The sequence below is a fragment of the Aquimarina sp. 2-A2 genome (assembly GCF_045505135.1).
In the GTDB taxonomy this organism is placed as follows: domain Bacteria; phylum Bacteroidota; class Bacteroidia; order Flavobacteriales; family Flavobacteriaceae; genus Aquimarina; species Aquimarina intermedia.
In genome coordinates, this window is record NZ_JBJKFI010000007.1 from 230,686 (window position 1) to 279,467 (window position 48,782).

At 36.6% G+C, this 48,782-nt stretch carries 23 protein-coding genes and 2 tRNA genes (1 of these 25 running past the window's edge); 16 read left to right on the forward strand and 9 right to left on the reverse strand.

Annotated features, from left to right (window positions below; genetic code table 11):
- The 4 genes from ACJRPK_RS15920 to ACJRPK_RS15935 all read right to left on the reverse strand — a co-directional run.
- A protein-coding gene (locus ACJRPK_RS15920; protein ID WP_407141406.1) for a polysaccharide lyase crosses the window boundary here: on the reverse strand, positions 1-1,495 show its start. Its footprint begins 3,398 nt before the window's first position; 1,495 of the gene's 4,893 nt are visible here — the first part of the coding sequence; the start codon lies at positions 1,493-1,495; its stop codon lies off the left edge, out of view.
- Positions 1,496-1,539: 44 nt separating this feature from the next.
- Positions 1,540-3,648 carry an Ig-like domain-containing protein gene (locus ACJRPK_RS15925; RefSeq protein WP_407141407.1) on the reverse strand — a complete coding sequence of 703 codons (2,109 nt, stop codon included), beginning with the start codon at positions 3,646-3,648 and terminating at the stop codon, positions 1,540-1,542.
- Between the two features lie 73 nt (positions 3,649-3,721).
- A complete protein-coding gene (locus ACJRPK_RS15930; RefSeq protein WP_407141408.1) occupies positions 3,722-5,554 on the reverse strand; it encodes a polysaccharide lyase in 1,833 nt (610 codons plus the stop codon).
- A 71-nt stretch (positions 5,555-5,625) separates the two neighbouring features.
- Positions 5,626-8,931 (reverse strand): cellulase family glycosylhydrolase, encoded by a 3,306-nt coding sequence (locus tag ACJRPK_RS15935; protein ID WP_407141409.1) that lies wholly within the window; start codon positions 8,929-8,931, stop codon positions 5,626-5,628.
- Between the two features lie 592 nt (positions 8,932-9,523).
- On the opposite strand from ACJRPK_RS15935, the gene ACJRPK_RS15940 reads away from it, so the two are divergent.
- Positions 9,524-13,570, forward strand: coding sequence for a two-component regulator propeller domain-containing protein (locus tag ACJRPK_RS15940; RefSeq protein WP_407141410.1), 4,047 nt, complete (start codon positions 9,524-9,526; stop codon positions 13,568-13,570).
- A gap of 219 nt (positions 13,571-13,789) precedes the next feature.
- Here ACJRPK_RS15940 and ACJRPK_RS15945 read toward each other — a convergent pair.
- From ACJRPK_RS15945 to mutS, 3 genes are all read right to left on the reverse strand, one after another.
- Positions 13,790-13,875 (reverse strand) — tRNA-Leu (locus ACJRPK_RS15945).
- A gap of 17 nt (positions 13,876-13,892) precedes the next feature.
- Positions 13,893-13,964 (reverse strand) — tRNA-Gly (locus tag ACJRPK_RS15950).
- A gap of 96 nt (positions 13,965-14,060) precedes the next feature.
- Positions 14,061-16,652 (reverse strand): DNA mismatch repair protein MutS, encoded by a 2,592-nt coding sequence (gene mutS / locus ACJRPK_RS15955; RefSeq protein ID WP_407141429.1) that lies wholly within the window; start codon positions 16,650-16,652, stop codon positions 14,061-14,063.
- A gap of 229 nt (positions 16,653-16,881) precedes the next feature.
- Here mutS and ACJRPK_RS15960 point away from each other — a divergent pair, with 229 nt between their 5' ends.
- On the forward strand, positions 16,882-17,424 hold the full coding sequence (locus ACJRPK_RS15960) for an RNA methyltransferase (RefSeq protein ID WP_407141411.1): 543 nt from the start codon (positions 16,882-16,884) through the stop codon (positions 17,422-17,424).
- A 22-nt stretch (positions 17,425-17,446) separates the two neighbouring features.
- Positions 17,447-18,757, forward strand: coding sequence for a dipeptidase (locus ACJRPK_RS15965; protein WP_407141412.1), 1,311 nt, complete (start codon positions 17,447-17,449; stop codon positions 18,755-18,757).
- On the opposite strand, the gene folK is transcribed toward ACJRPK_RS15965, so the two are convergent.
- Positions 18,754-19,881: a 2-amino-4-hydroxy-6-hydroxymethyldihydropteridine diphosphokinase gene (gene folK, locus ACJRPK_RS15970; protein ID WP_407141413.1), complete on the reverse strand. Its 1,128-nt coding sequence runs from the start codon at positions 19,879-19,881 to the stop codon at positions 18,754-18,756. The genes ACJRPK_RS15965 and folK overlap by 4 nt on opposite strands.
- A 203-nt stretch (positions 19,882-20,084) precedes the next feature.
- Here folK and ACJRPK_RS15975 point away from each other — a divergent pair, with 203 nt between their 5' ends.
- The 5 genes from ACJRPK_RS15975 (at position 20,085) to ACJRPK_RS15995 (ending at position 27,423) form a co-directional block, all read left to right on the forward strand.
- A complete protein-coding gene (locus ACJRPK_RS15975; RefSeq protein ID WP_407141430.1) occupies positions 20,085-20,798 on the forward strand; it encodes a queuosine precursor transporter in 714 nt (237 codons plus the stop codon).
- A gap of 146 nt (positions 20,799-20,944) precedes the next feature.
- Positions 20,945-23,596, forward strand: a complete 2,652-nt coding sequence (locus tag ACJRPK_RS15980) for an AsmA-like C-terminal region-containing protein (protein ID WP_407141414.1) — start codon at positions 20,945-20,947, stop codon at positions 23,594-23,596.
- A 426-nt stretch (positions 23,597-24,022) separates the two neighbouring features.
- On the forward strand, positions 24,023-25,291 hold the full coding sequence (locus tag ACJRPK_RS15985) for a hypothetical protein (RefSeq protein WP_407141415.1): 1,269 nt from the start codon (positions 24,023-24,025) through the stop codon (positions 25,289-25,291).
- A gap of 75 nt (positions 25,292-25,366) precedes the next feature.
- Positions 25,367-25,807 carry a hypothetical protein gene (locus ACJRPK_RS15990; protein ID WP_407141416.1) on the forward strand — a complete coding sequence of 147 codons (441 nt, stop codon included), beginning with the start codon at positions 25,367-25,369 and terminating at the stop codon, positions 25,805-25,807.
- A gap of 152 nt (positions 25,808-25,959) precedes the next feature.
- A complete protein-coding gene (locus tag ACJRPK_RS15995) occupies positions 25,960-27,423 on the forward strand; it encodes a pyridoxal phosphate-dependent decarboxylase family protein (protein WP_407141417.1) in 1,464 nt (487 codons plus the stop codon).
- Between the two features lie 2 nt (positions 27,424-27,425).
- On the opposite strand, the gene ACJRPK_RS16000 is transcribed toward ACJRPK_RS15995, so the two are convergent.
- Positions 27,426-28,220: a DUF2797 domain-containing protein gene (locus tag ACJRPK_RS16000; protein ID WP_407141431.1), complete on the reverse strand. Its 795-nt coding sequence runs from the start codon at positions 28,218-28,220 to the stop codon at positions 27,426-27,428.
- A gap of 118 nt (positions 28,221-28,338) precedes the next feature.
- On the opposite strand from ACJRPK_RS16000, the gene ACJRPK_RS16005 reads away from it, so the two are divergent.
- The 8 genes from ACJRPK_RS16005 to ACJRPK_RS16040 form a co-directional block, all read left to right on the forward strand.
- Entirely contained in the window at positions 28,339-29,859 is a 1,521-nt protein-coding gene (locus ACJRPK_RS16005; RefSeq protein WP_407141418.1) for a GH3 auxin-responsive promoter family protein, read from the forward strand.
- 246 nt (positions 29,860-30,105) lie between these two features.
- Positions 30,106-30,411, forward strand: coding sequence for a hypothetical protein (locus ACJRPK_RS16010; RefSeq protein ID WP_407141419.1), 306 nt, complete (start codon positions 30,106-30,108; stop codon positions 30,409-30,411).
- A 215-nt stretch (positions 30,412-30,626) separates the two neighbouring features.
- A complete protein-coding gene (locus tag ACJRPK_RS16015) occupies positions 30,627-33,068 on the forward strand; it encodes a hypothetical protein (RefSeq protein ID WP_407141420.1) in 2,442 nt (813 codons plus the stop codon).
- Between the two features lie 25 nt (positions 33,069-33,093).
- Positions 33,094-39,456, forward strand: a complete 6,363-nt coding sequence (locus ACJRPK_RS16020) for a hypothetical protein (protein ID WP_407141421.1) — start codon at positions 33,094-33,096, stop codon at positions 39,454-39,456.
- Positions 39,457-39,462: 6 nt separating this feature from the next.
- Complete coding sequence (locus ACJRPK_RS16025; protein WP_407141422.1) at positions 39,463-40,422, forward strand: hypothetical protein; 960 nt, start codon at positions 39,463-39,465, stop codon at positions 40,420-40,422.
- A gap of 124 nt (positions 40,423-40,546) precedes the next feature.
- Positions 40,547-45,274, forward strand: a complete 4,728-nt coding sequence (locus ACJRPK_RS16030; protein WP_407141423.1) for a hypothetical protein — start codon at positions 40,547-40,549, stop codon at positions 45,272-45,274.
- Positions 45,275-45,284: 10 nt separating this feature from the next.
- Entirely contained in the window at positions 45,285-47,366 is a 2,082-nt protein-coding gene (locus tag ACJRPK_RS16035) for a hypothetical protein (protein WP_407141424.1), read from the forward strand.
- A 4-nt stretch (positions 47,367-47,370) separates the two neighbouring features.
- Positions 47,371-48,782, forward strand: a 1,412-nt coding sequence (locus ACJRPK_RS16040; RefSeq protein ID WP_407141425.1) for a SprB repeat-containing protein, incomplete at its 3' end; no start/stop codon positions are given.

Sequence of the window (48,782 nt, forward strand, 5' to 3'; positions counted from 1 at the left end):
GATTTGTGAATTTAATTTTATAATCAAGAACACCTAGCTCACCGGGATTTTCTGAAAAGTTTTCTCCTCGTATTAATAGATCTTCGTGTACCACTCTGGTATCTGGAAGAATTTCTACATATTTTTTACTACTGGAAGAACCTGCATGTGAACCATCAGGATCGGGATTTGGAGTATTGGTACTTCCATTCTGGACATACCATTTTCTTTTAGACGTTTTTGACTGACTTGTAAAGCTTTCGGCTTCTACGGCTACAACTCCATTGCTTTCTACGGCTGCACAATTTTCTCCACTTCCACCACCATTATCTCCACCCCCGGTACCATTTCCTACTGTAAAACTTTTGGTAGCGTCACCTTGAGCACCATCATTATCGGTAACTACAACTTTAACAGTATAATTTCTTGGTTGCAGATTAGCTATTAGATGTGGTGTATAATCAGCTCCATCGGTATCTACCAAGGTACCATTTACAAAAACCTCATGCTTGGTGATACTACCATCAGAATCGTTGGCATTGATATTTACCGAGACATCGCTCCCTGCATTATAATTGGCTTGATTTGGGCTAGTAATGGATACCGTCGGAGACTGATTGGCACCTCCACCATTGTTTCCAGAACAATTGGTCCAGACTTTTATGTCATCAAAATATGCATAATCTGTGGTAGGAGACCACCAAACTGGGTCATCGGCTTTACCACCACGATAAGTATGCATTACTACTCCATTAATTTTTACATTTCCTTTCCCGGATAATCTATATTGAATAGTATTCTGATTCAATAATAACTCCCCATCAACCCACATTTTTAAGACTCCATTGTTTTGACCTGGAGTATTCAGTTTGATGTATTGCTTAATAGTGTACCATTGATCTTTTTTGAGATTATCCTTGAATCTAATATTTCCTCCACAATTGTTTTCTCTATTTGGGAAATACGGATATACAATTAAATATGGATTGTTTGTTTGTGCTCTGTTTCTTCTCCACATTAATCTAGCTGTAAAAGCGTTTTCATTAGTGTTTTGATTTTGAGTACATCCTACAGGCATAGCACCACTACTATTGGAACCTCCGCCAAGACCAGGAAGTTTTCCTCCGGTTGCCCAGACAAAGTTCTTATCAAATTTTACTCTGTATTGTAGCGTTGCTTCTTCGACTCCATCAAAAGAGCTATCAAAAAGAAAACCACCTTTTCTACCGCTAGCTGCATTTTTGATATACTGAGCACGTAATTGTCCATTGATCACTCGTGTTTCCTGAGGCCAGTTTCCTCCAATACCTCTAATTTCGCCAGAAGACCGTGCAGAAACCCCAGGAAAATCATTTTTGAGCATGTTTAATGAGTACTCTTTGTTTTGACCGTTATATTGGTTAAAATTTTGATCAATAATCAAGCTACTATTAGTGCAGTCTTGCGCATTCATCTTTCCTAATATTAGTAAAGCAAATACGAGGAAAAAGCATTTGATGGTTTTAAGTGTTTTCATTGCGTGTGTAAATTTAAGTTGGCGAATTATTCTTATGTCATTTTTTAGTTTTTAACCATTTTATATCTTCTTGTTCCTTCTTTTGATGACCTCAACTCAATAAAATAAAGCCCATTTTTTAAGGATGTAACATCAATAGAAATTGAATCTTCTTTACCTGCTTTTATCTTTTTAACCACTTGACTGTTGATGCCGTAAATCATTATTTCATATACAGATGGATCAATATTTTGTATTAATACTGACTTATCAGCAGGATTCGGATAAAAGGAAAATGAGTCTTTATTTACCGTATCTCGTCTGGCTGTATTAGCGCAAGAAGGGGCTTGATTATTATTACTGAAATATAATGTGTACCCTGCTGTTTTTGATACCATGACAAAACTATCTCCGTCTCTGGCTACCCAATAGGAACCATCTAAACCGCTGAAACCGGTATTCGATAAAGTCACCTCTGGACTAGCATTTTGTAACTGATAAGACATGGTGTCACTAAAATTTACATACCAACTAGGTACACCATTATTGGTATTAATTGCAAATTTGTAAAGACCGTTGTAGATTGGATCCCAGTCAATTGAAAATTCTCTGAAGTTACTTAGACTAGGCCCACCACTTCCTAAAACATGGACATTAGTATAAGATATATTATCCATAGCTGCAATACCGCCAGACATTGGTGTCCCGAAGGAACAGCTATTACTACCTCCATCATTATTTTGTACGGTTAATGTGAAAGTATCTTGTGCAGTAATTCCCTGATTATCCGTCGCTACCACCCTGAAGGTATATGTTCCTGCTGTAAGGCCATTTACTTCTTGTGGGTTAGGTGATCCATCATGTCCCCATTCATACGGAGCTACATTTTCTTGTCGTACTAATTGGTTGTCGATATACAACTTCAAATTGCTTATTGATCCATTTGTATCAGAAGCCGTAGCTTCTACGAAAATATCATACCCTTCCTGAACCGTAAGATTGGATGATGGCTGTATAAATGAAACTACTGGTGGCATATTTTCTGAGGTAACATTAAGCGTAAATGTATCTTGTGCTTTGGCTCCATCATTATCGGTAACTACAACTTTAACAGTATAGTTTCCTTCCTGAAGATTAGTTATTAGATATGGTGTATAAGTATCTCCATCGGTATCTACCAATGTACCATTTACAAAAACCTCATGTTTGGTAATACTACCGTCAGTATCGTTGGCATTGATATTTACCAAGATATCGCTCCCTGCATTATAGTTGGCTTGATTTGGGCTAGTAATTGAAACAGTTGGTGGTTGATTACTGCCAGAAGAGGTACCTGAAGGAGTTGCCTCTCCCAAAGTTTTAGCAACTCTCATTTCATCATAATAGGCACTTACATCAAAGTTGCACGCGTTAGCGTTATAAGCCCCCCATTTTGGATACACAACAGTTCCATCAAAGGTTTTGTGATATGCTCTTTTGCCATCAGCAGATAATTTTACCTTATAATCCTGAAATCCGGAATTGGTTAAGGTTTGTTTCTCTCCATTATACCAGAATTCTACATATCCTACATCTTTATTTCTGGACATCTTTATTTTTAAAACAAAACTCACCCAAGTATCTTCGGGAACGGATTTATTCCACAAAACAGTCATGCGTTGGCTAATAGATCCGCTACAAGAATTCCAGGATGGATAACAAGGACCCCAAGCACTCAGACTCAGTTTTCCATTTCCATACCCCATATTAAGCGGATAGTTTTGAGTATTGTTTTGGTTACTGGCATCGGTCTTCCATTGCCATACCGCAATGCCACTGTTAATATTAGGGGTGGACTCTATTTTCCATCTCCATCCATAATATACAACATCTCCATCTTTAGGTACATAGCTATTCACTGTCCCTGTAGTTCTGGCAAATTCTCCTCTTTTTTGCCCTTTGGGCTTACGAATTCTCCATACTTTTCCGTATTCTGGATCAGTTACGGTAGTAGCCGTTGATGAATTGTTTGATTGATTACTACAATTATCACCGGCATTTCCGGAATCAAATCTTCTGAAGCTGCTCTTTACACTTTTATTCGGGTCTCCATACCATAATTCTTGTGCTTCAACAGCTATATTTGTTAAAAAAAATACAAATACAATTGCTAGTGTTAGTTTACTTTTTTCCATTAGTTTAGTAATTAGTTTTAGATTTCTGATATTTCTTGCGTTTTAATTTTCAATTTAATCCATTCCTTTACTATTATTTTATGAATTGTGTTTTCAACGCTTTTTTGTTGTAACAATATACTTTTACAAAATACAAACCGGCTTCAAGATCGTACGTACTTAACTTAAGTTGAAACTTGTCTTTACCTACTTTTTTAGTTATGATTTCCTTTCCCTGAAGATTAAATACACTTATTTTATAAACAGAAGAAGAAAGATTTGAGATGTGTAAAACATCTTTTACAGGGTTAGGATAAGTTACTAATGCAAAGTCATCAACTACTAACTTGTTACTAGAGCTATCAAAACAATTAGGTGCTATCGAAGAATTACTAAAGTATAATGTAAATCCTCCATCTTTAGACACCATCACAAAGTTATCACCGTCTTTGGCTACCCAATAGGAGCCATCTAACCCGGATATTCCTGAATTATTAATTGCTACAGAAGGGTTTGAATGTCCGAGTGTATGCCTAAGTTTATTTTTTAGATCCACATAATAAGAAGGAACCCCATTACTGGTGTTCATAGCAAATTGATACAATCCGTTGTATGCAGGGTTCCAGTTAATACTGAACTTTCTGAAATTATTTAGAGCTGGACCGCCAGTTCCCAGAACATGTACTTCAGAAAACGAAACACTGTCAAATGCTGGTAAAGAATTATTAAGAGGAACTCCAAAAGAGCACTCATTTCCTCCTCCTGTATCTACATTTTTTACGGTGAGCGTAAAAGTAGTTTCAGAAGTTAATCCTTCATTATCTGTGGCTACTGCTTTAAAAATATGAGTTCCAACTGATAAATTGTTTACCTCATTTGGGTTTGGAGAACCATCACGTCCCCACTCATAAGGAGCAACACTTTCTTGTCTTATAAGATTATTATCTACATAAAGTTTTACATTACTAATACTACCATCAGCATCAGAAGCATTTACTTTAATGTCAAGACTATAGCCTTCTTCAACCATAATATCACTAGAGGGTGTTGCGAATGATACAACTGGAGGTTGATTTGTATCACCACCATTGTCTCCGGAATTTCCTATTCTAGTAGTAGAAACAATGAAGTCATCAAAATAAGCAAATTCGTCATTATTTGCCCACCAGGAACTATTACTACTTCCTCCAAAAAAAGTTGAAAAATAAAAGTGATTCATCAATAAACCTACATCATCACTATCAACAATAAAGTCATCCACATCGTAAAAACCGGCTGCTTTGACACCATCAATCCAACCTTCCATAATCCCATCATTATTACCAAGAGTATTCAGTTTATAATGCATCTCTATATGATGCCATTTGTTTTTCTGAAATTTAACCTGTCCTACAGATTGATTATCCCACCAAATTCTTGTTTGTTGATTGATCTGCGTATTATAATGTGCATAAAATTCTATTTTACCTTCCTCTCTCCACATTAATCGTAACGACATGTCCTGACCGTTCATTCTGCCACCAGGACCTGGGATTTTACCTCCTTTAACAAAATCAAAATCTCCCAGAAATTTTACCCAAAAACTAACATATAATTCTCTATATCCTTCTCCAGTTGGCGAATTAGACACATCAAAGAATATTTTTCCATTTATACCACTGTCAGAAGGTGTAGATTTATTTTTTGGAAACTTAACCTCTAAACAATTTCCAGAACCTCTATCGCTGGGAATGCTTCTGAGAAAACCCTCATCACAGCCATTACAGGAATTAAATTTTAGGAGCGTTTTTGATTGTTCTTTGTTTATAGGACCCAATCTTATATGATCAAAATCATTTTGATATACATAATTTTCCTGAGCGTAAACAGTAGTTGTTAATAATACCAAAACTATTGATATCAGGCTTCTTTTTATGAAAAGAATCATATTTGGGGTGTTTAGTTATAGTAACCGGGCAAATATATTTTACCCGGTTTTTAAAAGATGTTTGACTGATTTTATTTCTTTAAAAGTCGTGACATTTCTTTGTATTTATTTCCTCTTACGATAATAATATATAAACCAGCCTCTAGCTCAGAAATATCAATAGTAACAGTAGTTTCAAGAATAGATTGACGTAAAACAGTTTTTCCTTGAATATCTTTGATTTCCAGCTTTGTATTTGCTTGTGGAATATTTGAAATTGTTAGTATGTCTCCTTCAGCAGGGTTTGGATATATTTTTGCGGCAGTCGTTTTCATATCTACTCTTGAAAAAGACTGGATGCTATTACTACAATTAGGTACTGTGGCCGAATTACTGAAATAGATTGTAAAATCCCCTGTTTTAGAAACCATCACAAAATTGGCTCCATCCTTGGTTACCCAATAGGATCCATCCAAGCCATTAAATCCAGAATTGCTTATGGTCACTTCGGGATTACCGGTATTAAATTTAGTATTACTAAGAGGCCTTAGGTCAACATAATAACTCGGAACACCGTTATTGGTATTTAGGGCAAATTGATATAATCCGTTGTATTGTGGATTCCAGTTAATACTGAATTTTCTAAAATTGTTTAGGGCCGGACCACCGTTACCTAAAACATGTATGTATGAGTATGAAGCTTGATCAAAAGCTGGTAGGCTACTAGAGGTCGGAGTTCCAAAACTACACGTACTGCTACCACCAGTATCTTTGCTTCTTACAGTTAGCGTAAAGGTGGTTTCGGAAGTCGTTCCCTCGTTGTCCGTTGCTACTGCTTTAAAAATGTGAGTTCCAACTGATAAATTATTTACTTCATTTGGATTTGGGGAGGTAGCATGCCCCCACTCGAAAGGATCAATGCTCTCTTGTCTTACAAAGTTGTTATCAATGTATAGCTTCACATTATTTATTTGACCATCACTATCCGATGCATTAACTTTTACATATAAGCTATATCCTATATCTACAGATAGATTACCACTTGGGTTTTGAAAAGAAACTGCTGGAGGTATGTTACCTCCGCCAGTACTACCAGAGACTGTAACATTTATGATACTAGAAGTTGTGATCGCTCCATCATTGTCGGTAGCTCTTGCAGTTAGTGCGTAAGTTCCTTCTGAAGCATTATTAATCGTATAAGAATATGGCGCACTAGTATCTTGACCAAGTCTTGTGCTTCCCTTAAAAAACTCAACTTTAGTTACCGATCCGTCAGGATCATTTGCATTTGCTTTAATTTGGATACTTGTTCCTATATCAAAATTAGCTCCGTTAGAAGGCGATATAATACTTACCGTCGGATCTTGATTACCACCTCCTGAACATGGGACTATGTTCCAGCTTGGGCAAGATTGCGTTACATAATTTATCGTTCCATCACTTACCGGGAAATCTGGAGTATTAGGATTTCGAGTATTGTTCCAAACGTGAATTTCTGAAGGGTCACCTTGTTTTTTTCTCGCCGTTTGAATCTCATTACCCCTTCCTTCAAGATTAAAGGTATTATTAAAAATTGCGTTTCGATACCCTGTGTTGTACCCTGTACCTCTGTCCAAGAAATCAACACCAGCATTTATAATAGTAGAGCCATCAAGATTAAAGGTATTGTTATATACAAATGCATAAGCTCCTTTTAGGTCAATAAAAGCATCAGCACTATTTTGTCCGGATATCCCTTTGGCAGAAAAAGTACAATTTCTAATGATTGTATTCTTGGTACCTTCTTTAACATCAACACCTTCGGCAGTAACATTTGGTCCAACAATACAACCATCTATTGTGTTATTATTACAGTCTCTATTATATTGATCATGTTGGCCTTTATCAGACCCAACGTAAAGTCCTTCTCCTATTCCTGGTTTTTTGATTCCTGTATTATATACTTTACAATTCTTTACCAAGTTATTACTAGAACCATCTCTTAGGTGTATACCTTCTTCTCCTAGTTCTCGGACAGTTACATTTTCTAAAATTCCACGATTGGCATTGTCCAATACAATTCCTTTAGAGCCTTCTTCGAAAATAATATTTTTTATTTGCCAATAATCACCTAACATATGCAATACATACCCATCATGCTTTCCATTTTCACCTTTTAATATTGGCGGATTTGATGGATTTTCTGCTCTTATAATGATAGGTTTAGCAGCTGTTCCATTTTTGTTTGAAGCAAATCTGGCAGCTCTTCCTCCTATATTAATTTTGTCCGGAGCTTCATAGGTTCCTGAAGCAATTATGATCTCATCTCCTGGTTGAGCGTTTTGCATCGCGTTTCGGATACAAGCTACCGTATTACAATTGATCGTTCCGCTTGGATCAGGATTTACAATGTTTCCTGACCAATTTTTAATAATACTTTTAATAAAGTTACCTGTAGCTGTAAGTTGGTTACTTTGTAGACCCGAAACTCCGGCTCCACTCTGTACTGAAGAAGCTCCTTCATTTTTATCACTAATTGCCCAATTAGCATGGCTTATGCTATGTTCTTTGAAGAATGCCATCCATTTTTCGGTTTCTGCAACATTAGATGAACCATTACCATCGGCATTTACTGATCCCCATTCTGTAGCAAAAAGAGGTATTCCATTATTCATTGCTGTGATTGCCTTATTTCTTAAGCCTTGACTATGTGTACCTGCATAAAAATGCAAGGTGTACGCTGTATTATTGTCATTTATAGGATCATTTGAAGCAATATCTACATCTTGTGACCATGTAGATGAACCAACGATAATCAAATTATCAGGATCTTTTGACCGTATCCCTGCAATTACTGCATTTGCATACGATTTAATTTCAGACCAAGACTGTCCGATAGGTTCATTATAGATTTCATAGATCACATTATCCTTATCCCCATATAATTGCGCCATTTCTGTGAAGAAGGTAACAGCTTCACTTTGGTATTTTTCGGCTTCGTGGGTATGCCAATCTATGATTACATAGATTCCGTTAGCGATGGCGGCATCTATTACTTTTCTTATCTTATTTTTTTGAGCTTCCGGACTATCAATATAGCCGGTTCCTCCGTCCCAAGTTTCCTTAACTCCCATGGCTACTCTTATAATCGAGCTATTCCAGTTGCTGGCTAAATGGCTTACTGTTTCGGCATTATAAAAATCTGAACTATCTCCGGCATTGCTCCAAAACAAGCTATTTCCGGCAAGGCTGGTAGGGACATTATTTTTATTCACGATTTTATTTCCGTTTACTTGTAGTCTACCGTGTTTCTGCACAACTGTCTGTGCGCAAATAGTAAAACTGAATAATAAAGCAAGGAAAAACAATGATTTGGTCGTTGGCTTTAAACCATAACAGTAGTTTACTTTCATTTTCATGATGTTTTTGAGTTTGTTGATTTGTTATACATTTTACGTATAGACTCTTACCAATAATTCCCTCTAACTATTAGAAATTATAGTTTAATTCTACACATTCTTTATTAGGCATAGACGATGCATGGGCATATAATGCTAAAACCTAATACATAAAAAAATAAAGCAATCACCTTATAGATCACGAAAAAGGAAACCGGATCTTCCAGGTGTGCAACAAAAAATTTGTGCTATAAATGAATTTTTACAGACTTTGGGACTCTCATAGGTTTCATAAGGTTTGTGTTTAACGTTATTATTTATTTTTCCCAACTGTTTTATACGATCAATATTAAAAAGTAATTACAAGGGGTACGTGTAATTAATTTCCAAAACAATGTTAAGGATTAAAGAGGTTATAAAAGTCCGATTTATGGAGTGTTTTTGTCCAAGTATTTGATTTTCAAGTATTTTAAATAATACTTTTAACAGCTTTGTTTCTTTAAAAAAGTTGAGCTTTAAATAAAAAATGACGTTGTCCAACTTCATTATTTCATAATATTCTGTCAAATTAGCGTTATATGTATAGTTAACCAATCATATCTACACCCCAAAAATGAAAAGAGCAATTACACCCTTTGTATTTTTGATACATCTCTTTGCTTTTTCTCAGGAATCTAGTTTCAATAACTTCATTCATTTCTCTGTCTCTGAAGGCTTATCGCAAAGTACTGTAGTAGCCATAGAGCAGGATCAGTTTGGTCAAATGTGGATTGGAACTCGTGATGGACTTAATAAATACGATGGCGAAGAGGTCACTGTGTATAAGAATATCTCTAATGATTCTACCTCTTTGAGCAACAATGACATTTTATCAATAAAGGAAGATAAAGAAGGTTTTATTTGGGTCGGAACTCATAACGGTCTAAATCGTTTTGATCCAAGAACAGAAACATTTAAAAGATTTCTATATTCTTCAGAAAAGAATACTGTATCCCATTATTCTGTACGTACCATAAAGCAAATAAATGATCAAACCTTATGGTTTGCTTCTTCTGATGGGTTATTCATTTATGATCAAAATAAAGAAAGACTAATAGGCTATAGAAAAAATGACAGCACCCCTTCTAGCCTTATTAATAATTTTATAATTGAAATTTTTCAGGATAAAAATGAGAGTATTTGGATAGGAACTTCTACAGGAATTCAAAAAGTAATTGGTAATGATATATACAAGTTAACGTTTGAAAACTTTACGGCATCAAATCCACTATTTATACAGGCAATTAATGAAGATACTAATGATAATTTATTGATTGGCACAAAACATAATGGCCTACTTGTATTTAATAAAGAGGATAATCGTTTTATACCCTACAAAGATGCAAATAACGACACAATACCTAGTACAGATATACGAAGATTAGAATATGATCATAATACTAATTTATGGATAGGAACTTATAATGGTTTATATATAAAAAGAAATGATCATAAAGTAAGTAAAATAACTCATCAACCGGGTAATCCTAAAAGTTTAAGCAAGAATAGTGTCAAAGAGATTTTTACAGATCTTAATGGCTCTATATGGATTGGTACCTATTACGGCGGAGTAAACTTATGGGATATCTATAACAATAATTTTCATACACTTTATAAAACCAAAGGAGATCAAGCTTATCAACTAGGAGTTGTTAGTTCATTAGTTGAAGATTCGAAAGGTAATCTTTACGTTGGAACAGAAGGTAATGGTGTAACTGTTATTTATAGAAATGGCAAAACCTGTCATGAATTAACAGAAGCATTAAACTCTAAATTATCCGACACCAATGTCAAATCCTTACTATTGGATGGGGATAACTTATGGATTGGTACACTAAAAAATGGTGTCGAATGTTTCAAAATTTCCACAAAATCTTTCGATTCATCCACTCATGAAAAACTAAACGCTTTATTATCAGATCTTGGTGTTTATTCAATCACAAAAATCGATACTAATATTATTATTGGAACTTTTGGAAAGGGTGTCATAGTATACGATACGGCGTCACAAAAAGTTAATCAGATTGCACATCAGATATTAAATGATAAGTCCTTAACGAATAATAGAGTACGGTGTGTTTTTTTGGACAGTAAAGGTAATTTATGGGTCGGCACTGATAAAGGTCTAAATAAAATTGAAAAAGATCAGATTCTAAGGGATAACCCTACCATAAAACGTTTCCTTTTTGATAACCAAAAAACCTATGGACACAACATTATGTGTATTTATCAAGATAGCAAAGATCAGATTTTTATTGGAACCAAAGAACGAGGAGTACTAAAGCTTAAGAATAATACTTTTGAAGAATTGAATCTAAACCTTCTGAACACAAGTGTTACAACTGCTTACAGTATTGTTGAGGACAATCAACATTATTTATGGATAAGTAGTAATCTTGGAATGGTTCGATATAACTCTATAACCGAAGAATCCATAGTCTACAATCAAACAGAAGGTTTTTTGGGAAATGAGTTTATCAGTAATTCTTATTTAAAAGGAAGCAATGGAAATTTATATTTTGGAGGTATAAAAGGTGTTTCATTTTTTAACCCTAACGAACTACAAAAGAATAATTATGAGTCCACTGTGATATTGACAGGATTAAAAATTAACGGCGAAAATCTTGGCAAAAGCATTTCATTTATGGATAAAGTTGTGTTGGAGCACAATGAATCTTCGTTCTCGTTGAATTTTGCAACTCCCAATTATATAAATGCGGCAAATAACCGATACGCATATCGACTTAATGGATTAAATAGTGATTGGAAATTTACCAAAAATCATGAAGCGAGTTATACTATTCAAAGACCTGGTTCGTACACGTTTGAAGTAAAAGATGCTAATAATAATGAATCCTGGAGTGAAAAACCTACAACACTAACTATAACAATAAAAGCTGCGTTATGGAAAACACCGCTTGCCTTTGTTATATATTTTTTGATCGTTTCATTAATTTTATACCAAATATTCACCAACATAAAGGCAAAAATAATACTTACAGGCAAACTGAAATCTGAGCGTATAGCAAAAAGTAAACAGGAAGAAATTAATAAATCTAAGTTAGACTTTTTTACCAATATTTCACATGATTTCAGAACCCCACTAACGCTTATACTTGCCCCCCTACAGCAACTAATCGAAAACTATACAGGTACTAAGGAAACCTACAAAAAATTACTCATTATAGAACGCAATGCCGGTCAACTGCTTAGGCTTACAAATCAATTACTGGATTTCAGAACATTTGAGAATAAGCATTCTAAGTTGCAAGCCAAAAAGGAAAACCTGATTCCTTTTTTAAAAGAAGTATTTAATTCTTTTCAAGAATATGCTAGTCTAGAAAATTACTCTTATTCGTTCGAAAATATTGCTGAAGAAGTTCATGTATTTTATGATCATAATAAACTAGAAAAGGTGTTCTATAATATTATATCTAATGCCTTTAAATATACCCCACACGGAGGTAAAATAAAAGTGAAAGTTTACCAAAAAGACAAAAATGCAATTATCGAAATCTCTGATAATGGTAAAGGGATTGACCCTAATTTCATGAATAAAATCTTTGAGCGATACTATGAAACCGCTAGTCAAGTAGAATACCAAAAACATTTTAATCAAGGCAGTGGGATTGGATTATTCATTGCCAAAAGAGCTATAGAATTGCATAAGGGTGAGATTTTTGCAGAAAGCAATAAAGATCAAGGCACTAAATTTATAGTGATTTTAAAACTTGGCAGGGATCATCTAAAAGATACTGAAATTATCCAGGAGAAATCTATCAATATAGAGCCTTTTTCTTACAAAGGTCAATTTAATGAACATAAGTATTTTGACAGGGTTGAAATCGACAGTGTACAAAAAAAAGAAGGAAAGTCAACAATACTTATTGTTGAAGATAACAGCGAATTTAGAGATTTTGTAGTAGAGTTTCTGAAAAAAGAGTACACTGTAATACAAGCAAGCAATGGAAAAGAAGGTTTAAAAAAGGCACATAGAATTCAACCTGATCTTATTGTCAGTGATATAATTATGCCCATTATGGAAGGAACTGTTCTTTGTTCTAAATTAAAAGATGATAATCGCACAAGTCATATCCCTATTATTTTACTTACTTCAAAATCCACTCTGTCACATAAGTTTGAAGGACTAGAATCTGGTGCCGATGCCTATATCGAAAAACCATTCAACATAAAAGAGTTTCTTCTGGTTATAAAAAACTTAATCAGTACTTCTAAAAAAGTAAAACAAAAAACAGCAACTACAATAGCCGAATCTGGAAACAACTTGTCATTGGAAGAAAAGTTATTGGAAAAAGCTATTAGAATTGTAGAAAACAATATTGAAAATACCGATTTTGATATACCTCATTTTTGCTCAGAATTGGGACTAAGTAGAACCATGCTTTTTGTAAAGATTAAAGACTGGACTAATTTTACTCCTAAGGAGTTTATTAATTCGATTCGCATGAGAAAAGCTACACAATTTTTAGAGCTTGGCGAACTGAGTGTATCTGAAGTCGGTTACAAAGTCGGTTTTAAAGACCCAAAATATTTTTCGAAATCATTTAAAAAGTATTATAACAAAACCCCTTCACAATATGCGGAACAATTTTATTCTTAGCTTTGTTTCGGCCTGAAGTCACCGATGAGCAATTATACAAATTTGAGGGAAGGTGCAAGCAGGAATTAAATAGAATTCAGATGTATAATGCTAACAACACCTTTAATTTATTGAACCCAACAAACTAATTTATTATTTGGAGTAATCTTTTTATTAGCAAATAATTTTGGATCAAAATAAAAACGGGACAACTCCTTTATTAGGTGTTGTCCCGTTAAGTACTGAAGGCGGGACTTGAACCCGCACGGGCCTTACAGCCCATTGGATTTTAAGTCCAACGTGTCTACCAATTCCACCACTTCAGCATGGTATATTTTCTCAGAGCGAAAGACGGGATTTGAACCCGCGACCCTCACCTTGGCAAGGTGATGCTCTACCCCTGAGCTACTTTCGCAGTTTTGTTAAGAACGACGCAATACCTGATTGCGGATGCAAATTTAAAACATTTCTATAAACGACAAAGCTTTTTGGTAAAAAAGAATAAAAAAAATTACACCTGTGAAGCTTTCTTACTGGTTAACATACGTTTAATTTCATTTAATTTCATCAAAGCTTCTACGGGAGTTAAGGTATCAATGTCAATATGCAGGATTTCTTCTTTGATTTGTTCTAATAACGGGTCGTCCAGATTAAAAAAACTGAGCTGTACTTTTTCTTCCTCCTGTAAATCCTTAATCTTACCGGTTAGCTCTTCGCTACTATGTGATTTCTCTAATTTTTTCAACATTTTATTGGCCCGATGCAACACTTGTTGTGGCATACCGGCCATTTTTGCTACATGGATCCCAAAACTGTGCTCACTGCCACCAGGTACCAGTTTTCGCAAAAACAAAACAGTATCTTTGAGCTCTTTTACAGAGACATTATAATTTTTTATCCTCCCAAAGGTTTCGCACATCTCATTAAGCTCATGATAATGCGTCGCAAACAGGGTTTTGGGTCGCGCTGGATGCTCGTGTAAAAACTCACTAATCGCCCATGCAATCGAAATTCCGTCATAAGTACTTGTTCCTCGTCCGATTTCATCAAGTAATACTAAACTGCGATCAGAGATATTATTCAAAATACTGGCGGTTTCATTCATTTCGACCATAAACGTTGACTCGCCCATGGAGATATTGTCACTCGCCCCTACTCTCGTAAATATTTTATCAACTACGCCAAGATGCGCGGCTTCTGCCGGCACAAAGCTTCCCATTTGTGCAAGCAATACTATAAGTGCTGTTTGTCGTAAAATTGCTGACTTACCACTCATATTCGGTCCTGTAATCATAATCATTTGCTGATTTTGATTATCAAGCTGAACGTCATTGGCAATATAGGGCTCTCCAACCGGTAATTGTTTTTCTATCACAGGGTGACGACCATTTTTGATATCTAAAGCATATGAATCATCCAAAACGGGTCGGCAATAGTCGTTTTCTTCAGCCAACTGTGCAAAAGATGCCAAACAATCCAATTCTCCAATCAATGCAGCATTACGCTGTATGGGCTGTATATAATCTGCCAACCAAAGTACCAATTCACTAAACAGTTGCTGCTCAAGTATGAGAATTTTTTCTTCTGCACCTAAAATTTTTTCTTCGTATTCCTTTAGCTCTTCCGTAATATATCGCTCTGCATTTACCAGAGTTTGTTTGCGAATCCAGGTATCCGGAACTTTATCACGGTGTGTATTACGTACTTCAATATAATATCCAAACACATTATTAGACGCTATCTTAAGAGAGCTTATCCCGGTAGCTTCCGTTTCACGGGCTAGCATCTTATCCAAATAATCTTTACCTGAAAATGCAATGGCTCTCAATTCATCTAATTCGCTCACCACACCATTAGCAATTGTATTTCCTTTTAAAATATTTACGGGTGCTTCTTCGTTTAGGGTACTTTTGATTTTTGTTCGCAAGAGTTCACAGTCATGCAACTGTTCTCCCATTTTTTTGAGTGATTCATTTTTACTCTTTGTCGCCAGAATTTTAATCGGCTCGATAGCTTCCAGAGAGTTTTTGAGCTGTACCACTTCTCTCGGACAAACTTTACCGGTGGCGACCTTTGATATCAAACGTTCGATATCACCAATACGCTTGAGTTGTATAGTTAACTTTTGTTTTTCATCGGCTGTTGATTTAAGGTATGCTACCACCTCCTGTCTTCGGTATATTGCATCACTATCCTTTAACGGAAGTGCTAACCATCGTTTTAAAACACGGCCTCCCATAGGAGAAATAGTTTTATCGATTACATCCAGTAAGGTAACTGCATTCACCGCAGTTGAATGATATAATTCCAGGTTACGAATCGTAAATCGATCCATCCAGATATAACGCTCTTCGGCAATACGCTGTAGTGAGGTAATATGCTGAATGTTGTGATGCTGCGTTTCACCCAAATAATGTAAAATTACGCCAGATGCTATGCTACCTTCGGTTAAATGATCCACTCCAAATCCTTTCAACGAAGTGGTTTTAAAATGTGTATTTAAAGTTTCATAGGTATAATCTGTCTTAAACACCCAGTCTTCTAAAAAGAATACATGATGATCTTCTCCAAAATCCTTAACAAAGTTTTTCTTATTGGCTTTAGAAACTAACACTTCGCTAGGATTAAAGTTCTGTATCAACTTATCGATATACGCTACATCCCCCTGAGCAGTAAGAAATTCTCCCGTAGAGACATCCAAGAACGCAATTCCCAGGGATTTTTTACCATAATGTACCGCACACAAAAAATTGTTGGTCTTACTGTTTAAAACCTCATCATTTAAAGCTACACCAGGTGTTACCAATTCTGTAACGCCTCGCTTGACAATCGTTTTAGTTTGTTTGGGGTCTTCTAATTGATCACAAATAGCCACACGCTCTCCCGCCTTAACTAATTTGGGTAAATAGGTATTAAGCGAGTGGTGTGGAAACCCTGCCAAGGCAGTTTCGGTCTCACTTCCATTTCCTCTTTTAGTCAATACAATATTGAGGATTCTTGCAGATCGTATCGCGTCCTCGCCAAATGTCTCGTAGAAATCTCCCACTCTAAAAAGCAATAATGCATCAGGATACTTAGCTTTGATGGCATTGTACTGCTTCATTAAAGGGGTCACTTTTTTGTTCTTACTTGCTGCCAAAAGTTATGTCTTTATTTGAATCCTGCTAAAGTAAGTATTCCGTATTCTTTTAAAAAATTCACTCTTGCTGAGTTATACTTTTTTTATTCACAATAAAGGCAGTTTTCCAAAGGTCTTGGAACGTGAGAAATCCATTTCCCTATTCCGTCATTTCCATACCCATATATTAAATTGCTTCCCTTATTTTTGTAGCATGCATGCAAAAAGAAAATTAAAAAATAGCGAGTTAGATCGCAAGACCGTCGAAGAATTTAAATCCGCATCAAAAACACCTATCATTGTTATTTTAGATAACATTCGAAGTCTAAACAATATTGGATCTGTTTTTAGAACAGGTGACGCTTTTATCATTGAAAAAATATATCTGTGTGGCATTACAGCTACTCCGCCACATAAAGACATTCAGAAAACCGCACTTGGTGCTACTGACACTGTTTCCTGGGAGTATAAAGAGGACACCCTAGCCTTGGTAGAAGCATTGAAAGAAGACAACATCAAAATCCTCGCAATAGAACAGGCAGAACAAGCGATTATGTTGAATGATTTTGCTCCCGAAGCTAATCAAAAATATGCTGTTGTTTTTGGCAACGAAGTTAAGGGGGTACAACAAACCGTAGTTAACCAGAGTGACGCAGTTATTGAAATTCCGCAATATGGCAGTAAGCATTCCTTAAATATTTCAGTAAGTGCCGGAGTTGTTTTATGGGATTTGTTTTGTAAATTTAAAACATCGTAACAACCATTTAGCATCTCTATTTATGAAAAATCTTGCGCTTTTTACTACAATTATCTTGTTCCTTCTTTCGTGTAAACAAGAGAAAAACAACACGGGAGAACAGACGGATCCCTTGTACTCAAAAGCAAAAGCTATTCATGAAAAAGTAATCACCTTGGACACACATTGCGACATCAACGTGGATAATTTCACAACGCTAAAAAACTATACTCAAAATCTGGATACTCAGGTGACATTGCCCAAAATGAAATCCGGGGGATTAGATGTGGCATGGTTTATCGTGTATACGAGACAAGACAGCTTGACTCCCCAAGGCTATGAGAAAGCGTATAAAAATGCAATAACAAAATTTGAAGCTATCTATAGACTGGTCGATGATATTGCTCCTAATGAAATTGAGTTAGCAGTAACCTCTGCTCAGGTTCGTGAGATTCACAGCAAAGGTAAAAAAGTCGCTATGATAGGAATCGAAAATGGATATCCCGTGGGTACCGAGATCGAAAATGTACAACGGTTTTATGACTTAGGCGGGCGCTATATGTCATTATCGCATCAGGGTCACAGTCAATTATCGGATTCTAATACCGGTGAGAATGACAGTATCTGGTTGCACAATGGTTTAAGTGAACTAGGTAAAGAGGTTATTGTCGAGATGAATCGTGTGGGAATGATGATTGATGTCTCTCATCCATCCAAAGAGGCTATGAGACAAATGATTGAACTTACCAAAGCTCCTATCATTGCCTCACACTCCTCTGCAAGAGCACTTTGCGATCATAGTCGAAATCTTGACGATGAGCAATTGCAATGGATGAAAGAAAATGGCGGCGTGGTTCAAACCGTAGCTTTTCGTACCTATTTGAACACTGAAAAATCTGATCTGCGAATAGCTAAAGAAAAAGAAATTGCAAAAGAAATCGCTGATTCGATGGGCGGCACTTGGTTAGAGCGTAAAGAGGTAGCAGCCCTTCAACAGGAAGAAAAAGATGCTTACCTGAAATTCGTAGAAAAACTACGCCCTATGCATCTGAAAAAGATGAATTCTATGAAAAATCTTCCTCCCAGAGTGGATGTTGTCGATTATGTAAATCACATTGACTATATGGTTGAGAAAATGGGAATTGATCATGTAGGTATCAGCTCAGATTTTGATGGTGGTGGCGGTATTGAGGGTTGGAGCGACGCATCAGAAACGTTTAATGTTACACTCGAACTCGTCAAAAGAGGCTATACCGAAGCGCAAATTGAAAAGTTATGGAGCGGTAATTTGTTAAGGGTGCTGGACGAAGTACAACAAGTCGCTAAAGAAATACAATCCAAAAAATCAGTTTAGTCTAATATTTTCTCTAGAATCCAAATATAATCGGATCGGTTGCTCACAAAGTCACGATCAGAGATATCGATAATTTTTACATGGCGGTCTTTTTGAGATTTAATGAATTCAAAATAACCTTTGTTTATCTTTTCAAGGTACTCGGGAGCGATGTCTTTTTCGTAAGCACGCCCTCTTTTCTTGATATTCTCAAGTAATCGCTCAGTGTTTTGATATAAGTAAACGTATAAGCCGGGTTTGGGGAGGTTTGAATACATAATATCAAACACCTTTTTATATAAACCATACTCTTCCGGCTGTAATGTTACTTTGGCAAAAATGAGGGATTTATAAATGTCATAATCACTTACCACAAAATCTTTAAACAAATCTAGTTGCCCAATATCATCCTGAAGTCGTTGGTATCGATCTGCTAAGAAGGACATTTCTAACGGAAATGCATAGCGTTCCATATCCTCATAAAACTTAGGTAAAAATGGATTATCTGCAAAGCGCTCAAGCACCAGTTTAGCATTAAACTCCTCTGCAATCTGATTGGACAAGCTGGTTTTTCCCGCACCAATATTTCCTTCAATAGTAAGATATTGAAAAGAAGATAGTGCAAATTTAGATTTGGGTGCAAGCAGCGTATCCTCTATCTTTTGAATGACGGATGTGTCCGAAGTATTTTCTAAGAGTTCGCCTATTTCTTTGTCGAAAATTGGGTGTAAAGCGGAGGAAGCAATTTCATTTAAAGGTACCAACACAAATTTGCGATCCTGCATTCTGGGATGTGGTACAATCAAATCATTTGTAGATACATTCCCTTCGGTCGACAAAATAATATCTAAATCGATAGTTCTTGCCTCGTAATCTACCCCCACGCTGCGATGACGCCCTAATTGTTTTTCAATACTTAAGAGTGTGTCCAACGTTTCTTGAGTGGTCAAATACGTAGTCACTTCGATACAACTATTGTAAAAGTCATCACTCTTAAAGCCTAAGGCAGGTGTCTGGTATACTCCCGATATAGTAATGACAGCACCTACATGAGTAAATATTTCATTTACCGCTTTTTGTAAAAAACTTAGCCTATCGCCCTTATTGCTCCCGAGGGAGATATAAATTGTGTTTGGTTTACTCAAAATGAATGTTCGAAATAATTTAAGAATGCAAAAGTAATGAAACCTTAATCATTTCTACGACTGAATGTACATCCGTTGTTGATCATTTATTGTGTGTATATAAGATTTATCTATAAAACGATTTGAAGATGATTATTGTTTTGAATCAAAACTATAAAGCATCTCATTATATTTGTCTTAATTTTAAACGAGTATAATTGGAACTGTCCGTATTATCACAAAAAAAAGCATTTGATGCCTACCGCATCTACCTTATCTTCAGCGCGTTGTTTATCGCCTCTCTGGTAGTTTCTAATTTAATTTTTCAAAAATTCTTCTATTGGGATTTTTTTGGCCTGTACACCTTTGAGATTTCTGTAGGTATACTTCCTTATCCGATAACTTTTTTAATAACTGATTTGATAAGTGAAATTTATGGCAAAAAGAAAGCCAACCAAGTGGTTACCGCAGGCATATTTGCTTCTTTTTTTTCATTATTGATCGTTTATGTGGCCGGGGAAGTGCCGGCGACTTCATGGTCTCCAATTGGGAATAAGCTTTTTGATCAAGTTTTTGGCGCTACCGTCATAGCTGTTTTTGCATCCATGATGGCGTATCTTCTGGCTCAGTACATTGATATCCAGATTTTTCATTTTTGGAAACGTCTTACCAAAGGAAAACATCTATGGTTGCGAAATAATTTTTCTACCTTTTTGTCACAATTTGTAGATACGGCTACAGTGTTATTGTTGCTTTGCAGTTTTGGCAAAATTGAATGGGACTTGTTCGGAACGCTACTCTTGGGAGGGTTTTTATTCAAAGTATTAATTGCTATGCTAGATACCCCCTTACTGTATCTTGGTGTTTACCTTCTAAGAAAACGATTTGGCCTTGCTGAAGGTGAAGAATTACTCCTACATTCGAATTCTAACAAATAGTTAACCAATTTAAAATACGTAAGTTTTTAATAAATCGTTATTTTGCTATTGTATATCTTTAACAACCATATTTGAATATGGTACTAAATTAAAAAGAACCTACAAGCTTATTGCGAACTAACCAGATTACTAATTGTACTATAAAAATGAAAAAAGCCCTTAAAATAATCGGAATTGTCATTGTTGTGATCATCATTGCTTTGATTTCGATTCCTTTCTTATTTAAAAATACTATCAAAGATAAAGTTCGCTATGCGATAAATAGAGAAGTCAATGCCACTGTCAATTTTAGCGATATTAGTCTCAGCCTATTTCGTAGTTTCCCACAGGCATCTGTCATTGTTAACGAACTCTCAATAATTACAGCCGCACCTTTTGCCGGTGACACCTTAGTATTTACTGATCAACTAAGTTTAGAAATGTCTGTAAAGGAATTATTCAAAGATGCTTCAGAACCCATCGCTATTAATCAAATTAAAATAGACGAAGCCTTCATCAATATCAAAATTGATTCGTTGGGAAGGTTTAATTATGACATTGCCAAAAAAGATAGCGTTGTAGCCTCGCATACATCCCAAAACACTCAGGGAGAACCCTTTGTTTTCGATTTGCAAAACCTTAAGATAAACTCAAGTAGGTTTGTGTATGATGATCAAGTAGCAAAAACCCTTTTTACACTTGATAGTTTACACCTTACCGGTAATGGAGACATATCAGAACAAAAATCAGAAGTGACCTTGGAAGCCTATTCAAAAATAGCAATGGCAATTGACGGTGTGGAGTATTTATCTAATAACAACTTGGCACTTGACGCTGTGGTAGGCATTGATTTAGAAAAACAACGGTATACCTTTAAAGAAAATACCGGTTATATCAATCAATTACCCCTCACTTTTGATGGATATGTAGAAGTTCATGACAAGGATACCGAAGTTGATATACATTTTAAAACACCAAGTTCGGATTTTAAAAATTTTTTAGCGGTAATTCCACAGACCTATTCTAAAAATCTGGACGGAATTACAACAACCGGTGATTTTGTAGTAGATGGAAAGGTGAAGGGAACGGTAGATGAGACCAACATTCCAACCATGGATATTAAAATAACCTCTACTAATGCTTCTTTTAAGTATCCGGATTTACCTAAAAGTGTTCGCAACATTAATCTTAACACAAGTTTGATGAACACTACGGGCAAGGTAGATGATACCTATATCAACCTGGATCAATTAGCATTTACTATTGATCAGGATGTATTTTCAGCAAAAGGTAATTTTAAAAATATAACAAAAAATATGCTGGTGGATATGGCTGTTAATGGTACATTGAATCTTGCCAATTTGGAGCAGGCCTATCCTATTCAACTAGAAGAAAAGCTTCAAGGAGTTGTAAAAGCCAATATAACCACAGCTTTTGATATGGAATCGCTGGAAAAAGAAAATTATGAAAAAATTAAAACTAGCGGAAAAGCTACACTTTCAAATTTTGAATATACAACACCTGAGTTACCTAATGCAATAAAGATAAACGAAGCTTTGGTAAACTTTAAGCCTGGAACCATTACGTTGGATAAGATGGATATCACCTCAGGAAAATCTGATATCAAAGCCACAGGTACCATTAATAATTTACTTGGTTTTATATTCACAGAACAAAAATTAAAAGGAAATTTCAACGTCCAGTCGAATACTTTTTATGTTAGCGATTTCATGAGTCAGGAAGAAGCTGCCTCTTCTACAACGAATAAAACGGCTGAAAAAGAGAGTTCCTCTTCTTCTCCTTCATCTTCAGACTTTAAGATCCCTTCATTTTTGGATGCAACCTTAGCTTTTGCAGCAAATACGGTTGTATATGACAATCTCAATCTCAAAAATGCTAAGGGCGTAGTTAAAATTAAGGAAGAAACTGCTTCTCTTGAAAACGTAACCTCAAGCCTTTTTGATGGTGTGATTGCATTAGACGGAAACGTTTCTACTAAATCACAAACTCCAACATTTGGTATGAAGCTAAACCTGGATAATATAGACATTGCAAAATCATTTGAAGGAATGGAACTTCTAAGAAGTCTGGCGCCCATAGCAAAGGCTCTTACCGGTATGCTCTCTACGGATTTAGAACTTAAAGGAAATCTAACCTCGGATCTTAGTCCGCAATTAAACACTTTAAAAGGAAATGCTTTAGCAGAGATTCTCAATGCAAAGGTCAATAGCAGTGAAACCAAATTATTGTCAAAACTTGACGGAGCATTAGGATTTATTGATCTAGATAATTTAGACTTAAAGGATATTAAAACCGCGCTTAACTTTGATGATGGGAAAATCAATGTCAAGCCTTTTAATTTTGAGGTTAAGGGTATAAAAATAACCGCGCAAGGAAATCATAGTTTTACTAACGAGATGAATTATACAGTTGCTTTAGACTTACCTGCCAAATACTTAGGAGATGATCTTGGTAGTACCATCAGTCAATTGAGTGAAGAAGATTTATCAAAAATGACGGTAGCCTTACCCATCGGAATTAGCGGAAATTTTTCAGATCCTGTTATCAACCTTGACACAAAAGCTGCAGTAAAGCAATTAACACAGCAAATTGTAGCAACGCAAAAGGAAAAAGCAAAAGACAAACTTGTTAACAAAGGGAAAGGTGTACTTTCTGATGTTTTAGGAGGCGCATCCACAAAAAAGGATTCTACCTCAAGTACACCGGTTAAAGCCGAAGATAAGGTGAAGGAAGCAGCTAAAGATATTTTGGGAGGCTTTTTTGGCAAAAAGAAAAAGAAGGATACGGTAAAAAATTAACAGTCGTACCTATGTCTATGGCAGAAATGAGATCTCATTTTTTTATAACACCTTGAACCACTTACTAGTAGTAAGCTAGTATTATTATTAATTATATTTCAGAAAGCATCTCATCGCTAATGATGGGATGCTTTTTTTATAGTTATTTGCTTAATATAAACTTCACAATAATCTGATATTTAATAAACTATATGTAGTCATAGATTATTACAAGTATAAAAAACAACACAACCCATTGTTTGTCAACCAAATATGTTACACTTAATGTAAGAAACGTAAGATGAATTTATCCGTGAAATGCACAAAATTCCGATAAACGTACAAGTTTTACGGTAAACCCGTAAGTTTATTTAAAAAAAGCTTTGTAATTTAGTTGACCCAAAAAAGAAAAGTTCTTTTTTATATGTAACCCCCAAAATACATATTATGAAACGTTTTCGTTTTATTATCGTTCTGTTTTTAATTCAATCATCATTATCTTATGCTCAAGATTTCAACATTAATGATGACAAATGGGCTCGTGGCTGGACGAATTTTGAACCCAACGCTACAAATTATCCCGATGCAGAGGAGCGCATCCCGAACATCATCGTTGAAAACACCTTTTTAAGAAGTGATATCGTATATAAATTATCAGGTGATGTTTATGTAAGTAACGGGGCGACGCTCACGATACAAGAAGGAACCATCATCCGATGTGATCATGAAAATATTGGAAATTTAATTATTTCAAAAGGTTCAAAATTAATTGCAGAAGGCTCAAAAGTAAATCCAATTATATTTACCTCTGACAAAGCTGCTAAATCACGAACAAGAGGAGATTGGGGAGGTATTGTAATTATAGGCTCCGGAAAAGTAAATACGGTTTCAGGTAATGGTATCATCAAAGGTAAGTACAACCCTCAATTCTCAATGTATGGTGGAAAAGCTCACGATGAGCAAACTTCAATTATGAAGTATGTACGTATTGAGTTTGCCGGTAATAAAACCAGAAGAACCGAAGGTGCCAACGGACTTTCATTATATGCAGTCGGTAAAAAATCGATCATAAATAACATCATGATCAGTCACTCAGGACAAGATTCCTATAGTTTTAACGGCGGAACATTGAAAACTCAAAATTTAATTTCTTATAAAGCTAAAGATGATGATTTTGAAATTTCGGAAGGTTTTAAAGGAACCTTAAATCAACTTATAGCGATACGTCATCCTTTTATCACCTGTGCCATAGGTTCCTATGCACTTGAAATTAACGGTTATCACAAAGAACTGGGTTATGTGAATGCAGAAGATATCACTGACGTTACAATCACAAATGCTACATTAGTCAACTTGTCTGACAAATCAAATTATAAGCATACGACTTCTGCCATATCAGCGCGTAATACAGCCAGGGTCTATATTCATAATTCAAAGATTTCAGGTTTCTCAGATGTCGTTCGTTTTGATCGCTCTTACACAGCTTTAGCTATGATTGAAAAATCCTTTATGATGGACAACAGCTTTTTTAATATTCATGGAGATGGCGTTAGAGCCTCTCGCAAAATCAACGAGAATGTTGTGAATATTCTTAAATACAATAAGTTTACCAAAGAATTTATCGCGGCCAATGAGCTTTTTCAAGATCCGGATAACAAAGTGATACCTAAATTTCACCTCAAAAAATCATTAAACAACTATATGGTTATGCAGTAATGCGTATATTTTCTACTTTTTTTGCCCCTAATCAATACATTTAATTTGCATAACCATATAAATTTTACACCTACCATGCGCCATTTATGTCTATCCTTTATTTTGTTTCATTTTGTAACAGCAATTTTTGCACAACAAAATAATGATGCTGTTTTTTTTACTCAAAAAGCACAAATTGATCAATTTCATACCATTGACGATTTAGAAGAATTAAAAAAAGGAGAGTTGATAGAACTATATGCCGATCGCGTTACGGAAATATTAACCGTACTACCTTTACTTTCACTATCCTATGAACCCGGAGTGCGTTTATCAGATGTGGGAATTAAAGAAGATTCACATCATCTTAAGATTTTAAAAAAGGCAAAGGACTCGCAACAAGAAAACATAAAGAAAACCCATGAAACGGTCGAAGAACTAATTCCGTATGCTGATACTGATCAAATTGTTTGGACCATATTATATTTTGAAGAAGTGATCAAAAAAATGAGGATGGGAGTTAAGGGTAACTTCTAGTTTTTAGATCCTACATGAAGATTAGAGAGAGGCTAACACCTCTCTTTTTTAATTTTCAACCACACTGAAATCGTTTTATACCGAAATTCTGTGTATTTATCCAAGTACAATCTATCACATTGTAGTAATTTTGCATCGCTAAATCAAGCGTTATGCAAAAAGATCCTAACAACCTCAACACTACCTTAGAATTATCAAAAGAAGATATGCGCGCCTATGGGTACAAAGTAATTGACCATATAGTAGCACATTTTGATACGCAAAACGATAAAAAGCCGGTTACGCAAGCCTCAAGAGCAGAAATGGATGATTTGCTAACAGAGGATATTCCGCTCTCCCCTTCGCAACCCGATGATGTGCTTGATTTTGTGATGCGTGATGTCATACCCAATAGTAATATAGTATCGCACCCAAAATCGTATTCTTTTGTTCCGGGACCAAGTAATTATGTTAGTGTCATGGCCGATACCATCGCCACAGGTTTTAATATTTTCTCAGGAGGTTGGGCAGCATCACCCGCGGCAGCCGAATTAGAAATTGTAACTATGAACTGGTTATTAGAGATTTTTGGTTTTCCGACCAAGCAAGGTGGTGGCATTTTTACAAGTGGTGGCTCCATGGCTAATCTTACTGCTCTAGTAACCGCAAGACGTATAAAATGTAAGGATGATTTTTCTAAAGCGGTGATTTATTTATCGGATCAGGCCCACTCTTCAAACATTAAAGCTATTAAAGTTATTGGCTTCAAAAAAGAGCAAATCCGAATCATCCCTACAGATCTTGAATTTAAAATATCGCTCAATAAACTAAAAAATGCGATTGCACGAGATCGGCTTGAAGGCTTACAGCCCTTCTGCATTATCGCATCCGCAGGAACCACAAATACAGGGACCGTAGATCCACTGGATGCCATCGCTACAATTTGTGAAGAAGAATCGCTCTGGATGCATGTGGACGGAGCTTATGGCGGTGCTACGATTTTATCCGCTTCAGGCAAAGAAACACTTAAGGGTATTGAACGTGCTGACTCTCTTACCGTAGATCCTCATAAATGGTTTTTCCAACCCTATGAAATGGGTTGTTTATTAGTTAAAAATCACAATTGGCTGAGTGGTACTTTTAGCGAAAAACCAGAATACCTAAGAGATATTGAGGGTAACGAATCCGAAATTAATTTTTACGATCATGGTATTCAGTTAACCCGACGTTTTAGAGCGCTTAAATTCTATATGAGTTTAAAAACTTTTGGTTTAGAAGCATTTAAAACCGCAATCACCTACAATATTGATCTTGCAAACTCAGTAGAAAAAATTCTGCGTAAAAGTGCTTTTTGGGAAGTTGTGTCTCCCGCAACCTTAGGTATTATAAACTTTAGATACCATCCTCTGGGACACAATCTATCCGAAAAAGAATTAGATCACATCAACCAAAACATATCCCGACAAGTTGTAGACTCCGGGGAAGCATTGTTGGTTACAACCGTGTTACTGGGACAAGTTGTTTTGCGTATGTGCTTGATCAATCCACGTACGCAACTTAAAGACATCACCGATACGCTGGCTTTCTGTGAAAAATTTGGTGATAAGGAAATCGAAAAACTATCAAACAAAGTGTAATACTATTCAATTCCAAAATTCACCACATACCCCTCATGGTTACGAACATTAAAAACAGTATTATCCTCAAAAATAAGATATTGCCCTTTGATCCCTTTTAAGACCCCTGTATACTCAGGTGTTTTTTCTAAGGTAAGACTCTTTACTTTCTTAGGATACGCTAACACAGGAAAGTGAAGTTCAGTCTCGGTATTATTATCTATAAAATATGGTTGTGCTTCTTCGGGTAAGAATTCCTTTAGTATATGCTTGACCGCATTTAAGTCCTCATCCACCACCTCATTTTTAAGCATTGTACGCCAATTGGTTTTGTCACCTACGTGGTCTTTTAAAGCTACTTCAGCAATTCCGGCTAAATAGCGATTAGGAACTTCCACCACCTCTATCGCTTCATGCGCTCCCTGATCAATCCATCGGGTAGGAACTTGAGTCTTACGTGTTACACCCACTTTAATATTACTAGAATTGGCCAAGTATACAATATGCGGTTGTAACTGTACTCTTTTCTCATAGTCCAGATCGCGATCCTCAACATCCAGGTGTGCCGTGCTAAGTTCGGGTCGCATGACCCAGTCTCCTACCTGCGGTTGATTATAGAAATCATCGTAACAGTACCCTTGTCTAAAAATTTTTTTATCCTTACCACAGGCGAGACATTGATAATGGTCAAACTGAATAGTAATTTTTTTATCCAAAAGTTGATTTATGTGTATAAAATCATTTTCAAATACTAAAAAGTACTGAATAGGATCTCCGATTTCGGTTTTCATTTTGGTAAGTACGCCGGTATACTGCATAAATGGTAAGCTATCTTTTAAATCAGTAAACAAAATGTAATTTTTTTATTACTTTAGATTTTTTGAGGACTGATCATCTTTAAATTAGTAATATTACAGCATAAAGATACATTAAAAAATGCCAATCCCACTAGTCAACTCTATTGCCAGTTGGTTCTTAAAAAAGCGGTTTCATCAAATGGAACTATTTTTAAAGTACCCCAACGAAGTTCAGCAGGAACTCCTTCACATCTTGCTAGAAACTGCCAAAAACACCGAAGTCGGTAAGGCTTACGACTTTAACACTATTAATGACTATGAGACTTTCAAAAATCGAGTGCCGATTCGTTCCTATGAGGAGTACGAGCCCATGATTGAACGTAGCCGATTGGGAGAGCATAATATTTTTTGGCCTACCCCAATTAAATGGTTTGCCAAGTCCAGCGGAACCACCAATGCCAAAAGTAAGTTTATCCCGGTAAGCCAACAGTCGCTCGAAGATTGTCATTTTGCAGCAGGCAAAGATCTGTTGTGCATGTATCTTAATAATAACGAAAACTCCAAGCTGTTTACGGGCAAAAGTTTGCGCTTGGGCGGAAGTAAAGAATTGTATAAAGAAAACGGTACCTCGTTTGGTGACTTATCGGCAATTATTATTGATAATATGCCGTTCTGGGCAGAGTTTAGTTCGACACCCAGTAATGAGATCTCGCTCATGAGCGATTGGGAAATTAAAATGCAGGCGATTGTGAATGAAACCATTCTGGAAAATGTAACCAGTCTGGCCGGCGTACCCTCATGGATGCTGGTATTGCTCAATCAAGTGATGGAAACAACCGGAAAATCACATCTTTTTGAAATCTGGAATAATCTCGAAGTATATTTTCATGGCGGAGTTAGTTTTGAACCCTATCGTGAGCAGTACAATAAGATTTTACCTCGTGAAAACTTTCGATACTACGAGATTTATAATGCCTCTGAAGGATTTTTTGCTATTCAGGATCAGAATAGCTCCTCAGAATTACTGTTAATGTTGGATTACGGGATCTTCTATGAATTTATCCCGATGACCACCTACGGTACCGAAGGTGCTACTGCTATCCGTTTGAGCGAGGTTGAAGTTGGTGTCAACTATGCAATTGTTATTACAACGAATGCCGGTTTATGGCGCTATAAAATTGGAGACACGGTGCGTTTCACTTCTGTTGCTCCCTACCGTATCAAGATTACAGGGAGAACAAAACATCATATCAACGTTTTTGGCGAAGAACTTATTATTGAAAACGCTGAAGCCGCTCTACGCAAAGCTACGGCAGAAGTTCCCTGCGAAATTGTAGATTATACGGTTGCCCCTATTTTTATGCAAGGCAAAGAAAAAGGTGCCCATGAATGGATCATCGAATTTAAGAATGCTCCTGGCGATTTGCAAGCTTTTACGCACAGTTTGGATCTCAATTTGCAAGCAATCAACAGCGATTATGAAGCTAAACGTTATAACAACACGACTTTAAATGAACTCACCATTCATCAAGGACGTAGAAATCTCTTTTATGACTGGCTCAAACAACATGATAAATTGGGCGGTCAACATAAAATTCCGCGTTTATCTAACACACGTAAATATGTTGAAGAGCTGTTACTACTAAACCGCACTGCTTAATTTTTTCACGTTTAAAAATTAGTCCTTTTTAGTTAGAAATTAGTCTTTTACCTTCACAAAAACTATCAAAATATACGGTTTACCCTTCAAAAAGTTACGTAAGAATCCGTGTTTTTTGTCGAAAACTGAGTAGTTCATCGGTCAAAAAAAACGCTTTATCTAAAAATTAAAGAATCTCTTTTTGGCTAGAACGTTTCGTATTAAATTTGTTACCAGTTAGTTATAAAACTGTTAACGTCCCATCTTATGAAAAAGTTGATTACAGGTTTCGCATTTTTACTTTCGGTTGTAGCTGTTAACGCACAAGACGCAGTAACACCTACAAAAGCCGAGCAAGCTATCACACAATCATCTAGCGATATAACAAACAAATCAATCGATCAGGATAAAGTTTGTTATAGTGAAGTCTCCAAAATAGCTTTTTATGAGGCGTTAATCAGTCATAACGAATTGAATATTCATCTTAAGGATAGCGACCGCGTAGCGATCAAAAACACTGAAGAAATTATTTCAAATAGCGGAAAACAAACATTGTATACTGATAACAATTAATTTGTCAGGAATATACTAAGCTAACCAACCAGAAGTAGTTAACCGATCTTTAAATTAGATCGGTTTTTTTGTGCTTAAATATGTGAGTTGGAGTACTCGTTACTTTACTTAGCAACTTCCCGAAATACCCTAAAAAATATTTACAATAAAATTAACTTCCTGTATGGTAGATTGTTAATTTTATCTTAATTTTGGTCTCGACTAAACCAATGCTATTGAAACCAACTTTACTCCTACTTTTTCTTAGTTTATCTTTATTATCCTTTGGACAAGACATGTCTCAAATTGGAAAAGCGCCCTTGTTGAAGGTTAACGGGGGAGTTTCGGCTAATGGAATATACTACGATGGTTCAGCCAACAGAGAACCTTTTACCTATTTCTTAAATGGTAATCTCAACTTTAATATCAGTGGTATTTATAACATTCCCCTATCCTTTTCATATACCAATCAAGAGTTTGGATATAGCACTCCATTCAAGATAAACCGTTTAAGCATACATCCTTCTTATAAATGGGTAGCTACTCATATTGGGGATGTCTCTATGTCTTTCTCTCCTTATACGGTAAGTGGGCATCAATTTACAGGCTTTGGAGTAGATCTTACTCCAAACAAACCTTATAAAATAAGCGCTTTTTATGGTAGATTACTTAAAGCTACAGAATACAATGATGAATTCCCGGAAGCACTACCCGCCTATCGGCGTATGGGGTATGGTACCAAGGCTTCGTACGAATTTGACAGAGTAACCGTTGGAGTCATTGCATTTGGAGCCAAAGATGATGAGGAATCTATAGAACTTCCAGTGCCTTCAGATTTAAATCTTACACCTAAACAAAATGTAGTACTTAGCTTAGAATCATCTATTCAAGCTACTAAAAATTTAAACTTTCATGTAGAAATAGCGCAAAGCGCCATTACAGAAGACACCGAGGATCAAGGCAGTTCGAATAAAGGTAATGCCATGAATATTCTGATTAATGATAATAGTTCTACTTCATATTATACCGCTTTAAACGCAAATTTCACCTACGCCATTGGTAAAGGTACTGTTGGAGCCGGCTACGAACGTATCGATCCTGAGTATCGTACTTTTGGTGCTTATTATTTTAATAATGATCTCGAAAATATAACATTAAACGCATCCCAAACCTTATTTGGTGGAGCAGTTTCATTGGCGGCTAACGTAGGACTGCAACGTGATGATTTGAAAGATAAAAAAGATACGCAATCCAATCGCGTAGTGTCGTCATTTAATAGCACCATAAATGCTTCTGATCGGTTTAATATTGCTGCCAGCTATTCGAATTTTCAATCATACACCAATATTCGTAGTGTATTTGATGAAATCAATGAGGTTGATCCTTTAGAAAATCTGGACACCTTGGATTTTAGACAGATTTCTCAAAATGCTACCCTTCAATTGGGATATATCCTTTCGCAAGATCCAAAAAAACAACAAAATGTGGGACTGAGCCTAACCTATCAAACCACAAAAGATGAACAAGGCACGGCTGCAAGCACCAACACCCAATCGAATTTTTATAACGTCGGCGCCAACTATAGTATTGGTTACCCAGAGCGTGCGCTTACCATTAGTAGCGCATTAAACGCTGCTTATAATGAACTGGAAGAGAACAGAGGCTTAACTATAGGTCCCACGCTTAACGCGAATAAACAATTCTTCAACAAACAACTTAGAACCGGACTTTCTGCTTCTTATAATGAGACGCTCAACAATGGCACTTCTCAAGGAAGTGTAACCAGTATCAGAGCCAATGCCGGTTATACGTATAAAGAGAAGCATAATCTCATGTTAAGTGCACTTTCGCAATTGCGAAAAACTGAGGCAACTGGTAGTCAAAATGATTTTACCCTTACTTTTGGCTACTCGTATTCATTTGATATCAAAAAGGCTGAGATTCGTTTTCAGAAGCGCGCTAAAGCTCAGGGGAACCAAGTGCTCGATTCAATATCCAAGCAAAACTTCACACGCTTTAGATATCGTGATGAGATTTATGAAGGCAATCCTGTAGCCATTGTAGAACAATTAGAGACACTTACCAAAAAAGAATATCTTGACGATGAGAAAGCTTTTTCAAAAGAGCTAGTCAAAAGCCAGTTAGCAAACCTCAAAATAAAAGCTATAAAATCCGTTGATTTCAAAAACCTAGCGCTGGATTATCTCGATAGCCTGTATGTGCGCAAAGATTTTATACCTACCTATCGCGAATCGCTATTATTTGTAACCTTAACACTTAAAAAAGAGCTGTTTGAAAAAGAGGAGATAATGAAGGAGCGTTTTAGTTACGCCAAAAGTCAAGTGGAGCAACACAAATTGCATACTGTACCTAAAGATGAACAGATAGTTGCAACAACAGATGAGCAAGCGCTTTACAATGAACTTCAAACCAAATATACCGAAGAAGCTGATCGTATGGAAGCGTATTTATATTTGAGAGTTGCTATAGAGGAGCTGCGTAAAGCGGTGTTATCGCAAGCAAAATCACACCAACCACTACTCCAATTACAAGCTCAAACAGCTGAATCTGTGTTTGATATCGCGCAAAAAACTAAGAATTTAGAAAAAATTAACATATATTTAGAGGAACAAATCATTGCCTTTTTTGATGATCGTTATCAAAACGGAATCGATTAAACTTTGATGCCCCCAAAGAAACCTTATGAAAAAACAACTACTCTTTATCCTATGTCTGCTTCAGGTTGCGTTTGTATTTTCACAAAATTTTCCTGTACGTGTCACGCCGCAAGGTATTCCTCCTTATCCAAATAGCTTATCAGCATATGATAATACCGATCAGTTAAGAAGTCCGATCAACCTGCTGATAGAGTTTAACGATTTGACGGCTGCAAGTCGCGCCGTGCAATTAAAAGTTTCTATCGAGGGCACCAACATTACAGCAATAAGCAAAGCTGTGATTACAGGCGCTCCTAATATTACGCTTGATGCAGGATTTCCTTTGCGTTTAACTAATGCCGAGCTTGCTCCTTATTTTGCCTTACAAAATTTACAAAGCATTTCTGCACAGCAATACAACAATACGCTGCCCGACGGTCTTTACCGTATTTGTTTTGAAGTTTTTGATGCTTTTAACGGTAACAAACTATCAAACACAGGCTGTACAAATATCTTTTTGGTGAGCAGCGATCCTCCGTTTCTTAACAGACCGGAAAATCAAACGAATCTTACCGAGCAGAATCCTACTAATATCCTCTTTCAGTGGACACCAAGGCATGCGGCAGTCCCTAATGTATCCTATGAATTTAGTCTGGTAGAAATCTGGGATCGCTATGCCGATCCACAAGCAGTATTTTTAGCATCTCCGCCGATATATCAGGATATTACCACCGCTACCAATTTATTGTATGGTCCCATACAACCCCTCTTATTGCCGGGAAAACGTTATGCCTGGAGAGTACGCGCGATAGCTACTAATGCAGGTGAAGAGGTATCTGTTTTTAAAAATAACGGCTATAGCGAAATCTTTTGGTTTGATCACGCCAGTGATTGTACACCGGTAAGCGCTGTCCAAGTACAAGATGCTACGCTAACCACAGCGACTATCAGTTGGATAGGACAACCTGAGCATCTGGATTATACGATTAAGTATCGCGAAAAAGACGGCAATCGTTGGTACACTAAAACTACCCCACGAGATTATATTACTATTGAGGAGTTTAGACCGGATACTGTGTATGAATTTGTGGTGTTGGGTAATTGTGATAGCGAGAGCTATGGTGAATCTCCTCTACAAGAGTTTAGAACCCTGACCCAAGAATTAGCAGAATATACGGATTGTGGTATCGCACCTGAGGATGTGGATCTGTCCAACCAGGAATTGCTTACTGAGCTGCGTAAAAACGATGTCTTTACCGCAGGAGATTTCCCGGTATATGTCAAAAAAGTATCCGGCTCGACCACCTTCAGTGGAGAAGGATACATTAGCACCCCCTGGCTGGCAACCGTACGGATCCCGGTTACCTTTGATAATATTAAAATAAATACAGATAAGAAACTGGTAGATGGATTTGTCATTACTACCTATGATCCTAATTGGGGGAGTATTCTGGATGCAGATGCGGTGATCGAAGAGGCTACCGGAGATCCGGGAGACAAAAACGTGATCAAAGTTGACTTTGATATTATTGACGTCCAAGTCAGTAAAGATGGTAAAACGGTTACTTTAATAGGAAAAGACGGCCAAGAAGTAGTACGCGAAGGCGGCAAAGATGTGGTCTATCAAGATAGCAAAGGTGAGAACTGGGAGGTAAGCGCAGATGGCACGGTAAACAAAAGCCAACAAGCTGATGGCGGCCCTGCAACTACCGAAACTACCGCAGGTATGGGCGGCAGTGGTGTGAATGAAATAACCTCAACCGAGGTACGAATTCATTTTGAAAAAGGAAACGGTTATTATGCCTTTGATCCCTATCCAACAGTCACCACCGGTACATTAAACGATGCCTATACTACGATCGATATTGCGGGCGATGGCACCTATTACCCTCCCTACAAAGCAATCTCTAACCTGCCCGGGCACTCAACAGATATGCTTCTTGCAAAAGCTACCTTTCAAAATAGCGAGTATACTACCGAGGATATTGTTTTTAAGACTAAAGAGGGAACAGAGATCCCTGCCGAATGGGCTGGTAATACAGCAACGCTTACGTTAGAAAAGAAATTTGACTTTGTAAAAGAAGAGATCATTGCTACCGTAAAACCTAAAGATTCTACCCAACAATATACAATCGCAGGTACGGCGAATTATTGGCATTTAGCGTCGCAAGAGGTAACCGATATTAATGTAACACTAGTCCCTGTAAATGGAGCCAGTTTGAATGGTATCGCAGAGCGTATCAACCAAATTTATAACCCAGCCGGAATTAATTTTGAAGTGACTGAGGGTTCTCCTTTAGCTATATCAGACCCGACCATTGATGTGGGTAACAGCACCTTATTATCCCAATATACAGACGGAGAAAAAGCCTGGATTGAACAGTTTAAAGCACTAGGTAGCTATGAGCGTGATACCTATTACTTATTTGTGACGGACATCCCTCCTACAGATGCAGATACAGATGGTTTTATGCCATTAAAACGGCAGTTTGGATTTGTATTTGCCGGACAGGACAAAGGTCGAACGGCAGCACACGAATTAGGACACGGAGTTTTTGGACTAGAACACACATTCACAGAATATAACACCGATCAAGGAGCTACCAACCTCTTAATGGATTATGGCAACGGTACAGCGTTTACCCATATGGATTGGGAAAAAATGCATGCACCCGGCTTACAACTCTATTGGTTCCAGGGGGATGAGGATGGGGAGAATTATTCCACACGGGGATATTTCAAAGATTTGCAATTTGGTCAAAATGATGACTCTAATAAAACCTTTACCTTTTTAACACCAAGTCAGGAACTGCTAGTATTACCTAACAATGTATCTAACGTAACCAAATTTTATGGTTACTATGGAAATAGTCTGTTTGATGATTTGTCCAAATTCAATCAATTTATGACTGTTGTTCCAGGAACTATAGCAAAATTTACAGTTGAGGATAAAACATATAAAGCAAGAATAGTTGAACTTGGAGAAAATGAATATTCTCTGAAAGAATATAGTACAGATAATGGTGAAGTCTATGAATTATCTGATTATAACATTGAATTAAATGAAAAAAATAGTGCCAAAGCCATAATATTTGGAGTCCACGAAAGTGATAGATATTCTTACCATGCTCTAATTATTAACGGAAATTATTCACATTTTTCTGAAAATTCCAGAATAGTCCCAGTAAAAGATTTTATAGTACAAATAGATGCAGAAACTCAAACTAAATCTTTAGACATTCAATATTCAGGATCACAATATTCAATTACCAATGAAGCTGTTAATTGGGTATTTGCTGAAGCCAATTATTCTACTTCTGATAAAACTTTTCTACTTAGAAACAAAATTCTTGAGCTTAAATCATTATATCCTAGATTGTTAGATGAAATCTCATCTCAATTCGGGAATTGGAATAGACAAAACCTATGTAGTGGTGGAGGTAAATTTGAATTACTTTTAAGACAAGAATATTGCGATCCTCAGACTAGTCAAAGAGAAGGAACCACATCTTATTCCATCAAAACCGATGCTGATATTTCTGATTCAGCTGAAAGTTGGTTAAGCAAATTCTATGATTATCTAAAAGCTAATGTAAACAATGAAGCTAACAATATTGCTTCCTCTCTTTTAGATTATAAAACAATTCCAGGAAAAATTGAAGAAGATAATTCTCAGAGTATAGCATATGTAATTAATATAGCTTCGCAAAATGATATTGGTCAGTTAAGTGCTGAAACTATTTTAAAAATAATTTCAAAGTTTGTCAATGAAACTTTCACTCAAGAAAGTAATAGAGCCAAATATGATCTTGAAGGAGCAATCATAAAGTTAATCCAATACGCCAATAAAAATATTAATAAGCCTATCATAGAAGGTATTGAAAAACCGAATATACTTAATCCTGACAAAGTCTTAAGTGAGCAAATTTTCTATGCCGTTGATGATGCATTTTTATTCTTTGGATCAGATAATAAAAATGTTCTGATCAGAGAGCTAACTAAAAAAATGTTTAATTCTCAAGAGTTATATGATGCAAGACTATCTGATGCCATCAATGATATTGAAAAAAGATCATTTGTTTTTGAATATACTAATGTCGTGGGTAGAGCACTGGTAGAAATTGGCAATATTAGTTCAGAACAATTGACTTATGGCTTTATAGAAGCTCCGCTATCTGATTATTATCAAACTGAAACTATAAATAAAGATTTCATCACAGATAAAAACGATTCTAATTTTGGCAAAATAAAATTAACGCAGCTTACACAATCTGGATTTAGAAATGTAACAATAGATGACAAAACCAAATTCAAAGTCGATTATAGTAATGAGGAATATTTTAAACCATTTGACTTAATATTTCTTACTAATAAATCTAACTTAACCAGTGCAAAAGCTTTTGAAAGCGGTGTAGGTTTTGATCCAAAAATTTATCCCATACCTGCAATAGCAGTAGCTTATGTTTCACAATCTGGAGAAAATCAAACCACAGCCGATGGAATTTTTACAGTGATAGACGTAGCAAGTTTAGCAGTATCAGGTGGTGCACTAAATATTGCGACTAACCTAACCAGAGCCAGAAGAATTTTCTACACGGCTGACGTGATAAGTAGTATGGCTTCTATTGGAGCTACATCCGTGAGTGATAATGCTGAATTAAATGAGCTTAAAAATATTCTGCAAATAACATCTGCGCTTTCCGGTATTGTTAGTCTGGGTGATAACGTTTCTAACATCAATTTCAAAAATCTACTGATTACTGCTAAAAACAAAGTAGATGAAGCAGAAGAGATAGCGTCTGATATACGAAAACTTTCTCAGAACATAAATCAAATGAGTTCTGCTGAGGTAGGAATTTTTGTAAGAAAGTACGAAAAGGTTTCTGACAACTACTTAGGATATGCGCTTAAAGATTTACAAGATGCGAAACATGCAAATGATACTGATGCCTTAACGCTAATTAAGCAAGCTATAACTAAAGTTTTAGATGCTAAGTCTGACAACAGGCTCAATGCTATTTTCAAAAAAATTGACATAGCGGATCAAAACTCCCTCGAGTTATACGAAGCGGTAAATAAGCTGGAAGAATTAGAAAAAATTAGATTCTTAAATGATTTTGAAAATACTGCGACAAATGAACTAGTTGAACTTGCTAAAGATCCTGAACTTCTTGAAGTTTGGAAAAAATGGGGTAATCCTGAAAATGAATTAGTTAAAAATTCAGGTAATCGAATTTATGATATTTCTGATTTAAAGGCATTTAAAAGAGTCTATCTGCGTAAAGAGAGACTCATAACTTTCGATGATTTCTATAACAAAACACTTAGCCAAATAAAAGAAGTTATTGACCTTAAGGCTGAAGGTTATAAGAAGTTCGCTGTAGAATTGTTTGAATCCTGGGATAATGGTTATAAAAATAATAAGTCGATTACTGAAATGCAATCAGTATATCGAAAGTATGGTCTTGATCCTAGTCAGACTTATCCTCCTAATGAAGGTGTATGGGGATTATTGGAAGAGCCCAGAATGCCTAGTATAGATGAATTATTTGACCGTTTCCAAACACGCGAGTCTTTGGGAGGAGGTTACGCAGGATATTTAGAAAGTCCAGATGCGGTTGCTACTATTTCTGCAAGAGCCCTTAAAGAAAATTATTCTGAAATTGCTGCTAATGGCGATGACTACTATTACTTTCTATTTAAGCTTAAAGAAACACCTAGCGATTTAAAATTTGAGTATGGCGAGGCCATGCCCTGGTTTGGTGAAACAGGAGGGGCGATACAGATCAAATCATCAAAAGGTCTCCATGAATTTGGAAGCGAAATAATTGTTGTTGAAAAATGGAAGCTTGTAGATGGAGCTTGGACCCAAATTGCAGGTGATTTCCCAACTTACAGTAGAAATGGATTTAAAGTAGACACTGAATCAATTGATAATGCTTTTACCCATATTAATGATGTAGAATTAAACGGAATGGGACAAGTAAAGTACAATAACGGCAGCCTCATTGGGTGTCATAACATAAATAATTTTAGATCTCAAACAATTTCCAATGGAGGAAGAATAGAAATTATAACAGAAACTCCTAAAAATACTTCAGGAATAGTCGAGATCGAATATAAAGTTTTAAAAAATGATGGGTCTGGTGATTTTATGTCAAAAAGTGATGGGACTATAAAAGCTTTTACAAAAACAACCTTTGATCCAGTAATTTTTTCAGAATTTAAAATAAAACAAATTGGTTACGATGCATTTAAAAATGCTATTGCAAACAACACCTTTGATCAGCTAAGTATATCAAGATCAAATAGATCATTCTCTGGAAATGTAGGTAGTATGACTATCGAAGGTTTTTATAAAGAAGTTGATGGAGATAAGGTTATAAGTACTTGGTGGATATCAAATTAGAATATTATGGAGTATGAATTAGTTTTAACGGACAAATATCTTTCTGATAACGAAAAAAATAAAATTTTATTCGAAATTAAGAGAATTGATAATAAACCTATTGATTCTTATAATAACTTAATTGGTTTACTTCCTACCGTTAAAATAGAAAATTACCCATCATTTTTATTTGATGTATCCCAAGAATTTGATTATAGTCAAATGGAATATTCTCAAATAATTTTCGGAGAATATAAAGACGAGGATGGTCAAATTAAAGTTCCTTTGAATTATGTTGGATTTAATGTAATGGATGATATTACTTTAACGGACAAAAGCCAGTTTTTCAACTTAGTACTTCAATTTGCTGAAAAAGCACTAAAAGGAGTTAACGAATTTCAATTAATTGATAAAAAAATAGTTGATGATAATTGGGTTAAAAGTATCATAGAAATTATACCACAAATAAAACTTAAAATAGAACAATATAGCTTTTTACAAAAAAATGGTAAACTAGTTAATTCAACTTCATCGAATTTAGAAAATACAATAAGAAGAAAAAAACTGTATAAATTTTATGACGGTTTGAAAACATTTAATATTGATAAAACATACGATAATTGGTTATCATCAACCGACTTTAAAGTTTATTCTAAGTCCTACATTGAATATGATAACAACAAAATTGAACTCTTCAGTAAGCAAACTAAAAAGATAGATAGAAATTCTACTATAGCGAAAGAAACATTGGAGTATGTAGCAGAACAATTTGGATTTGTATTCAATAATAAGGATGAATTTTCATTTTACAACGAAAAATACAAATACGACACCTATTACTTAGTATCCCAAAAATACGGCGACAGCTATCTATTAACAATATTTTCTTTAGGAGGAACCAAATCTCCTGAAAGTATAACGATATATGGATTGTGGGAGAGCCCAGAACCCCTCTGGCGCTCGTTTGAGCGAAGCGGAAACGAGTGACAAAACAAAAAAAGCGTTTGTAACGCGATAAGTGATAAAAATAATTAAGTAAAAAAATGCACTCGTTGCAAACGAGCACCAGAAAAAATATAAAAAACCAACATACCAACAAAGCCCACTACGCATGAAACACTTCTACCTACTTATACTTACCTTACTTCTTACGTGTACTACGTTTGCCGGTATTGGTGATAAAGCAAAAACGAAATCCAACACAGCCACAACCACTACGCCAGTATTACCGCCGGTGCAGTTACAACGGTCTTTTGGAGCGTTGGATCAGGCAGTGAACACCCAATTGAAAGAGTTGTCCACAGCGTCAACGGTTCGTGACTTCTCACAGCATGAGCTGTACACACGTTTTGAGATGGATACGACTGTCAACGCTTTGCGATCAGAAGCAAAAACAGTGATTGATGAGTTGGTTGCAGAAAATAAGTTTTTGGAGAGTTTAACCGATTATTTAACCGGAGAAACCCCCGTTACCCTCCCCATAGGGATCAAAAAAGAGATTGGTAGCTCTGAGTTTATTATGGGGGTGAGTAAAATCAAATTAGGTAAAGACTATTCGGAGTTGGAAATTTTTGTACGTCTTAAGTTGCCCCAAATTGATGAAACCGGGCAGCAAAAAGAATTGTTTTTTGGTGCCAGCGGGGTAAAGCTATCCCACAAAGGTGGGTTGTTTGGTTCGGCAGATTTAGTGCTATTAGGTGATTTTCCGGTACGACTACAGGGTAAAAGTGTATTGATGGTGTTACAAGGTGGGTATGATCTTAAAACCGGTAACCTTGATAAAAAAACCTATGTAACCATTGATTGTGATGGTTTTAAAGAATTAGGAATTGCCGCAAATGTAGAGTTTTCCAGAGAAAAAATACTCCCTGTTACCGCAGCAAATGAGATCGATAACTCTACCATCGGAGATACTAAAATAAAAAAGAAAGTAACCACCAGCTTTGAACTCGTAGCCAGTGACTGGAATGATGTTTTGGTAGAGATCAACTTGCCACGATTTCAAATTCCTTCTTTAAAAAACACCATTTTTGAGGTGAATACCGCCGTATTTGATTTTAGCGATGTACGTAACTCGGCTGCTATCAAATGGCCGGAGGGCTATCAGGAAAAGTATTTGATTTCGGGAGAAGAGAATATCTGGCAAGGGGTATATGTCGAATCTTTGACTGTGGTACTTCCCAAACAATTTGAAGAACAAAATAACAGCAAACGCATCAGCTTTGGAGCCGAAAAATTGATTATTGATAACAACGGAGTGTCGGGGACTTTTTCTGCCAACAACGTATTACCTTTGGACAAAGGATCCGCCGGAGGATGGCAATTCTCGGTAGATAGTTTTAAAGTAATTTTTGTAGCCGGCACCTTTGCCGGTGGTGGTTTTGGAGGTAAAATGGTACTTCCTGTTTCTACTTATCAGGGAGGAAGTTCTGATAAAAGCGATACTACCGCCTTGGATTACACGGCATTAATTGACGCATCAACCAATGAGTATACCTTGACCGCCAGTCCTACAGAGTCTTTAGGATTTGACCTCTTTAAGGCCCGGGCAACCATTACTGAGAATAGTATCATTGAGCTTAAACTAGACGATGGCAAATTTCGTCCAAAAGCTATTTTACATGGCAACATGGCAATTAAAGGCTCTAATAATGGGTCGAAATCATCCACCGCCACCGCCGATTTTGAGGGTATTCTCTTTGAACACTTTCAACTACAAACCGTTAGTCCAAAACTAAAAATTGGCTATGCGGGCTATAAAGGGGAGGTAAAAGTAGGCAGTTTCCCTGCATCGATTTCAGAAATTGCGATTCGTGCCGATGGCGAAATTGCAGCCCTGGACTTTACCATTGCTATCAACTTGATGGATAGTGATGGCGGTTTTAGCGGTGCAACAAGCCTTTCTGTAGAAGGTGAGCTCGGTGAAAATCAAGGCCTTGAAAAATGGAAATTTAAACGTATTAGATTACGACGTATTGACATCGCAGCCGATGTCGGTTTTTTAATCGAAGGCTTTGTTGAGTTTAGAGAAAATGATCCAATTTATGGCGATGGTTTCAGTGGACAAGTTAAAGCTACGTTTAAAGGAGGTATTGCGGTTACTATTAATGCAACTTTTGGTAAAACGACCTTTAGATATTGGTATGTAGATGGATTAGTAGAAGGGTTACACTTAGTAATACCCACTGGGTTTGTCGTTACTGGATTTGGTGGCGGTGCGTCGTATCGCATGCGTAAAGATGGCTATAGTTCCAATATGGGCATCGGTACCTCTGGTGTAAAATATGTTCCTGATGAAAACAGTGGTCTGGGCGTTAAAGCGATGATGTTATTTGAAGTCACAGGAGGCGGCAGTGCCGTTAACGGTGGTTTTGGATTCGAAATTGCCTTCAACCGTCATGGCGGTATTAATCGAATAAGCTTGTATGGTGAAGCGCATATGTTGCAAACCCCTGGCTATGATGATGCAGGAGATGAAATGGGTGAGAATTTAGGGGGCATAGTCGAAAATGAATCTCAGATTCCCGATGGGGTAGAAAATCAACTAAAGGAGTCAAACTTAATCGAAGCTTCTAAAGCGATATATCCGGCTACTATGACCGGTCAAAAAGGACTAAACGCCTATGTCGCTATAGAATTTGACTTTACGCAAGATACCTTTCACGGTACTTTTGAATTATACATTGATGTTTTCGGTGGAGTGTTCAAAGGTGTGGGTGCCGGCGGACGTGCCGGTTGGGCAGTAGTTCATTTTGGTCCGGGCGAATGGTATATCCATGTGGGAACCCCCACTGATCCTATAGGCTTAAAAGTAGGAATTGGCAGCGTGGCTCTTACAGCCAAGAGTTACTTTATGATGGGAGATTATATGCCGGCTTCTCCTCCACCCCCTGCCCAAGTTGCTAAGATTTTAGGTATGGACGCCGCAGAGCTTGATTATATGCGGGATGAAAATGCATTACGCGGGGGACGCGGAATCGCATTTGGATCCAGCTTTGATTTTGATACTGGCGACATGACGTTTTTGTTCTTGTATGCTCGTTTTAATGCAGGATTTGGTTTTGACATTATGGTAAAAGATTATGGGGATACTATCTGTAGAGGCAGTGGTCAAATCGGAGTCAATGGATGGTATGCTAATGGTCAGAGTTATGTGTATTTACAAGGATCGATGGGTATAAAATTTAAACTCTTCGGGAAACGTAAACGTATTCCGATTATCGAAGCGGGTGCCGCAACGCTGATGCAAGCAAAATTACCTAATCCGGTATGGATCAAGGGCTATCTTGGTGGTTATTATAATGTCTTAGGGGGTCTGGTGAAAGGACGCTTTAGATTTGAAATGCAGTTTGGAGAAGAATGTGATATCATTAGTGGTGGATCCCCTTTGGGTGACATCAAGATAATTGCTGATGTGAAGCCTAGGAAGGATATGCGCGATGTCGATGTGTTCGCAGTACCACAAGTATCTTTTAATATGGCGGTAGGCAGTACCATTCGTATTGAAGATGAAGAGTATAAAGTACATGAATATCGTTTTAAGTTAGATGATTTTTGGTTAAAAGATAATTCCGGACGAATTCTGAGAGGTGAGCAATCGTGGAATGAACACAATGACTTATTAAGCTTTACTTCGACAGAAGTATTACCGCCAGAAGAACAACTAAGCTTATTTGTATCGGTAGCCTTTGAAGAAAAAATAAATGGCAGATGGACACCGGTAACACATAATGGAGAACTTTTAAAGGAAGATGAAAGCCTAAGCTTTACAACGGGCACAGCACCTGATTACATTCCGTTAACCAATATTGAGTATTGTTATCCGGTAATTGAACAGCAATACTTTTTACCAAAAGAACATCCAAATGGGTATATCAAATTAAAACGAGGACAAGAGTATCTTTTTCAATTACAAGCCGGATGGGCGCAACGTGCTTATCTTATTGATGATAATGAAAAAGCAACGGAGAGCAACCTGTCCTATAACGTAGGACAAAAACAAGTTAATTTCAGCTTACCTGAAATGTCAAACTCCATGGAATATCAAGCGGTGTTGCTTACTTTGCCTCCGGCGGCAGCCAAGGGAAGCGTAAACAGCAATTATAAAAGTAAAGATCTTGGCAATGGAAATACGGTGGAAACCAAAAGCAATACGATTGAAGGACTAACGACTAATCCTGAGACCATAGAAATGCTTAGCTATAGTTTTGCTACCAGCGAACACGATTCGTTTAGCGCAAAAATGAAAGACAAAAAGTTTCGTTCTCCGTTACGTGAAATAATTTACGCAGATGTACACAAGCTAAAAGCAGTGGTGCGTAAAAGTGAACCTTTTGATAAAGTTGAATTATCAGGAAATCAATATTCCGGTGGTAAGGCATTGGTGAAAGTAGAAGCGATACTTTCAAACAACACCTATTATGAGGAAGAGGTGTATCCACTAGTTTATAAGGATTATCCGATTAATGATTCATTAACCGTGGATCGGGATATCTCCATAATGGGATTACCTCCCAAAAAAGGGATGGATCAATTAACCTGGTATCACTCGTATCTCGAGAGTCAGCCAAGCAGTGACTACTTGGATACCCGAATGCCACATACCTATAATTTACCCATTTATTTTAAAAGAGATTTTATTGATATACAATATAAAGTGGTGAACGCCTACTTGAATGATCCGGACACCTATGCGACAGAGGTTGCAAAGTATGATTACATCATCAATGGTCGTTTTCCTTATATAAAGAAAGGAAACTATAACTCCAAATACCAATATGTACTCCCGGGCGGAAAAGCAGGTACGCGAAGCAACTTTATGTATGTTAACCCAAACTAATTAAAGAAACATGTCAATTTTTAAGTTATCATATAAAACATCAGTCCTTTTTGTCCTTTTAGTACTGGGTACTCAGCACTTCACTTTTGGACAGACCAAAGAAGCTACGCACGAAGTGAAAGTGATCTCAAGACCACAAGAAGATCGGATTTTGCTACGATGGGTTGCCAACACCCCCATCTCTTGGATCAAAGGAAATCGTTACGGGTATACACTAGAGCGCTATACGATTTCGCGAGATCGAAAAACGTTGCCTAAACCTGAAAAAATAATCGTAGGGCAAAATTTTAAACCTGTACCGATGATGGAATGGGAAAGTTTATCCGAAATTAATGATTTTGGTGCTACTATGGCACAAGCGCTATGGGGAGAAAGTTTTGTAGTACAAGGCGGTGGCGGCCTGGCTTCGATAATTAATAAAGCTGAAGAAACACAACAACGTTTTGCTTTTGGGTTGTACGCGGCAGATCAAGATTTTAATATCGCACAAAAAGCCGGATTAGGGTATATTGATACTGCTGTAAAGCCTAATGAGAAATATCTTTATAAAGTAATTGCTAATACACCAACTACCGAGTTAAAAATAAAAGAAGGTGGTGTGTTTACAGGTATTATAGATTATGAACCTTTACCGGAGCCTGTAGATTTTGTCGGTATTTTTCAGGATAACAGCACCTTACTTTCTTGGAATTCTACTTTGTTAAAAAACACCTACAACAGTTACATTATCGAACGCTCAGAAGACGGCGAGCGGTTTAGCAAATTAGGAGATCTGCCCTACACTGCTATCCAAAAAGAGAAATCAGAAAACGATCGAACCATATACATTGACTCCATACCAAACGACAAAGCATATTTTTATCGAATTAAAGGCGTATCCTCTTTTGGAGAAGTAGGTCCCATCTCCAATGTGGTAACCGGAGAAGGAAAGAAAGTGCTAAAATTTGTGCCGCACTTGCTCTCAAAAACATTCAAATCTGAAAGTGAAGTTGAACTTACTTGGGAGTTTCCTGAAGAGGGCAATGCAGATATAAAGGGATTTACCTTAAAAAGATCCGATACAGATCGTGGTGCCTACATTCCGGTAGTGGAGAACATCCCACCCACGGCGCGTAAAATAAGCTATACAAAGCTGCGGGCATCAAACTATTTCAAAATTACCGCAAATGGTAAAAATAATAATTACCGTGATTCTTTTACCATGCTGGTACAACCTGTCGATTCAATTCCGCCGGCGAAACCTCAAAAGTTAGAGGGTCGTGTAGATAGTACAGGCGTTGTTACCCTACAATGGAAGGCGAACAATGAAGAAGATTTGCTTGGATATCGCGTTTTTCGCGGAAACTTAGCTAAGGAAGAGTTTTCTCAGCTCACACAATCTCCGCAAATGAATCCGACCTATGTGGATACAGTTAATATAAAAAGTCTAAACAGTAAGGTGTTTTACAAAATTGTAGCGGTGGATCAACGCTACAACCTGTCTCCGGCTTCTGAGGTATTAGTGTTGAAAAAACCAGACATCATTCCGCCTACCCCACCGGTATTTAAAACATTTACTACAGATAAGGGAACCGTAGAATTAAGCTGGGCAAATAGTTCTAGTGATGATGTAGCTGCACATTACATTTATCGCAAACAATTAAGTGATCCTACCTGGCAATTAGTTTTTCAAGCCGCTGATCTTACAGACCGTTCCTATGAGGATACCAATGTTGAGGAAGGGAATTCTTATAGTTATATTATTATTGCCAGAGATGAGAGCGGATTAGAATCTCAACCGGGATCGCCGGTTTCTTTGCGTGTCTCAAGTACTGGTCCAAAAAATAGTATTCGTGGTTTATATGGAGCGATAAACACTTTTGATAAATCGATCGTTTTAAGTTGGGGAGCAAAAGGAGAGCAAATTACCTCGTACGAACTCTATCGTAAAGTGAATGACGCCCCCCTTACCTTGTACAAAGTTTTACCCAAAGGCTCCAAACTATTCACCGATACGAAGCTCACTATTAATTCTACGTATACATACAGAATTCGTGCGATTTTTGAAGATGGAAGTTATTCTAAGTGGAGCTCGGTTGAAGTAAACTATTGATAGTATGAAGAAGGTTTTATGTTTTTTAGTGTTTTTATTGTTATGTTTGAGTTCAAAAGCTCAGGTAAAATATAAAATTGAATATGATGTCTCCATTGAGGTTAAAAATGGAGGTAATACTTTTGCGACCTATACCGTTGATGTAGACCTTAAAGCATTACCGGACAACAGACGTTATAAAATCCTTAGGGCATCAGTAACGAACGGGTTTCCTCAAAATTATAAGAGAAACGAAATTATTACTTTACCTGAAAAGGCAAATAAGCTCTTAACTACTACAATGTTCTCTTATTATCCTAGTGGGTCTACTTGCGATGGATCAGTCTCCGAAGAATGGAATTTCGAAGATTCGATTTGTTATAGACCAATCTTATACGATCTTAATTGCAATAATGTCACTTCTGAATATTTCCGTATCTACGAACTAGTACCTATAAGAGAGGTAAATAATTATAATGCTGCCACGAATCAGATTCCAGAATGTGAAGGCAAAAAAATAAGGATAACCAATAGCTTAAAATGTTCATCACAACAACCACTCTATGCTTTAGAATATGATGCAGATGGAATTGCTGGATTTGAAGGAACTTTATTGTCTTATGGAGCAAATCCAATTGAAGTTGATCTTCAACTTTCAGATTTCCCAGGACTAAGTATTGGAGAAAACTTTAATATTCGATATCGATATACGGATGAACCATCCAATAATAGTTATTCTAATATTCTGACATATCAATTTATAGGATGTTCCCCTAAAGTAGTTAACGTTTCTCCCACCAAGACGAATTGCTCTGATAGTACCGATGGCGGGTTCGTCTTAGAATTAGATAGAACTATTGAAGCTACTGATGCTTTAACTTTTGACTTATTTATAGTTGATAATGACGGCGCAAACGTTTTGGAAGTAGATCCAGAAGTTATTGCATATCGTGATGAAATAAAATTAATAGGTGGTAAATATTATTATACCTGGCCCAATTCTTTGAATATCGGAAGGTATCGGGTACAATTCCAGACAAATTCTTCTGCACAGCCTGAAGTGTCCCCTATCTTTAGGATCTCATCACCCGATCCGGTTTCTTTTACAACATCAAGTACTGATATTCCATGCGCAGCAGCTCAAGGTGAATCTCAATTTGGTACAATCACTATTAACGCCACTGGAGGAAATACTCCGTACGAATATCAAATCGATGATGAACCTTGGATTGAGTTTTCCGGAAGTACAACAGTTTCAAAAGAAGTTGGAACATATGCCATTAAAGTTAGGGATAAATATTACGCTCCTAACAATGGAGGGTGTGTTGCTAAAAATCCTGATAAATCTGTAAAAACTTTAACAGAAACCATCAGTCCCGCTACTCCTATTGTTATAAATGGATCCACCAAGGATGCTACTTATGCAGGACGCGCTAA

Coding starts and splice junctions, on each gene's coding strand:
- ACJRPK_RS16035 (WP_407141424.1), top strand. CDS start 45,285: ATGTCAATTTTTAAGTTATCATATAAAACATCAGTCCTTTTTGTCCTT.
- ACJRPK_RS15995 (WP_407141417.1), top strand. CDS start 25,960: ATGCAAAAAGATCCTAACAACCTCAACACTACCTTAGAATTATCAAAA.
- ACJRPK_RS16010 (WP_407141419.1), top strand. CDS start 30,106: ATGAAAAAGTTGATTACAGGTTTCGCATTTTTACTTTCGGTTGTAGCT.
- ACJRPK_RS16030 (WP_407141423.1), top strand. CDS start 40,547: ATGAAACACTTCTACCTACTTATACTTACCTTACTTCTTACGTGTACT.
- ACJRPK_RS15925 (WP_407141407.1), bottom strand. CDS start 3,648: ATGGAAAAAAGTAAACTAACACTAGCAATTGTATTTGTATTTTTTTTA.
- ACJRPK_RS15930 (WP_407141408.1), bottom strand. CDS start 5,554: ATGATTCTTTTCATAAAAAGAAGCCTGATATCAATAGTTTTGGTATTA.
- ACJRPK_RS16005 (WP_407141418.1), top strand. CDS start 28,339: ATGCCAATCCCACTAGTCAACTCTATTGCCAGTTGGTTCTTAAAAAAG.
- ACJRPK_RS15935 (WP_407141409.1), bottom strand. CDS start 8,931: ATGAAAATGAAAGTAAACTACTGTTATGGTTTAAAGCCAACGACCAAA.
- ACJRPK_RS15940 (WP_407141410.1), top strand. CDS start 9,524: ATGAAAAGAGCAATTACACCCTTTGTATTTTTGATACATCTCTTTGCT.
- ACJRPK_RS16020 (WP_407141421.1), top strand. CDS start 33,094: ATGAAAAAACAACTACTCTTTATCCTATGTCTGCTTCAGGTTGCGTTT.
- ACJRPK_RS15965 (WP_407141412.1), top strand. CDS start 17,447: ATGAAAAATCTTGCGCTTTTTACTACAATTATCTTGTTCCTTCTTTCG.
- ACJRPK_RS16025 (WP_407141422.1), top strand. CDS start 39,463: ATGGAGTATGAATTAGTTTTAACGGACAAATATCTTTCTGATAACGAA.
- ACJRPK_RS15960 (WP_407141411.1), top strand. CDS start 16,882: ATGCATGCAAAAAGAAAATTAAAAAATAGCGAGTTAGATCGCAAGACC.
- ACJRPK_RS15985 (WP_407141415.1), top strand. CDS start 24,023: ATGAAACGTTTTCGTTTTATTATCGTTCTGTTTTTAATTCAATCATCA.
- ACJRPK_RS15980 (WP_407141414.1), top strand. CDS start 20,945: ATGAAAAAAGCCCTTAAAATAATCGGAATTGTCATTGTTGTGATCATC.
- ACJRPK_RS16000 (WP_407141431.1), bottom strand. CDS start 28,220: ATGCAGTATACCGGCGTACTTACCAAAATGAAAACCGAAATCGGAGAT.
- ACJRPK_RS15990 (WP_407141416.1), top strand. CDS start 25,367: ATGCGCCATTTATGTCTATCCTTTATTTTGTTTCATTTTGTAACAGCA.
- mutS (WP_407141429.1), bottom strand. CDS start 16,652: ATGAAGCAGTACAATGCCATCAAAGCTAAGTATCCTGATGCATTATTG.